Raw genomic sequence first — 57671 nt, 5'->3', positions numbered from 1 at the left:
ATCGGCACCCCGACTTTGGCGCACATCGGCGCTGATCGGCAACGCCGAATGCACGCAGGAGTGCAGATGAAGACCATCGGACTGATCGGCGGGATGAGTTGGGAATCGACGATTCCGTACTACCGCGCGATCAACGAGGCGGTGAAGGCCAGGCTCGGCGGGCTGCACTCGGCGCGACTGGTGCTCTACAGCGTCGACTTCCACGAGATCGAGCAACTGCAGCGCAGCGGCGACTGGGCGCGGGCCGGCGAGCTGCTTGCCGATGCCGCACGCGCACTGCAGGCGGCCGGCGCCGGCTGCGTGGTGTTGTGCACGAACACCATGCACAAGGTCGCGGCGCAAATCGAGGTCGCGGTCGGCGTGCCGTTGCTGCACATCGCCGATCCAACCGCAGCCGCGGTGCGCGCCGGCGGCCATCATCGCGTCGGCCTGCTCGGCACCCGCTTCACCATGGAGCAGGACTTCTACGTCGGCCGCCTGCGCGAACGCCACGGCTTGACCGTGCTGATCCCGCCGCAGTCGGATCGCGAACTCGTGCATCGGGTCATCTACGAGGAACTCTGCCTCGGCCGCGTGCTGTCCGAGTCGCGCGCGCAGTTCCGGCGGATCATCGCGGGGCTCGCGGCGGACGGCGCCGAAGCGGTGATCCTCGGTTGCACCGAGATTGGGCTACTGGTTGGCCCCGGCGACAGTCCGCTGCCGCTGTTCGACACCACCGCCCTGCACGCGCGCGCCGCCGCGGACTGGGCGCTGGCGGACTGAGGGCGATCGCAGCACGCCGGCGTCGTTTCAGCGCGCCGCCCGCTAAACTGGCAGCCATGACCCAGCCCATCGTTTCCGAACTGATCGACCTGCTGCAACTGGAGCGGCTCGAAGTGAACCTGTTTCGCGGTGCCAGCCGCGACATCGGCACCAAATACGTTTTTGGCGGGCAGGTGCTGGGCCAGGCGCTGTCGGCGGCACAGCAGACGGTGCCGCGCGAGCGCGTGGTGCATTCGCTGCACGGCTATTTCCTGCGCGCCGGCGACATCAACGCCCCGATCATCTACCAGGTCGAAGTGTCGCGCGACGGCAAGAGCTTCTCGACGCGGCGGGTATCGGCGATCCAGCACGGCCAGTTGATCTTCGGGCTGGCCGCCTCGTTCCAGGAACCGGAGCCGGGCGTCGAACACCAGCTCTCGATGCCGGACGTACCGAAGCCCGAAGATCTCGAAGCACCGGGCGAAATCGCAGCGGACCGGCTCGAACTGGTCCCGGCGAAACTGCAGCGCTGGCTCACGCGCAAGGGTCCGTTCGAGTTCCGTCATGTCTATCCGCGCGATGAGCTGAAGCCGCCGAAACGTCCGCCGCACCAGCACGTGTGGCTGAAGCTGGTCGATCGCATCGGAGACGACGCCGACCTGCACCGCGCCATGCTCGCCTACTGTTCCGACTTCCACCTGATCGGCACCACCACCTTCCCGCACGGCATCTCCTACCTGCAAGACAACGTGATGATGGCCAGCCTCGACCACGCGATGTGGTTCCACCGTCCGTTCCGCATCGACGAATGGCTGCTGTACTCCTGCGACAGCCCGAGCGCGCAGGGCGCGCGCGGCCTGGCCCGCGGCAGCATCTACACACGCGACGGCGTACTGGTCGCTTCGACCGCGCAGGAAGGCCTGATCCGCGTCGTCGAAGACGGAGCGCACTGATGCGCCAGGTCTATGCCTCGCCCCGCAACGAGAACGTCGACCGCGTCGAAGCCATGCTCAACGAAGCCGGCATCGGCACGCGCGTGGTCAACCGCGACAAGCTGCGGCGCGGGAACTTCCGCCGCTTCAGTTTTCAGGACCCGGGGCACAGCAAGGACTGGCCGGCGGTGCAGGTGCTGCGCGCGGAAGACATGCCGCGCGCGCGCGAAATGCTGCGTGCGGCCGGGCTGATGGGCTCGACCCGGCCCGACGCCGAGACACCGATGCCGCGCTGGGAAGCACCCGGGAACATTCCCGACCAGATGGCCGCGCGCATGCGACGCCTGGCCATGATCGGCGTGCTGTTCGCGCTGATCCTGCTCGCCTGGGCCTACAGCAGCGGCCAGCGCGAAGCCGCGTTGGCCACACCCGCAGCAGTGGTCGCGCCCGCAGTCGCGCCGCCGGTCGAAGACAACACCGTGATCCTGCTCGACGACAGCGCGCCGGGCACCGCATTCGATTCCGAGGACTGACCATGAGCCACCCGGCACTGCAGCGCTACCGCGACGAACTCGCCGCCATCGAGGCGCAGGGCCTGTTCAAGCGCGAGCGCATCATCACCTCACCGCAGTCGGCCGAGATCACCCTCGCCGACGGCCGCAAGGTGCTGAACTTCTGCGCCAACAACTACCTCGGCCTGGCCGACCACCCGGACATCATCGCCGCCGCCAAACACGCGCTCGACACGCACGGTTTCGGCATGGCCAGCGTGCGCTTCATCTGCGGCACGCAGGACCTGCACAAGCAGCTGGAAGCGAAGATCGCCGCGTTTTTCGGCACCGAGGACAGCATCCTCTACGGCTCCTGCTTCGACGCCAATGGCGGCCTGTTCGAACCGCTGCTCGGCGAGGAGGACGCGATCATCTCGGACGCGCTCAACCATGCCTCGATCATCGACGGCGTGCGCCTGTGCAAGGCCAAACGCTATCGCTACGCGAATTGCGACCTGGCCGATCTGGAAGCGCAGCTGAAGCAGGCCAAGATGGATGGCGCGCGCACGATCCTGATCAGCAGCGACGGCGTGTTCTCGATGGACGGCTTCATCGCGCCGCTCGACAGGATCACCGCGCTGGCACGCGAATATGGCGCGCTCGTGCACATCGACGAATGCCACGCCACCGGCTTCCTCGGCGCGACCGGCCGCGGTTCGGCCGAAGTGAACGGCGTGATGGACCGCATCGACATCTTCACCGGCACCCTCGGCAAGGCCATGGGCGGAGCGCTCGGCGGTTTCACCACCGGCAAGCGCGAAGTGATCGAACTGCTGCGCCAGCGCTCGCGTCCCTACCTGTTCTCGAACTCGCTACCGCCGCACGTGGTCGAGGCCGGCAGCAAGGCCTTCGACATGCTCGGCGCGGCCGGGCACCTGCGCGAGCGACTGGCCGAGAACACGCATTACTTCCGCGAACAGATGACGGCGGCCGGCTTCGACCTCAAGCCAGGCGTGCATCCGATCGTGCCGGTGATGATCTACGACGCACCGCTGGCGCAGCAGATGGCCGCGCAACTGCTCGACGAAGGCATCTACGTCACCGGCTTCTTCTTCCCGGTGGTGGCGAAGGGCCAGGCGCGCATCCGCACCCAGATGAGCGCCGCCCACACCCGCGAACACCTCGACCGCGCCATCGACGCCTTCACCCGCGTGGCTCGGCGCATCGGAGTGCTACGCTAATCGCAAAGCGGAGTGATCCATGGCCAAGCCGCGCACAAAACCCGGCGAATTCAGCTATCGCGACTACCTGGCGTGGCCGGAGAACGAGCGCTGGCAGTTGCTCGATGGCCTCGCCTACGCGATGGCACCGCCTTCTATCGCGCACCAGACCGTCGTCTTCGAACTGGCCGGGCAATTGCATGCGCGGCTGAAGCATTCGCCCTGCCGCGCCTTCACCGGCCCGGTCGGCGTGCGCCTGTCGCGTGCCAACGAGTCCGATGACGTCATCGACACCGTATTCGAGCCCGACCTGGTCGTGGTCTGCGACGCCGCCAAGCTCGACGCGCGCGGCATCCGCGGCGCACCTGACCTGATCATCGAGGTGCTGTCGCCTTCGACCAGCAGCTTCGACCTGGTCGACAAGCGCCAGCGCTATGACATCGCCGGCGTGCGCGAACTGTGGCTCATCGATCCGATCGGCGGCGTACTGACCCTGTATCGGCAGGAGGGCAGCCGCTTTGCCGCGGCCGAGATCCGCCGCGCCGAGGGCGACATCGCGCTGACGGCGCTGCCGGACATCAGCCTCAACCTCGACTTCATGGCTGCGTTGCGCGCGCAGCCCGAGTCGATCTAGACCACGGACATACCGAATGAGCGACCACCGCATCACCCTGGACTGGCAGCGCAATGACGCGAGCTTCGAGCGCGGCAACTATCCGAAGGATCATCGCGTGCGCTATCTCGGCGGGCAGACGCTCGGGGTTTCGGCGGCGGCGGCGTATGGCGGCAACGCGACGCTGGCCGATCCCGAGCAAATGCTGCTCTCGGCGCTATCGAGTTGCCATCTGCTGACCTTTCTCGCGGTCGCTGCGAACCGCGGCTTCATCGTCGACGCCTACGCCGACGACGCCGAGTGCGAACTCGGCAAGAACGCCGAGGGCGCGATGGCGGTAGTCGTCGCCACGCTGCGCCCCAAAGTGCGCTTCTTCGGCGACCGCCAACCAACCGACGCCGAGTTCCACGCGCTGCACGAACGCGCGCACAAGGGCTGCTTCATCGGTCAGTCGGTGAAGACCGAAGTGCGCGTCGAGGCCACGCTCGACCGCTAGGAGAGCGGCTGCAATCGTATGCGCTCGTGCGCGAAAGCGTGGACGCGCTACGCTCGCGGCATCCCCGAATGAACGAGTTGCATGAGCGCACAGCCCGCTTCCCTGTTGGTGATTTTCGGCGCTACCGGCGACCTCGCCCAGCGCATGTTGCTGCCTTCGCTATATGGTCTGTTCCGCGACGAGCTGTTGCCCGCGGGCTTTCGCATCCTCGGCACGGCGCGCAGCGCGCTCGATGACGCCGGCTTCCGCGCCGAGGTCGAGGCGGCGCTGCTGCAGCGGGTGGCTGCCGGCGACCGCGACCCGGATTCGCTCGCGCGCTTCCTCGCGGCCGTGCACTACCAGGCGGCGGACATCGCCGATGCGACTGCGGCGCAGGCGCTCACCGACCGTATCCGCGCGCTGCGCGAGGGCGCCGTGGTCTGCCACTTGTCGACGGCGCCGCGCTTCTATGCGCCGATCTGCGAATTGCTGGCCGCGGCCGGGCTGGCCGATGCATCGTCGCGGGTGATGCTGGAGAAGCCGATCGGCCACGATCGCGCCAGCGCCATCGCCATCAACGATGGCGTCAGCCGCGTGTTCGACGAGTCGCGCGTGTTCCGTGTCGACCACTACCTCGGCAAGGAAGGCGTGCAGAACCTGCTCGCGCTGCGCTTCGGCAACGCGCTGTTCGAGCCGCTGTGGAACGCCCGCCATATCGAGCAGGTGCAGATCACGGTGGCCGAGACCATCGGCGTCGAAGGCCGCGGCGACTACTACGACCACTCCGGCGCCAGTCGCGACATGCTGCAGAACCACCTGCTGCAACTGCTGAGCCTGGCGGCGATGGAGCCGCCCTCGCACTTCGACCCGGGCGCGGTGCGCGACGAGAAGCTCAAGGTGCTGCGCGCCCTGCGCCCGATCGGTGCGCACGAGGTTGCTTCGCACAGCGTTGCAGGACAGTACGCCGCCGGTGCGGTCGAGGGCGTGGCGGTGCCCGGCTACCGCGAGGAACTCGGACGCGCCAGCGATACCGAAACCTATATCGCGCTGCGTGCCCACATCGACAACTGGCGCTGGTCGGGCGTGCCGTTCTACCTGCGCACCGGCAAGCGCATGCCGCGTCGCTGCACCGAGATCTACCTGCAGTTCCGCGCCGTGCCGCATTCGATCTTCAAGGGCAGCGGCGTACGCACCGACCCGAATGCGCTGATCATCAAGCTGCAGCCCGAGGAACAGATCGAGCTGACGCTGATGCACAAGACCCCGGGTCTGGATCGCAGCGGCCTCAAGCTGGCCCAGGTCACGCTCGATCTCGACGTGCACGACGCCTTCGCGCAGCCGCGCCGCCGTCTCGCCTACGAACGCCTGTACCTGGACGCGATCGAAGGCAATGGCACCTTGTTCGTTCGCCGCGACGAAACCGAAGCCGCGTGGCAGTGGATCGACGGCATTCTCGACGGCTGGCGCACGCAAGGCGTCACGCCCAAGGCCTATCCGGCCGGCACCTGGGGCCCGAGCAGCTCGGTCGCGCTGACCGAGCGCCATGGCCACAGCTGGCGCGAATGAGGAGCACCGCATGACAGGCCGATGCCGGAGCAGTGCGCCGATGGACTCCGTTCGGGCTGAGCCTGTCGAAGCCCGGTCACTCGAAGCCTTGATCTGCGAGCTTTTCGCGATCGCCCTTCGACAGGCTCAGGGCGAACGGGACTGCGGGGAATGGCGGTGATGCCCTGGATCATGTGCGAGCACACGAATACCGACCAGCTCGCCGCCGCCTGCTCGGCGCGCATCGACGCCGCGCTCGACATCGCGCTGCGCGAGCGCGGCGCCGCGCTGCTTGCACTCGCTGGCGGCCGCACCTCGCCACCGGTATTCCGTCGCCTCGCGGTGCAGTTCCGCGACTGGTCGCGGGTGACCATCCTGCCGAGCGACGAACGCTGGGTGCCGGCCGATCATCCCGATTGCAACCTGCGCCAGATGCGCGAAGCCTTCGCCGGCGCCGAGGGCATCCGCTGGCTGTCGCTGGTGCCGGCGCTGCCGCAGGGCGCGCCGAGCGCGAACTTCGCCAACGGCGCACTCACGCCCTACCCGCAAGCGTTCGATGTGTGCATGCTCGGCATGGGCGCCGATGGCCACTTCGCGTCGCTGTTCCCGGGCGCGCCAACGCTGGCCGGCGCGTTGTCGCCGACCCAGGCCAACGCCGCGCTACCGATCGTGCCCAACCCCATGCCCGCCGCCGGCCCGCATGCGCGCGTGAGCCTGACGCTCTCGCGCATCCTCAAGTCGCGCCACCTGCTGCTCGTGATCAGCGGGCACGACAAGCGCGCCGTGCTCGAACGTGTGATCGCATCCGTTCGCCCTGAGCCTGTCGAAGGGCGCCGCGAAGATGCGGGCACAAATGCTGCGACGCTCCCCGTCGCCGCCCTCCTCGCCGCGCACCATCCTGCGGCCGAAATCCACTGGAGTCCCTGATGCTCCTGCACCCGGTCACCGAACGCGTCACCGCGCGCATCCGCGAGCGCAGCCAGGCCACGCGCAGCGCCTATCTTGCGCGTATCGACGCGGCGCGCCAGGCGCAACCCGCTCGCACCCGCCTCGGTTGCGGCAACCTCGCGCACGGTTTCGCCGCTTCGGGCAGCGACAAGCCGCTGCTGCGCGGCGTGCGCGGCCCCAACATCGGCATCGTCACTGCCTACAACGACATGCTCAGCGCGCACGAGCCGCTCAAGCACTACCCGGAGCTGATGCGCATGGCCGCGCGCAACGTTGGCGGCTCCGCCCAGGTCGCGGGTGGCGTGCCGGCCATGTGCGACGGCGTCACCCAGGGTCGTGCCGGTATGGAACTGTCGCTGTTCTCGCGCGACGTGATCGCGCAGGCGACCGCGATCGCGCTCTCGCACGAGATGTTCGACGGCGCCTTGCTGCTCGGCGTGTGTGACAAGATCGTGCCCGGCCTGCTGATCGGTGCATTGTCCTTCGGTCATCTGCCGATGATCCTGGTGCCGGCCGGGCCGATGCCCTCGGGCCTGCCGAACGCCGAGAAGGCGCGCGTGCGCCAGGCCTATGCCGAGGGCAAGGCGACGCGCGAGCAGCTGCTGGAAGCCGAAGCCGCCTCGTATCACAGCCCCGGCACCTGCACCTTCTACGGCACCGCGAACTCGAACCAGATGCTGGTCGAGGTCATGGGCCTGCACCTGCCCGGCAGCGCCTTCGTCAGCCCCGGCACCTCATTGCGCGATGCGCTCACCGTCGCCGCCACCGAACGTGTCTGCGCGATCACCGCGCTCGGCGATGCCTACACGCCGATCGGCCACAGCATCGACGAGAAAGCCATCGTGAACGCGATGGTCGGCCTGGCCGCGACCGGCGGCTCGACCAACCACGCCATCCATCTGGTCGCGATCGCGCGCGCTGCCGGCCTCGTCATCGACTGGGACGATCTCGACGAACTCAGTCGCGCCACGCCGCTGCTGACCCGCATCTATCCGAACGGCGAGGGCGATGTGAACCACTTCCAAGCCGCCGGTGGGCTTGGCTTCGTGATCCGCGAACTGCTCGACGCCGGACTGATGCATGCCGACATCCGCTGCGTGCACGGCGGCACCCTGCACGACCAGGCCTGGGAGCCGCATCTCGAGGGCCTCAAGCTGCGCTGGCGCGATCCGCCGCCGGCCTCGCTCGACACCAGCATCCTGCGCGGTGTCGTCGCGCCCTTCGATGCCGAGGGCGGACTGCGCCGCCTGCAGGGCAATCTCGGCCGCGCCATCGTCAAGGTGTCCGCGGTGAAGCCCGAGCACCGCGTGATCGAGGCGCCGGCGCGTGTGTTCGATACCCAGGACGCGCTGCTCGCCGCGTTCAAGGCCGGCGCGCTGGTCGGCGACTTCGTCGCAGTGATCCGCGCCCAAGGACCGCGCGCCAACGGCATGCCCGAACTGCACAAGCTGACGCCAACGCTCGGCCTGCTGCAGGACCGTGGCCAGCGCGTCGCCCTGCTCACCGACGGGCGCATGTCCGGCGCATCGGGCAAGGTACTGGCAGCGATCCACGTCACCCCCGAAGCAGTCTGCGCCGGCGCGATCGCGAAGCTGTGCGATGGCGACCGCATCCGCATCGACGCCGAGGCCGGCACCCTGGACGTGCTGCTCGATGCCGCGACCCTGGCCACGCGCGCAGCGGCGCAGTTCGATCTCACCGCAAACCGCGTCGGCCTCGGCCGCGAACTGTTCGGCAATCTGCGCGCCCAGGTCGGTTCGGCCGAACGCGGCGCCTGCGCACTGTTCTCGGACCACTGAGCCATGCGCACGAACTCGCTCGCGATGATCGCCGACATCGGCGGCACCAACGCGCGCTTCGCGCTCACCGACCTGTCCGCACCCCGGCCCGCGTTGCTGCAGCAGCAGTCGCTGCGCAACGCCGACTTCGCCAGCCTGCAGCACGCAGCCGAGCACTACCTCGCACACGTCGGCGCCAGGCCGAGTCGCGCCGCGATCGCCGTCGCCTCACCGGTCGGTGCCGACGAAATCCGCCTGACCAACCGTGCCTGGTCGTTCAGTCGGCGCGAGCTGCAGCGGCGTCTGCAACTCGACCGTCTGGACCTGCTGAATGACTTCGGCGCGGTCGCCTGGGCGATGCCTGCGCTGACCAGCGAGGACGTCGTGACCCTGCACGGTGCGCAGGATGCGCCACTCTCGGGGCCGGTCAGTGTGCTTGGCCCGGGCACCGGGCTTGGTGTCGCGCTGCTGGTCGGCGATGCGACGCGCGGCTGGCAGGTGGTCGAAACCGAGGGCGGGCATGTCAGCTTTGCCGCTCTCGGCGACGAGGAACAGGCGATCGCGCGCTGGATGACCGCGAAGTTCGGGCGCGTCTCCAACGAACGCCTGCTCTGCGGTGCCGGGCTGTCGCATATCGATGGTGCGCTTGCGGCCGGAGACGACCTCAGCTCGGCGCTTGATCCGCGCGCACAATTCCGCGATCCGGCCGCCATCGTCGAGGCTGCGCTCGATGGCCATGATCTGGTCGCACGCCGCTCGCTGGCACGTTTCTGCGCAGTGCTCGGCAGCGTCGCCGGCGACTGCGCCCTGATCCACGGCGCGCGCACCGTGCTGATCGCCGGCGGCATCGTGCCGCGCTTCATCCCGTTCCTGCGTTCGAGCGCATTCCGCGAACGCTTCCTGGCCAAGGGTCGTTTCGCGACGTGGCTGGAATCGGTCACCATTGGCATCATCACCCACGCCCACCCTGGCTTGCTCGGCGCCGCGATGGCGCTGCGCGCCGCGACGCGCGAGGATGCGGGCACAGCCGCGCTCCGGAGCACCCCATGAACCAATGGACCATCGAACAGCGCTGCGAGCGCGTCGATCAGATTCTGAAGCGGGCCCCGGTGCTGCCGGTGCTCGCGATCAACAAGCTCGAACATGCGTTGCCGCTGGCGCGCGCCCTGGTCGCCGGCGGGCTGCCGGTGCTCGAGGTGACACTGCGCAGTGCGATCGCGTTCGAGGCGATCGCCGCGATCGTGCGCGACGTGCCCGAGGCGATCGTCGGCGCCGGCACCGTGCTCGACGAGGACGCGCTCGACGAAGCCACGCGTCTCGGCGCACGCTTCGCCATCGCACCGGGCGCCACCGAAGCCCTGTACCTGGCCGCATCGCGCGCCACCATCCCGCTGATTCCCGCAGTGGCCACTGCGAGCGACATCATGCGCGGCATGGAGCACGGTCATCGCCGCTTCAAGTTCTTCCCGGCCGAGGCCAGCGGCGGCGTCGCGGCGCTGAAGTCGTTCGCCGGCCCGTTCCCGCAGGTGAAGTTCTGCCCCACCGGCGGCATCGATCCGGAAAGCGCACCGCGCTACCTCGCGCTCAAGATCGTCCTCACCCTCGGCGGCAGCTGGATGGTGCCCGGCGACGCGCTCGCGGCGCGCGACTGGGCGCGTATCGAGGCGTTGGCCCGCGAAGCCGCCAAATTGAAGCCCGCGGCGTGACGATGCATCGCGCCGTTGCCGGCGCTCCTACAGACAGCGTGCGGATTCGAGGCTGTTTGTAGGAGCGCCGGCAACGGCGCGATTGCTTGCTGTAGCCGCATTGCCGGTGGGCACCGCGATGCGACGCCCGATCCACCGGGACGCTGCACAGCACGAGCGGGCGACGTGGTCGCGTGCAGGCCGACGATTACGCGGCCCGGTTGCGGTGCGCCTCGCGGGGCTCGGCACACCCTACATCGCAACGACGTGGCCGGGTCACGGTTATTTCGGCACGAAGCGGATCGCCTGGCCGCCGCCGGGGGCGAGGCGAATCGTCAGCGTGTCGCCGCTTCGCACCTCCCGCCGTTCGGTCGCGAAGGCGAAGCGGTTATCGCGATAGTGGGCATCGTCGCCATCGCGATAGATCTCGGCGCGATAGGTGCGGCCCGGCGTCAGGAAGGACAGCGGCACCTGCAGCACGCGGCCGTGTTCGTCGGTCAGGCTGCCGAGGAACCAGGCTTCCGAGTTGCGGTCCTGGCGCGCGATGGTCACGTAGTCGCCGATCTCGCCATTCAGGACCCGGGTCTCGGCCCAGTCGACAGCGACGTCCTGGATGAAGCGGAAGGCATCGACGTCTTCCACGTAGTGCTCGGGCAGGTCGGCGACCATCTGGATCGGGCTGTAGATCACCACGTAGAGCGCGAGCTGTTTCGCCAGCGTCGAAGGGATCGGGTGGTGGCGGCCCTGCAGGCTGAGGATGCCGGGCGTGTAGTCCATCGGCCCCGCCAGCATGCGCGTGAACACCAGGTTGACCTCGTGCTCGGGCGGATTCTGCGGATTGCCCCAGGCCGCGTATTCCATGCCGCGCGCGCCTTCGCGCGACACCCAGTTCGGATACGTGCGGCGCAGGCCGGTGTCCTTGATCGGCTCGTGTGGATTGATCGCGATGTGCCGCCTGGCGGCTTCGGTGACGACGCGCAGATGGTGACGCGACATCCACTGGCCATCGTGCCACTCGCGCGAGACCGGACCCTTGCGACCATCGAAGCGCTCGATCTGCCCGGCATCGGCGACATAGCCGGTCTTGATCACATCGACCCCGTGCCGCGCATACAGATCGAGCGCCGCACCGAGTTGTTGCTCGTAATGGCTGACCGCGCCGCCGGTTTCGTGGTGCCCGATCAGATGCACGCCGCGCGACTTCGCGTACTCGGCGAGTGCCGGCAGGTCGAAGTCTTCGGTGGCACGGCTGAAATCGAAGTCGTTGCCGTCACCGAACCAGTTGCCGTCCCAGCCCTGGTTCCAGCCCTCGACCAGCACGCCACGAAAGCCGTTCTCGGCCGCGAAGTCGATGTAGCGGCGGGTGTTGGCGGTGGTTGCACCGTGTTTCGTCCCACGCGCCCAGCTTGATCGCTCCAGATGCATCTCCCACCAGACGCCGACATATTTCGCGGGCCTGAACCAGGACACGTCACCCAGCGCATTGGGTTCGTTGAGATTCAGCTCCAGATTTGACGCATACAAGGCCGCGGCGCTGTCGGTGATGCGCAACGTACGCCACGGCGTCGCGAACGGTGCGCGGCGGCGCACCTTCCAACCTTCGGACGCGGGCGAGATCTGCGCCTTGAAGCGCTGGCCCTCGACGCGACGCAGCCACATCGCGGAATAGTCCACCAGCGCCGCTTCGTGGAACGCGAGATGCAGCCCATCACGCGTGCGGATGGTCATCGGCGTATGCGCCTGCCCGACTTCGGTGAGCGGCGTGCGGTTGTACAGATACTCGTAGCGGTTCCACTCGCCGGCCGGGATCCACCAGGCTTCGGCCTCCGGCGCGACATGGAACTCGGTCAGTTCGTCGTCGATGATCACCTCGCGCAGCTGCGGCTGGTCAGGGAACACGTAGCGGAAGCCGACACCGTCGTCGAACACGCGGAACACGACCTCGAAGCTGCGCTTGGCCTTCAGCGTCTCGGTGAAGGTGACGCGCAACTCGTTGTGCTGGTCGCGCACGAAACGCGACTCGCCCCAGGGTTGCTCCCAGGTGTCGTCATGGCTCGATGTCGACTGCGCACCCAGCACCAGATTGCGTTCGAGTTTCTCGGCACCACGCAGCAGGAAACCGAGCCGCGACGGCGCGATCACGGTTTCTCCGAAGCGCTTGATCGCGTAACTGGCGCGCCCCTCATCGAGCCCGACTTCTACCGTCAGCACCTTGCCGGGCGAGGCGATGCTGGCCACGACTTCGGGTCGTTTCGGCGGTTCGGCGGCCATCGCGACACCGACACCAAACACAAACGTCCAGAACCAGATCCACTGACTCATGGCGCAACCTCCGACTCGACCACGAACACCACCGCAGTTCGCGCCGGCAGCGAGAAGCGTCCTTGGTCTCGGTGGAACACGGCCTCGCGGGCGCGGGCGTCGGCGCCTTCGGGATTGCGCTGCACCGGGTGCAGGACGAAGTCGCGGCCTGCGGCCTCGGGCAATGCAAGCTCATGGGCGCGGGTATCGACGTTGACGAAGTACGCGAGCGTGGCGAAGCCGGCGCCGGGATAGCCGGCGCCATCGATCAATGCGGCGAGCACGGTCGGCTCCTGGTTCGGGCCGGTGTTGACGAAGCGCAGCCGCTGGTGGATGTCCTCGGCGCTGCGCAGGCGGAACAGCGTCGAGCTGGCGCGGATCGCTAGCTGGTCGCGGAAGGCGTCGCGCATCCACGCGATCTGCGCCGGCTCCGGCTTGATCGCGGCGTTGGTCAGCAGCGGGCGCATCAGCGCCCAGGCATTGCCGTTGTCCGGCTGCGGCGGCAGGCCGCTGGCGAAGCCGTTGTCCTGGTAGCTCCAGTCGATGCGGTTGAACCAGTCACCACTGTCGTAACTGTTGCGATCCAGCGACTTGCTGCGCAGCACATCGAAGCCGGCGTGGAAATAGGCGATGCCCTGGCTGAACAGATTGATCGCGGCGGCGAGCAGCTGCACGCGGGCGCGTTCCTCGCGCGTGGTCGCGCCCGGCAACTTGAATGCGGCGATGTCGAACAGGGTGTGGTTGTCGTGGTTCTCGACATAGTTGACGACTTCGTTCGGCGCGCTGACATAGCCCGCCGGCTGATCGCCGTAGCCGATCGCATCGAGGCGCACGGACTGGCCGCGGTAGTCGGTGAGCACGTAATCGCGCAGTGATCCGGCGAGCCCGACGCGGACCAGGTCCGCAGCGCGCAGCAAGTCGTCGCGGCTGCCGAGCGCCTGCGCGTTGCGGTCGTAGTGCAGGCCGGTGACGAAACCTTGGGCGCTGACCAGGCGCGCGTCGTTGTCCATCGCCGAACCGCCGCGCACGGCGTCGCGGGCACGGTCGCTGAAGGTGGCGATGCCGCTGCCGTTCAACGACAGCTGCGAGGCCTGCACGAAGCGCGCGCCGTTGGCCACCTCGCCGAAGTTCCAGCCTTCGCCGAGCAGCGGAACGTGGCGGCCAGCGACCGCATCGACCGCGCGTTGCAGTTCCTCCATCGCCGCGCGTGGCTGGTGGCCCATCAGGTCGAAGCGGAACGCTTCGATGCGGTAGTCGCGCACGAAGCGCACTGCGGTATCGATCATCAGTTTCGCCATCATCCGCTGCTCGGTGGCGGTGTTGGCGCAGCAGGTCGAGGTGGTGACGCGGCCCTGCGCGTCGAGCCGGTGGTAGTAGCCCGGCACGATGCGGTCGAGCACCGAGCGCGCGTCCTGGCCGCTGGCGCTCGTGTGGTTGTAGACCACGTCCATGCCGACGCGCAGCCCCGCGCGGTTCAGCGCCAGCACCATGGCGCGGAACTCGCGGATGCGCGCCAGCGCATCGTTGGCGTCGCTGGCATAGCTGCCTTCGGGCACGCCGAAATGCAGCGGGTCGTAGCCCCAGTTGAAGCAGTCGGTGGACTTCGCTGCCAGCACCGCCGCCTGTGGCGCGCTGCTGTCGCCGCTGCCGCTGATCACGGGCGTGCCGCAGCCGATCTCGGGCACGGTGGCGAAGTCGAACACCGGCAGCAGGTGCACGTCGCTCAGCCCGGCGGCGGCGAGCGCGCGCAGATGGCGCATGCCATCGGAGGCGGCCACGGTGAACGCCGCGTACTTGCCGCGCTGGGCGGCCGGGACACTGGCATCGTTGGCGGAGAAGTCGCGCACATGCAGTTCGTAGATCACCTGATCGGCGTCGAGCCGCAGGCGCTTGTCGCGCGCGAAGCCGTCCCAGCCTTCGGGCTTGGCGGCGGCGTCGGTGAGATCGACGAACAGGCTGCGCGCCGAGTTCGCGCTGAGCGCGGTGGAGTACGGGTCGGTGACGCGATTGCGCACCAGCCCGACGCCCGGCACGACCACGTCGACCAGCAGCAGGTAGCCCTGGCCGCGCAGGTCGTCGCTGCGCGCAAAGGTCCAGGTGCCGGTGTCGCCGTGGCGACGCATCGGCACCGCCTCGACCGCCGCGGCGGTGGCCGATGGATAGCGACACAGCACCAGCGACTGCGCGCTGGGTGCGAACACGCGCACGCGACTGCCGCTCGCATTCGCGACCGGGTCCAGCGACTGGGCGGCCGCTGTATCGGCGAACAGCGCGTCGATCAGCGCCGCCCACTGCAGTCCCGTCGACTGCTGCACGCGACCGTCGGCGCCCTCGCGCACCAGCAACCACTGCGCCGACAACAGCGCGCGCAGGCGCGGCGCATCGCTGTCGTGCAATCTCAGGTTCACGCCATCGCCGACCCAGGCGAAGCGCGCCTGCAGCTCCGCGGGCAATGCCCCTGCATCGAGATCCAGATCGAACACTGCCTCGGCGCCGGCGACGCGGCCGGCGACGATCGCCAGCGTTGCCGCGCGCGATGCATGCAGACGGTAGCGTCCGCTCGCCGGCGCCCCACCGAAGCGCAGTCGTGTCCCATCCATCCAGACGCCGCGCGCCTCGTTCGGCAAGCCCGCCGCCTGCGCCTGCAACACGGTTTGGTGCGTGGCAGCGTCGCAGGCCTGGCGCCAGGCCGCCTCCCGCGCCGGATCACCGGCCAGCACCGTCCCGGCGGCGAGCAACGCCCGCAGAACCCATCGCAGTCGCGCAAGATGCATCGTCGATTTCCGGCTAGCCGCACGTGAGCGGCGGCGCAACCTTGGCATGGAAGTGGTACCCGCGAGCCGCTCCCGGGTCGCGCTGCAATCGAATACATCGATGGCAACGCGGTCGCCCACGTGCGCTCGCTGTCAGCAAGTTCTCCGCCGCGCCAGCCGCTCAGTCGGCGCGCTGCCAGCGGTTGCGACCGGCGGCCTTGGCACGGTACAGCGCCGCGTCGGCGCGACCGATGAGATCCTGCGGTCGAGTTTCCGCTGCGACGCGCACGGCGAGGCCGGCGCTGAAGGTGACCACCGCCGCGCAGCTCGAGGCCGGATGCGGCAACGCCAGGGTACGCACGCGGGCAGCGAAGGCGTCGAGGAAGGCGTCGGCCCGATCGACCGCGTCGGCGCGGAACAACACGGCAAACTCCTCACCGCCGATGCGCGCCGCGAAGACCCCGAACTGCTTCGCGCAGGCGGCGAGTTCGGCGCCGAAGCGCGCCAGGCAGTCGTCGCCGGCGAGATGGCCGACGCTGTCGTTGTAGGCCTTGAAGTGGTCGATGTCGAGCATCGCCACGGCGCTGCGTGGTGAGTCCGCAAAGGCGGCGTCGAGCTGGTGCGCGAACGCGCGCCGGTTCGGCAGACCGGTCAGGAAATCGTTGCTCGCCGCCTGCGCCAGCGCGGCATTGGCCTGTTCGAGATCGTGCGTGCGCACGCGCACCAGGGCTTCCAGCGCGCGCTCGCGATGACGCAGCGCGCGCAGCCGCCAAAGCGGCAGCGCCGCGGCCAGCGCCAGCATCGCCAGCACCGCGAGCAGGCGCACGTCAGCGCGCTGCCACCAGTGCGGCCGCACGCTGAAATCGAGCGCGACCGCTGCGCTCCAGGGCTCGGTCGGGGTCGAGACAGCCACTTCGAAACGGTAACTTCCGGGCGCGAGCGCATCGAAAGCGACCCCGCGCCGCGCGCCGACTTCGCTGAAGCGCGGCAGCGACGGCAGCAACCGATAACGAAAGCGCAGGCGCTCGGCGTCGGAGAGGCGCAGCGCGGTGTAGTCGATGCCGATCTGGCGCGTGCCCGCGGCCAACGCGAGGCCCGGGCTCGCTACCTGCGACACGCCATCGACCAGCACGCGCTCGATGCGCGGCTGCGGCAGCGGCGCGCGCTCGGGCAACGCGTCGCCGGCGATGCGCACTACGCCCTCGGTGGTCGCGACCCAGACCGCACCGTCGTCGGCCAGCGCCAGCGGGTGCTGGGTGCCGCCATTGCACTCGCTGCTGCGCATGCCTTCAGCCTCGCCGAACAGGGTGTAGTCGAGCTCGGGGTCGCCGCCGTCGAGATGGCGCGCCAGCGCCGCCACCTCGACGCGCAACACGCCGGCATTGCTCGATGTCCACAGCCGTCCATGGGCATCGAACTCGATGGCATGGAACTGCGCCAGCAGCTGCCGGTTGATCGGCTCGATCGCGCGCAAGCGGCCGTCTTCGAGCACATGCAAGCCGATGCCGGCGACCCAGACGCGACCGTCGGGCGCGCGCACCGCGTCGCGAATCGGCTGTCCCTCGCCGTCGCTGAGGCGCTGCGCCTGGTTGCCGTCGAGTTGATACACCCCGGCCTCGACGGCGGCGACCAGCCAGCGACCGGGGCCATCGCTGCGCAGCCGGGAGATGGCCGGATGCGCTGCGCCGGGCAGTTCGATCGCGGTCAACTGGCCTTCGCGCCAGCGCACCAACCCGTTCTGAGTGCCCACCAGCAGGCTGCCGTCGCCGCCTTCGACCAGCGCCTGGATGCGCAAGCCGCGCAGCTCCGGCACCGTCTCCAGCGCGCCGTCGGCGCTGCGCCGCACCAGTCCGCCAGCGGTACCAAGCCATTGCACATCACCGCGATCGAGCACCGTCTGCACCACACCGCTGCCGGGGGGTGCATCGCGCGGCAGCGGCAGGTCGATGCGGTGACCGTGTTCGAAGGCGACCAGTCCGCCGCCGTTGAATCCCAACCACCAGCCGCCGGCGCGGCGCGGCACCACGGTCCAAGCCAGGCCCTGCGGCAGGTCTTCGGCGGCGCCGTAGGTCTGCACCAAGGAGTCGCCGATGCGCGTCAGCCCTGCCGCGGTGCCGGCCCAGAGGTTGCCCTCGCGGTCCATGGTTGCTTCCCAGACCACGTCCGACGCCAGCCCGTTGCGCCGGGTAAAGCGCTCAAAGCTGCCGCCACGCACGCGTGCCAGACCACCGCCGGCGGTCGCCAGCCAGATCGCACCATCGGCATCAGGCAGCACCGCCCGCACCACCGAACTCGGCCACGGATCGGCCATCGCCCACGGCTCGAAGCTGTCGCCGCGCGCGATCGCAGCGCCCCCGCGAAATCCGCCATAGCCGTTGCCGCTGGCGTCGAAGGCCAGGCTCCAGACGTGCGCGCGCAGCAATTGCGGATCGCTCGACGCCGACATCCAGCCATCACGCTCGCGCCGCCAGAAACCGCTTTCGCTGCCGGCCCACCAGCGCCCGAGGCGGTCCTGCGCCAGCGCCCACACCACCTGCGGCAATTCCTCGCGCAATTCGCTGTTGGCGCCATCGAAGCGCGCATGGAACAGGCCGGCGCCGGTACCGAGCCACAAGCCCCCCTGCGGATGCAGGCGCAGCACGGTGACCGAATCCGACGGCAGGCCGCCGCCGGCGCGAAAGCGCTGCAGCCGCCCGCTGCCATCGAGTCGGGTCAAGCCACGGTAGCGACCGCCGAACCAGAGCGCGCCGTCCGGAGTCTGAGCGATGGTCTCGATCATGTCGGTCGGCGCCTCACCAGCGGCCAGTTCGGACAGCGCCACGAAGCGAACGCCGTCGAAGCGCGCCGCGCCTTGGTAGGTGCCGACCCACAGATAGCCATCGCGATCCTGGAACAGCGCACTGATGCTGGCGTGTGGCAAGCCGCTGGCGACACCCCAACTACTCGCCCGGTATTGCGCAGCGGACTGGCGGAGATCGAGTGCGGACGCTGCCGGCACGGCCATCGTGGCCAACAGCACAATTTCCGGCAAGCGGAGCCAATGCGGGGTCATGGCCCATGCTAGCGAATCGTCGCGCAGCACAGGAACCCGTTACGGAGCAACTCAGGATGCGAATGGACCCAGCCAGCGCTCCATGAAACCCAGTCGACGCTCGCTTGGTGCAAGCGCGCCCGACGGCAACGGCACCGCGGCATCGGCGGCCACCAGGTGGCCGAGCGCCTGGCAAGCCTCGAGAAATGCCCCTACTACGGAACGATCTGCGTCGCAAAGCCGACAGGCGCTATCGAGATCCAGTGCCTGCCCGGACAGCAGCGCCGCCAGCGTCACATGCTCGTGGTCGTGCGGCAGCAGACTGAAGTCCGGCCAACGCAGCAGACGGAATCGTGTCGGCAAGCGCGTCTGCGCGGAATCGTGACCCTCGAGCGCCGCAAGCCAGCGCAACTCCTGCAGCGGCCGCAGTTCGCTGTCGCGCAGCGCTCGGGCGGCATCACAGTTGCCGCTGAGGATGTAGCGCCGGCAACGCATCGCGACGCGCAAGCGCGACGGCTCGAAGTCGGCCAGATAGCGGCCGCGGTGCGTCAGCACCGACAGCGATCCGAAGCCGACCACACGCACATGCGCGTCGTGATGGTGCGGCTGCGCAAAGATGCGCTGCAGCGCGTGCGCCAGAGTGCCCGACTGCACTGGCGCCACGCTCGCCACATCGTCTGCCGCCAGCGGCCGCGACGGTTCGGTGCGGATCGCCGCACCGAGGCGGTCGAAGGCGGCGTTCAATGCCTCTCCCAGTTGCGCCACGCGCACCGGCGCGTTGATCACGATGTCGTCGGCGCGTGCCGGCGGATCGGCCTCGTGGCGATAGACGATGACGCAGCGGCCGCGCAGCCCGGCATTGAAGCGGTTGTCGCGCAGCGCTCCGGCGGCGACTACCACGACATCTGCGCCATCGACCTCGCCGATACGCACCGGGACATGGGTCTGGCCCTCCAGCGCCAACAGAGCGATGCGCAAGGCCGACTGCTCGTGCGGCAACAGACCGAGCCCGGCGACCGCCAGCGGCGGCTCCATCGATCCGGGCTTCCAGGCCGGTGTGCGGCGGCGTTCCCTGGCTCCAATACGCGTTCCGAACTCCGTGTCCATGGCCACCCCCAGCCGCTTTCGGGAATTGATTGCACTCCAAAACCGAGAAGCCGCACACCTGTCGTTTCTGACAGGTGCGCGGCGCCGCGCGCCGATGTCCACTAACGAGGTTGCCGGCATGGCCGCCGGCGGCGACGCCAGCGCCGCACACGGTTACGATGGCGGCAACTTTCCCGTTCCGGACCCGCCGTGCCAGCGTTTGCCGCCGCGATCTTCGACATGGACGGTCTGCTGATCGACTCCGAGCGCGTGCTGCTGCGCGTCTGGACCGAGGTCGCGACCGAGTTCGGCGTGGTGCTGCCGGAAGCCGACTTCGTGCGCATGGTCGGGCTCGGCGCCACCGAATCGAATGCCATCCTGCGTGACGTGCTCGGCAGCGAGGCGCGCGTGCGCGAATTGCGCAGTGCCGCCAGCGAACGCATCCGCGCCGAGGACACCCATGCGCCCGCTTTCCCCCTGCGTCCCGGCGCGCGCGAACTGGTCGCGGCGCTGCAGGCGGCCGGTATCCCGCTGGCGGTGGCGTCGTCGACGCGCATCAGCGAAGTGCAACGCCGGCTTGAGCGTGTCGCCTTGCGTGACGCCTTCAGCGCGATCGCCGGCGGCGACGAAGTCGAACGCAGCAAGCCCGATCCCGGCGTGTTCCTGCTCGCCGCCGAACGCATCGGCATCGACCCCGTGCGTTGCCTCGCCTTCGAGGACAGCCCGCACGGACTGCACGCCGCGCACGCCGCCGGCATGCACGTGGTCCTGGTCCCGGACCTCGTCGCTGCCTCGCCCGAACACCGTCACCGCGCCCACGCCGTGCTCGATTCCCTGCACCAGGCGCAAGCGCATCTGCCGCGCTGGTTTGGCGGGCGCGTCGGTGGCTGAGGCGGACAGGAGACAGCGGCCAACCGCGGCGCCCATGTGGACGACATGCTAGGCCACAGCATCTGCCAAGACCGAGTGAAGCGCGGCGAAACTGGCTGACCGGTTCCGGGACGGGTCGATCCGGAGGCCCATTTCCGATGCGAGCTCGATCTTCCGAAGCCCGGCACTGAAGTACCCGGAACGTTGCATCACGCGCTCGAAGGCCTGCCAAGTCCCACCTGAAATGGCATCGGGATCGCGATAGGCATGCTTTCGCTGGATGCCTTTGGGAACCCGCGGATAGGCGGCCCGCACCGCGTCCCAGTCGCCGAAGTACCAAGCCTCCAGCTCCTCGATCGCGATGCGGCTGACCAACTGCCATTCCACACGATCCGATGCGCGCAACCGCGAACCTGTGCGCAGGCCCGCACCTTGCGCGATCCGATCCATCCTCGCCTTGAGCAACCGGCAGTCGTCGTCGTCCCTGTCCACGATGACGAAGATCCGCCAATTGGCCGGAAGCCAACTGGCGTAACCACGAAGGCGCGCTTCCAGCTTCGCCATCAAGTCGTCCTTTCCGCCGAAGGGGTGGGCGTCGAAGCTGACGCCACGGGGAATGACGCGCGGCAACAGCCCGCGCAGGAACGACTCCATCGACGGCTCCTCCACGAGGAACACCAAATGCTCTGCACCTGGCATGGTCATCGCTCTCCGGCCGCTGCGATGCTCCCGCGACCGACTTGCCGTGCCGGCGCTCCCTGGTTCACCAACGGATCGCCTACGCCAAAATGCCCTTCCATCCAAAGGTGGCCCAGTAGCGCACCGTGCTCGACGAATGCTGAAACGCCGGGCAAGTCGCTCGCCCGCATCGCCTGTGTGTACCCTGCTTCGTCACGCCACAACACCCGTACTTCCTCCGGCCGCAGTGCATTGAGAAAGAACGGGGAGTGTGTTGTGACGATCAACTGCGTGCGCTCGGCGGCGGCACGGCACTCTTCTGCCAGCTCCGGAAGCAAGCGCGGGTGCAGCAGGTTCTCGGGTTCCTCAATGCCGATGAACGGAGGCGGCGTCGGATCATGCAGGAGCACCAGATACGCCAGCATCTTGAGTGTCCCATCCGACGCGAACCGAGCAAGTACCGGGTTGTCAAAAGGCGCGTCCTTGATCTGCAGCAGCAAACGGCCATCAGGCATGGGGTCGGCCAGCACGCGTTCGACGCGCGGAACCCGACGGCGAAGCGCATCGAAGATCTGCATCAGACGCTCTTCGTGCCGTTCCGCCAGAAACTGGACGACGTTCGCCAAATTGTCGCCGCTCCTGCTCAAGTGTTCTTCCGGCCCAGCTTGCGGCTGACCTCGAGTGCTTTCCGCCGCGAGATAGGAAACGTGCCACCCAGTGATGAATTCTCGCAATGCTGCGACCCGCGGATGCTCGGCAAACTGCCCGAGGGCATTCACCGCCAGCAAGTCCGGGGAGTTGAGGGGAATGTCCACGCGTCGGTCCTGTGCATCCGGCAGTTCGCCGCTCACCGCCTGCCCGACGCCTTCCCGATAGTCCAGGAAGCGGAACGGCTTGCCACCGCTGCCACGCGTCCAGCGCAGCCATTCCTCGACGACGACAGGCACGCCCGCGCGCTCGTCCACCGCCAAGTGGTAGGTAATCAGCGGAAAGCCTGGCTCGCGGTACTTGATCTCCACCGACAACGGCCCTACCCCGCCGCGGGTCTTCAGCTCCTTGGCTCGCCCCCGCTTGTCCCAAGCCTTGCGCAATCCCAACTCGAAACACTCGGCCAGAAACGCGAACACATCGAATACGGTGGACTTGCCGCTACCGTTGGGCCCCAGCAGTACCGTCAACGGAGTCAGTTCCTTGAACTCGACATCACGCAGCGCGCGGAAGTTCTGCACCTTGAGGTACTCGATGCGCGCGAGGCCACCCGATTTCTTCGATGCAGCGCGTGAGGGAAGCATTATCTTCAGAACTCCTGATCGGGCCGGGCTTGTGGACGGAGAGTGTGCCGGAGATTGGCCTGAAAAGCGGCACAAGGAAACGTACAGGCGCAGATCCTTGCACTCAACGCCGCCGCAGCCTACGCCCGCTCCGCCCCCAACACCCCCGCATCGATCAGTGGCCGGTTCAGTGCGGTGAATTCACGCAGCACGTCCGGGTGGGTGAAGCCGAGCACCATGCGATCGATGCGGCCGCCAAAGAAGGTGCGCTTGAGGCGCTTGAGGCGGATCGGTTGGTAGTGGCTGGTCTGCGGATGCTCCGGGCGGTGGCGTTCAAACCACAGCCAGGCAGGGATGCCGCCACCGAGCACCGAGGCGGCAAACCAGTGCGACTTGAGCCAGGCCGGCATGTCGAGATCGAGTGCGACCGCCATGAATACGAAGGTCAGCACGGTCGCGATGCTGAGCGCGCCGAGGAACAGACGCTGCGGCAGCGACAGCGCTCGCCGCGCCAGCGTCGGTGCGCAGCGTTCGCAACTGACCACCGGGAAGCGCAGCAGCAACTCGGTGCCGGCGACCAACAGGTAAGTCGTCTGGCGCAATTCCAGCACGCCCTCGCTCAGGCCTTGATGCGTGCCGCAGTTGACGCAGCGCGTGTCCGGAAAGCGCAGGCCGAGTTCGCTGGTGTCGGGGGCTTGCTGGATGTGGATCGGGTGCATGGGGGTGTCCTCTGCGCGTTGCCGCGTCATGGCGCAGTCGCAATGCGCTCGATCGTGCCGATGCGCGTCGCTTGAAGCAACCCGCCCGGCGTAGCTGAGGACCGAGGGCCTTGGCGGATGACGGTCTGCAAATTGCGAATTCTCCGATGTGCGAATCAGACGACGACGATCGCGGACGGGCGGAGATCGCGGCAGGATCTTGTTCCTCCATCCCGGGGCTGCACCCCGGGCTCGTGTTGTGCCGCCCCTGCGGGGCTGGGAGGTCGCGTGCCGCAAGCCTTGGCGAAGTTGCATCTGCATCTGGTGTTCAGCACGAAACACCGCGAGGCGTGGCTGCACGATGCAGTGCGCGATCCGCTGCACGCCTACATGACCGGCGTGTTCGCGAAGATCGGGTGTCCGCTGGTCGCAGTCGGGTCGATCGAAGACCACGTCCATGTGCTGTTCGAGTTGAGTCGGACGATGCCGGTATGCGATGCCGTTGAAGCGGTGAAATCGGCTTCATCACGTTGGTTGAAGACGCAGGGTGATGAGTTCGGGTCTTTTGCATGGCAAGCCGGTTATGGCGTGTTCGCGGTGTCGTCGTCGAACATCCGCCGTGTCTGCGCATACATCGCGAGCCAACGCGAACATCATCGCCGCGCCGACTTCCGCGCCGAATACCGTGGCCTGCTCGAACGCCATCAAGTTGCCTTCGACGCACGCCACGTCTGGGATTGATCACCACCAGCCCCAAAGGGGCGACACAATCAGGAGCCCGGGGTGCAGCCCCGGGTGGTGGTGATGGTGGTGGTGGTGTGCGTTTTCGGAGTTGTGTCGCCCCTTCGGGGCTCGGAATTTGGGTGGCGCGGTCTCGACCCGGGGCTGCACCCCGGGCTCCTGATTGTTTCGCCCCTTCGGGGCTGGGGGTGTTGTTGCCGGGCCGGTTCGTTTTGACAGCGCGCGCGCGGGCTCGCTAGCGTCGGCGGACCCTGTTGCCGGAGTTCGCCATGCGCCCGTTGCGTTCGCTGATATTGATGCTTGCGGCTGTCCTGGCCCTGCCGCTGGCGGCGAAGTCCGCCAAGGAAGACGGTGCCGAGAAGCCCTACGGCGCCCTCGCGTTCCGATCGCTCGGGCCGCTGGTCGGGGGACGCATGACGCGCGTGACCGGTGTCCCCAGCACGACGATCTTCTACGCCGCCGCGGCACAGGGCGGCGTGTGGAAATCCGGCAACAACGGCATCGACTGGGAACCGATCTTCGATGACCAGTCTTCGCAGTCGATTGGCTCGATCGCGGTTGCGACCAGCGACCCGAACGTGATCTACGTCGGCGGCGGCGAGGGCAATCCGCGCGGCAATGTCGCGGCTGGCCATGGCATCTGGCGCTCGACCGATGCCGGCGCGACCTGGGAGCACGTGCTCAAGCTCAAAGCCCAGATCGGCACGATCGCGGTGCATCCGACCAACCCCGACATCGCCTTCGCCGCCGTGCTCGGTTCGCCGTTCGGACCCGGACCACAGCGCGGCGTCTATCGCACGCTTGATGGCGGCAAGCAGTGGTCGCAGGTGCTCAAGGTCGACGCCGACACCGGCGCCTCGGATGTCGCCATCGATCCGCACAATCCGCGCATCGTCTATGCCGGCATGTGGGCGATGCGGCGCACGCCGTGGTCGGCGCAGAGCGGTGGCGCGGGCGGTGGCCTGTTCCGTTCCAGCGATGGCGGCGCCAGCTTCGAGAAGGTCGAGCACGACACGATTCCGAAGGGCGTCGTCGGCAAGGTCGGGATTGCGTTCGCGCCCAGCCAGCCGGGTCGCATCTACGCGCTGATCGAAGCGGAGGGCGGCGGTCTGTTCCGTTCCGACGACGGCGGTGGCGAATGGAAGCGCGTCAACGACCACCACATCCTGACCCAGCGCGCCTGGTACTACATGACCATGACCGTGGACCCGACCAACGCCGACACGGTGTGGTTCCCGCAGGTGCCGCTGCTGCGCTCGAAGGATGGCGGCAAGAGCGTCGTCCAGATCGATGGCACGCACCATGGCGACCACCACGATGTATGGATCGACCCGCGCAATCCGCTGCGCATGATCGACGGCAACGACGGCGGCATCGACGTGTCGCTCGACGGCGGCCAGACCTGGACGCATCCGCTGCTGCCGATCGCGCAGTTCTACAACATCGACGTCGACGACCGCGTGCCCTACCACGTCGGCGGCACCATGCAGGACTGGGGCACGGTCAGCGGCCCCTCGCGCAGCCTGCGCGGACCGCACGCGGTCGGTGAATGGCTATACGCGGGCGGTGGCGAAGCGGCGGATTTCGTCTACGACCCGTTCCGACCCGGCCACGTCTACGCCGGCGAGTACATGGGCTACCTGTCGCACTATGTCGAGGGCACGGGGCAATACCGCAACATCTCGGTGTCGCACTACAACGGCTCCGGCATCGCGCCGGAAAAGCACCCGTATCGCTTCCAGTGGACCGCGCCGGCACACGCTTCGCCGCACCGCGACGGTGGTCTCTACCACGGTGGCAACGTGCTGTTTCGCACCCGCGACCAGGGCCAGACCTGGAGCGCGATCAGCCCCGACCTGACGCGCAACGACAAGAGCAAGCAACAGTGGTCGGGCGGCCCGATCACCGGCGACAACACCGGCGTCGAGGTCCATGGCACGATCTTCTCGATCGCCGAATCGCCGCTGCAACGCGGGCTGCTCTGGGTCGGCAGCGACGATGGCCTGGTGCACGTCTCGCGCGACGACGGCGCGAACTGGTCGAACGTGACCCCGAAGGCGCTGCCAGAGTGGGCGACGGTCGAGGGCATCGAGGTTTCGCGCAGCGACGCCGGCACGATGTGGTTTGTCGCGCATCGCTACCGGCTCGACGACCACCGGCCTTACCTGTTCCTGACCCGCGACTTCGGCAAGAACTGGCAGCAGTTGGGCAAGGGCCTGCCCGACGACCTGCCGCTGTACTCGGTGCGCGTCGATCCCGCGGACTCGCGTTTCGTGTTTCTCGGAACGGAACGCGGCGTCTGGTATTCGCGCGATGGCGGTGCGAACTTCAGCGAGCTGAAACTCAACCTGCCGCCGGTGACGGTGACCGACATGGAGATCAAACACGGCGATCTGGTGATCGGCACTCGCGGTCGCGGGCTATGGGCGCTGGAGCAGGTTTCCACCCTGCGCGCGCTCGACGACGCGCTGCGCACCAAGCCGGTGCACCTGTTCGCGACGCGACCCGCGTACCGCTTCCGCGAGGACGGCAGCTGGAGCGAGATGGCGAATGGCACCGTCGATGAAGAATACGAGGGCGCGCTGCTCCATGTCTGGCTCAAGGCCAAACTCAAGCAGGTCGTGACTCTGACCATCCGCGACGCCGAAGGCCACATCGTGCGCACGCTGAGCAGCGAGAAGAAGCCCGGCAAGTATCCCGAAGACGATCCGGACGAACCCTGGGGCCCGCCGGAAGCGGACTTCGATGTCACTGCCGGGCTCAACCTCGTGCAGTGGGACCTGCGCGAGGAGGGCGCGCGGCGCATCGCGTTCAAGGCCGACATGGGCGATCCCGAAACCGGGCCGCTGGCCCTGCCTGGCCGCTACACGCTGGAACTCGCAGCCGACGGCCAAACCGCGACCACGACACTCGAACTCCGCGCCGACCCGCGCTCGCCAGCGAGTGCGGAGGACCTGCGCGCCAATCACGCGCTCGCGATCCGTACCCGCGACGCACTCACTCGCCTGTCGCTCTCGATCGACCGCGTGCGCGCGGTGCGCGAGCAACTCGACGTGTTTGCCAGGCACGTCGGCAAGACCGCGAACGCCGACGAGCTGCGGACCGCAATCCAGGCTGCGCGCGAGCGCGTCGATGCCATCGAAGGCAACCTGCACAATCCCGAAGCGATCGTGAACTACGACATCCTCAGCGGCCGCGGCGGCGGCGCCAAGCTCTACTCACAACTCGCGCCGCTGTACTCGTGGATCGGCGATTCCGATCACCGTCCGACCCAGTCGATGCTCGACCGCGCCGAGGAACTGCTCACCGAACTCGCGCAACGCGAAGCCGCGATCGACGCGCTCGGCGGCATCGAACTCGCCCGCGTCGAAGCCGAGGCCGACAAGCTTGGGCTGAAGCGGATCGTGTTGCCGTAACCACGACCACACGGCCATGACCACTCGGCCACGGTGCGCACCGCTTCGCGGTGCTCACCCTACGCCGGACCGCAGCGCGTACATAGGGTGTGAGTAGGGTGTGCCGAGCAAAGCGAGGCGCACCGCCCGCCCGCGACGACGCCACATCGGTGCGCATCGCAACGCGGCGCACACCCGCCGCAGCCCTCAATTGCTCTGAACAACCATGCTCGGAATGCCGATCTTCTTGTTGCGCGCCTGCAGCGAGAGCCGGGCGGCGGTGTTGCGGGCGATGTTGAGATAGCGCTTGGCGGCGTCGGAGTCGGGCATGGCGACGACGGTCGGGGTACCGCCGTCGGCCTGTTCGCGAATGTGGATGTCGAGCGCCAAGGAACCGAGCAGCGGCACGCCGTATTGCGCGCTCATGCTGGCGCCACCGCCTTCGCCGAAGATGTGTTCGGCGTGGCCACACTTCGAACAGACGTGAATGGCCATGTTCTCGACGATGCCGAGCACCGGCACGTTGACCTTCTCGAACATCTTCAGCGCCTTCTTCGCATCGAGCAGGGCGATGTCCTGCGGCGTGGTGACGATCACCGCGCCCGCGACCGGCACCTTCTGGCAAAGCGTGAGCTGAATGTCGCCGGTGCCGGGCGGCAGGTCGATGACCAGATAATCGAGGTCCTGCCAGTTGGTGTCCGACAGCAGCTGCGTCAGCGCCTGCGTCACCATGGGTCCGCGCCAGATCATCGGCGTGTCCTCCTCGATCAGCAGGCCAATCGACATCACCTGCACACCGTGCGCGATCTTCGGCTCGATGTGCTTGCCATCCAGCGAATCCGGCTTGCCGGAAACGCCCATCATGCGCGGCTGGCTCGGCCCATAGATGTCGGCGTCCAGGATGCCGACGCTCGCCCCCTCCGCCGCCAGCGCCAGCGCGAGATTCGCGGCGGTGGTCGACTTGCCGACGCCGCCCTTGCCGGAGGCGACGGCGATGATGTTCTTGATGTTCGGCAGCGGCGTCAGGTCGTTCTGCACCTTGTGCGAGAACACGCGACTTGACACCGAGACCGTCGCCAGCGAAATCGCAGCGTCGGCTTCGAGCGTGCGCTTGACCTGCGCCGACAGTTCGCCCAGCCAGGAAGCGGCCGGATAGGGCACGACCAGATCGACGACGACACGATCCGCGTCGGCACCCACGGCCTTGACGATGCCGGACGCGACCAGGTTCTGGCCGGTGTGCGGGTCGGAGATTGAGGCGAGCAGGGCTTCGGCGGTGGATTTGGCGTGGGACATGGGCACGACCTTGATTTCGGGACCGCGGAGTTTAGGGGCTGGGGGTCGACGTGGCATCATTGCCGGCCCAAGCTCCCTCATCCGGCGCTGCGCGCCACCTTCTCCCGGCGGGAGAAGGGAAGACCGAGAACCCCATGTCGTCGCACAAGACCCTGCTCGTCACCACCGCCCTGCCCTATGCCAATGGGCCGCTGCACATCGGCCATCTGGTCGGCTACATCCAGGCCGACATCTGGGTACGCGCACAGCGCCTGCTGGGCGATACGGCGCACTTCGTCTGCGCCGACGACGCCCACGGCACGCCGATCATGCTGGCCGCCGAAAAAGCCGGGCTGGCGCCGGAGGCCTTCATCCAGGCAATCCAGGACAGCCACGAGCGCGACTTCAAGAGTTTCGAGGTGGCATTCGATCAGTACCACTCGACGCATTCGGACGAGAACCGCGAGATCGCCACCGCGATGTACCTGACATTGCGCGAAGGCGGCTTCATCGCCAGGCGCACGATCGAGCAGTTGTACGACCCGGTCAAGGACATGTTCCTGCCCGACCGCTACGTCAAGGGCGAGTGCCCAAAATGCGGCACGCCCGACCAGTACGGCGACAACTGCGAGCACTGCGCGGCCACCTATGCGGCGACCGATCTCAAGAACCCGCGCTCGGTGATGTCCGGCGCCACCCCGGTGCTGCGCGAGTCCGAGCACTACTTCTTCGAATTGCACAAGTTCGAGGGCCTGCTGCGCGAGTGGCTATCGCACGATGTCGCGCACAGCTCGGTCAAGGCCAAACTCGGCGAATGGCTGGACGGCGGCCTGCGCGAGTGGGACATCTCGCGCGACGCGCCCTATTTTGGCTTCCCGATTCCGGACGCGCCGGGCAAGTTCTTCTATGTCTGGCTCGATGCGCCGATCGGCTACCTCGCGAGTTTCAAGGCCTACTGCAACCACCACGGTCTGGTCTACGAGGGCTTCCTGACGCCGGACAGCAAGACCGAGATGCACCACTTCATCGGCAAGGACATCATCAACTTCCACGGCCTGTTCTGGCCGGCGATGTTGCACGGCTCCGGCCAACGCACGCCGACGCGCCTGCACGTGAACGGTTACCTGACCGTCAACGGCGCCAAGATGTCGAAGTCGCGCGGCACCTTCATCCAGGCGCGCACCTATCTCGATCACCTCAATCCCGAGTACCTGCGCTACTACTTCGCCGGCAAGACCGGTGCCGGTGTCGAGGACCTCGACCTGAATCTTGAGGACTTCGCCGCGCGCGTGAATGCCGACCTGGTCGGCAAATTCGTCAACATCGCCAGCCGCTGTGCCAAGTTGCTGGAGACGCATTTCGACAACACGCTCGGGCGGATCGTTACACCGGTGCCAGGAGAAGTGCTGAGCGATTGCCAGCAGCAGGCGATCTTCCAGTGGTCGTCCTCCAAGACTCAAGTCGAACTTGCGATCAGGCACTACGCTTCGCGCAATTTTGGCCGCGTTGTCGCTGAGCTGATGCGCGTCGCCGACACAGCAAACGAGTTCATCGCGCAACAGGCGCCTTGGGCGTTGGCGAAAGACGCCGGCCGCCGCGATGACCTACACGCAGTACTGACCGCTGGTCTGAACACCTTCCGAGCGATCACGATTGCACTCGCCCCGATTCTGCCGTCGGTAGCTCGCCACGTCGCGGAACTATTCAACGAAGCCGCGCCTGAGACGCCCTTCCGCGATGGCATCACGGTTGTGGAGGGAACAAAGCTTGCGCCGTACCAGCCGCTGATGACCCGCGTCGATGCCAAGGCGATCGAGGCCATGGTCGAGGCCAGCAAGGGCACGCTGGAGGCCGCAAAGCCCGCGTCCGCCAAGGCAGCCGAGAAGAAAGCCGAAGCAGCGTCGCCGGCGGGACCGATCTCGATCGACGATTTCGGCAAGATCGACCTGCGCATCGCGCGCATCGTCGAGGCCGAGGCGGTGCCAGAGGCGGACAAGCTGCTGCGCATGAAACTCGACCTCGGAGCCGAACAGCGACAGGTGTTCGCCGGCATCAAGAGCGCTTACGACCCCGCCACGCTGGTCGGCCGCCTGACCGTCATGGTCGCCAATCTCGCCCCGCGCAAGATGAAGTTCGGCCTGAGCGAAGGCATGGTGCTCGCCGCCTCGGACGAACGCGGCGGACCCTTCCTGCTGAGCCCCGATTCCGGCGCGCAGCCGGGCATGCGCGTGAAATAGCCAGCGCCGCTGGAGCGTGATGGGCTTCACGGACCGCTTGCGTTGGAAGCCACGTGGCCGCACCATCCGCGCATGCCCATGTCCAAGACCATCGCTGCCGTCGGGGTTTCCGAGGAGACCACCGCGTTCCTGCGCCTGCTGTTGCGCAAGGTGTCCGCCAAGTCTGCGACCAAGTGGTCCTGGGGCAACGAGGATGGAGCCGACCTGGTCATCGTCGATCCGACCGTGCTGATCGGCGAAGCCGCGCGGGTGCGTGCCGAGTCCGCAGGAGTGCGCTATGCGGTGCTGCTCGAGGCCGACGTCAAGGCCGAGGACGAACTGGTGTTGCGCCACCCGCTCGATGCCGAGCAACTGGCCCGCGTCATCGAGGTGGCCGCGGCGCCACGACAGGCGAGCGCCGGCATCACCCATGTCGACGAGAACTTCTACGAACCCCAGGCCCCGGCTGCCAGCGCACCGGCGTCGTGGCAGGGCGCCCTCAGCGACAGCTTCAACGAGCGCCGCGAACAGGCCAAGGCGGCATTGCTCGGCGTCGCCGCAGCAGAAGGCCTGGAAGTCGTGATCAAGCGCGAGAAGGAGCAGCAGAAGCAGCCGGATTTCCGTCAGTTCAAGCTCGAAGACGCGACTGTCGATGGCCTCGGCGTCGCGCCGGTGGGCGCGAGCAACCGTCGTGCCGAAAGCAAGGCGGTGGATCGCGGCGACCTGCAGGCCGGGGTCGGCAGTGCCCGGGAGGGGTCGCTGCACACCAATTCCCCGCTGATCGGCGGTGCGGCCGAACGCTATGACGGGGAACTGCCGTTCTTCTTCGACGCCGGGGTACTCGGCGGCCCGGCGCAGATTCAGATCGGCGACGCCCCGGTGCTCACGTTCGACCCGAAAAACGAAGTCTTCCACGCCGACGCCAGCCTCTCCGCGCTTGAGCCGTACTGTCAGGGCAAACTGCAGCGCTCGGCCTGGAAGAAACTGACCACCGCCGACCTCCACCAGGCACGATCCTCGGCACCATCGCGGCCATACTGGCACCTGCGCTGGTTGCACGCGCTGCTGCAGTCCAACGGTCGCCTGGCCGCGCACCTCGACCCCGGCGGCACCTACCGCCTGAAGGAACAGGTGTTCATCGAACCCGGCTACCGCACGCACGGCCTGATCGCCGCAGCGATGGACCATCCGCTGCGCCTGAACGAGATCTCGGCGACCGCCAAGGTGCGCATGGAAGCAGTGTTCGACATGGTCAACGCCTATGAGGCCGTGGGCCGCATCGAATGGTCACCGCGCCAGCGGCGCACCGACTCGCAACCGACCATCGACGACAAGCAGAAGGGCCTGCTGACCAAGCTGCGCTGGCCGTTCCGCAAGGGCTGAAGCTGCGGCCGCGGCGCGCTCGGCCAGAAAAAGCGCCGCCGACCCGCTGGTATCATCGCGCCCCTCTTTCGAGCGGAACGCCTCATGGCTGCAGCACCCACCGGACTGACCTACCGCGATGCCGGCGTCGACATCGATGCCGGCAATGAAGTGGTCGAACGCATCAAGCCACTGGTGGCACGCACCTTCCGCAAGGAAGTGATGGGGGGCCTTGGCGGCTTCGGCGCGCTGTTCAATCTCAGCGGCAAGTACCGTGAGCCGGTACTGGTCTCCGGCACCGACGGTGTCGGCACCAAACTCAAACTCGCCCAGCAGCTGAACCGCCACGACACCATCGGCATCGATCTGGTCGGCATGTGTGTCAACGACGTACTCGTGCAGGGCGCCGAGCCGCTGTTCTTTCTCGACTACTTCGCGACCGGCAAGCTCGACGTCGCGACCACGGTGGCCGTGGTCGGCGGCATCGCCCGCGGCTGCGAACTGGCGGGCTGCGCGTTGATCGGCGGTGAAACCGCGGAAATGCCGGACATGTATGCGCCCGGAGAATACGATCTGGCCGGCTTCACCGTCGGTGCGGTCGAACAGTCGCAACTGCTCGACGGCCGCAAGGTGCGCGCTGGCGACGTGATCCTCGGCGTCGCCTCGAGCGGGCCGCATTCAAACGGCTATTCGCTGATCCGCCGCATTCTCAAGCACGTGAACGCGGACCTCGGCGACAACCTCGGCGCGGTGTCGCTGGCCGATGCGCTGATGGCGCCGACCACGCTCTACGTCAAGCCGATGCTCGACCTGCTTGGCCAGCTCGACGTGCATGCGATGGCGCACATCACCGGTGGCGGCATCACCGAGAACATCATCCGCGTCGTGCCCGAGGGCCTCGGTCTCGCGATCGACGCCAGCACGCTGGTGTTGCCGCCGGTGTTCGACTGGCTCAAGCGCAGCGGCAATGTCGCCAGCGAAGAGATGTGGCGCACGTTCAACTGCGGCGTCGGTTTCACCCTGTTGCTCGATGCCGGCAACGTCGCGATGGCCAAGCGCCTGCTCGCCGGCCATGGCCTGTCCACGCGCGAGATCGGCCAGGTCGTCGCGGCCGACGGCGACGAGCGCGTGCGCATCGGCTGATGCTCAAGCTCGCCGTCCTCGCATCCGGGCGCGGCAGCAACCTGCAGGCGCTGATCGACGCGATCGGCGCCGGCGAGCTCGATGCCGGCATCGTCGGCGTGTTCAGCGACAAAGCGGCTTCGGGTGCGCTCGCGATCGCCCGCGGCGCCGGACTGGCCGCCGTGCACATCGACCCGAAGGCCTACGGCAGCCGTGCCGCGTTCGATGCCGCGCTGTTTGCCGCGATCGATGCTTGCGGCGCCGAGCTGATCGTCTGCGCCGGCTTTATGCGCATCCTGTCGCCGGAAGTGGTCGCGCCGCGGACATCGCGGATGATCAATATCCACCCCTCGTTGCTGCCGAAATACCCGGGACTGCACACGCACCAGCGCGCGCTCGAAGCCGGCGACCGCGAACACGGCGCCAGCGTGCACGCGGTGATCCCGGCGCTCGATGCCGGGCCGCTGATCGCGCAGACGCGAATCGCCATCGACCCCGCCGACAGCCCGGAACGCCTGGCCGCGCGCCTGCTGCCACGCGAGCATCAGTTGCTGCTGCAGGTCGTGCGCTGGATCGCCGCCGGCCGCCTGCATTTCGATGCGCGGGCAGTGCACTTCGATGAGCGGCGGCTGAGCGAACCCCTGCGCGTCGGCTGAACTCCGCGTTCGCCCGCAACTCAGACTCGATCACCCAAGCTCGCCCCAACCCTGGAGACCGCCGTGATCCGAATCCTCGCCGCCCTGATCCTGCTCGGCACCGCCGTGACTCGCGCCGACGATGCCGAACCGATCGCCCCGTTCCATTCCGACTACCAGCTGATCCGCGAAGGCAAGCACATCGGTGAAGCCAGCATCGAGCTGATCATGGGCAAGGACGGTTTCCAGTTCAGCACCCGCTCCGAAGGCACCGAGGGACTGGCCGGTTTCGCCGGCGTGCGCATCGAGGAGAACAGCACCTTCCGCTGGCAGGACGGCAGGCCGGAGACCCTGCACTATCGCTATTTCCAGAAGGCGGCGTGGAAGAAGCGCAGCCGCAGCGTCGATGTCGACCCCGAGGCCCGGCGCATCGACGCAACCGACAACGACGGCAGCGCCGCGCTTGACTACGCACCGGCCACGGTCGACCGCAACCTGGTCGTGCTCGCACTCGCCGCCGACCTGAAGGCCCGGCGCGAGAAACTCGAGTACCGCGTCGCCGACAAGCGCGCGATCGAGACCCATCGCTACCAAGCCACGGGCCACGAAACCATCGAGACCGCGCGCGGACGCTTCGACTGCATCCGCGTCGAACGCATCCGCGAAAAGCCCGGACGCACTACCACCACCTGGATCGCCCCGGCGCTCGGTTACACACCGGTGCGCATCCTGCAGAAGGAACCGGACGGCGAGACGCTGGAGATGCTGTTGCGCTAGATTCCGCGCCGCGATGGTGGGGAGAGGACGAGGTCGATGGCGGCGGATACGGATCAGATGGGGCACGCGCAGACGGTCGTGCGCCTCAAGCACGACCACTTCGGCTCGATCAACAAGATCTCGCTTGGCGACACCATCGTCATTCGCCGCAACCTGCGCGAAGCCGCCTTCGGACTGCGCTGGTTCGCGCGCTGGATCGCCGGCCACGAAGCGCGCTCGCTGCGCGTGCTGGCCGGGCTCGACGGCTTGCCACGCCTGCTCGCCTTCGACGCCGATCGGCTCGATCGCAGCTATATCGCAGGCCGGCCGATGCAGGAGGCACAACCGCGCGACCTGGCCTACTTCCGCGCCGCGCGACGCCTGTTGCTGGCCATGCATCGCCTCGGGGTCGCCCACAACGACCTCGCCAAGGAGCCGAACTGGCTGGTGCGCGACGACGGGCGCCCGGCGCTGATCGACTTCCAGATGGGCTGGATCAGCCCAAGCCGCAGCCGCTTCTTCCGCCTGCTGGCGCGCGAAGACCTGCGCCACCTGCTCAAGCACAAGCGCCACTACCTGCCGGAATCGCTGACCCCGGTCGAACGCCGTGTGCTCGCGCGGCGCTCCTGGATCGCGCGCGCCTGGTCCCGCAGCGGCAAGCGCCTGTACAACTTCGTGACCCGACGCCTGCTGAACTACCGCGACAACGAGGGCCGCGGCTAGCGATTTCAGCCGCGCATCACCCGGTTGCGGCCCGAGGCCTTGGCGCGATACAGCGCCTTGTCGGCGGCGGTGATCACTTCCTTCGGCGTGCGCCGCTTGTCCGAACGATCGGCGACGCCGAGGCTGACCGTCACCTTGACGTCCTTGGGCTTGCCCGGCTTGCCATCGCGACCGATCGGACGAATGCGGAAGGCGCGCGCCTCGATCGCGGCGCGCACCGATTCCAGCAGGTCATCCGCGCGCTCCTGCGTCCGGTCCTCGAACACGATGCAGAACTCCTCGCCACCGTAGCGATAGGACGCACCGCCGGCATGCCGCCGCAGCCGCGTCGCGACTTCGCGCAGCACGATGTCGCCAGCCGCATGGCCGTGCGAGTCGTTGAACGATTTGAAGTGGTCGATATCGACCATGGCGATGGCATAGCTTCCGGACAGGCGTTCCAGCGCCTCGTCCAGCGCGCGTCGATTGCGCAGGCCGGAGAGCGCATCGACGAAGGCCATGCGATAGGCGCCGTAAAGCAGGCCCAGCACGATCAGCAGGCCGGCGGCGGCCAGCCCCAGCAGGGCGCGTTCGGCGTCGCTCCAGTGCGCAAACGCGATCGCCATGGCGAGCAGGGCCAGGCACGCAGTCCATTCGGCCGTCGCTCCACGCAGCACCCAACGCCCGAGGCAGACCATGGCCGCGACCAGCACCACGATCATGGCGCCACGCCCCGGATGCGAGCCTGGCCACAGCTCGATCAGGAAACGGTCGAGCGCGGCGACGACGTGCGCAGGCGCGTGCAGGCTCATCAGCAGCGCGAAGGCAAACAGCAACAACCAGCCGGCGTTGCGCTTGGTGCGCCAGCGCGCCTCCGGCATCACCGCCGCGACCAGCAGCAACAGCGGCGCGAACGCCAGCACCGAGTCCAACGCACGATCGCCACCCTGACCGCGCGCCGCGATCGTCGCCGCCAGCACAATCGCGAACAGCAGCAACCGATGCCGCGAAAATCCGATCGCGAGCACGAGCGCGGTTGCGGCCAGCACCGCTGCGGACCAGGAGAGCATCGTCATGGATGAGCCGGAAATTAGCATGCAGGGCAGGCCGCAAAACAGCGAACACGGTCTCGCGCCGCTACCGACGCCGCTACCATCGCAACGCCACCACCGCGGACCGCCGATGTCGCTGCGCCTCGCCCCGACCTGCCTGATCGCCCTCTCGCTCCTCGTCGGCTGCCGCGTGCAGGAGCCGCAGCAGACGCTCGGCACATTGGAATGGGACCGTGTCGAGCTGGTGTCGGTCGCCGCCGAACCGGTGGTCGCGATCCATGTCCACGAGGGCGATGGGGTGAACGCCGGCCAGCCGGTCCTCGATCAGCGCGGTGACCGCGCCGATGCGGAACTGGCGGTGGCTGCGGCCGAGCTCGAACGCAGCCGCCAGTTGCTCGCCGAGCAGCAGGCCGGCGCCCGGTCGGAGCAGAAGCGCGAGAGCGCGGCGCGGGTCAACCGTGCGCGCGCGGCGCTGAACCTGGCCAGCGACGAACAGGCGCGCGGACTCGGCCTGAAGGACCGTGGACTGATCAGCAGCGCCGAACTGGAACGCCTTTCGGCCAGTGTCGCGTTGGCGCGCAGCGAACTCGAAGCCGCGCGCGCCAGCCACGATCTGGTCACGGCCGGCACGCGCGCGGAGACGATCGCGCAAACCCGTGCCGCGGTCGCCGCCGCCGAACAACGCGTGACCGCGCTGCGCCTGGCCCGCGAGCGTCTGCAGCATCTGGCGCCGGTGGCCGGACGTGTCGAGTCCTTGCCGGTCGAGGTCGGCGATTCCCCGGCCATCGGCACGACGGTCGCCACCTTGCTGGTCGGCCCGCGTCCGTATGCACGCGTCTACCTGTCGCCGGAACAGCGTGCGCGCACGCAAGTCGGCAGTCGCTTTGCCGTGCAAGTCGAGGGCCGCGAAGGAACGCTGCAGGCGAAAGTGCGCATGCTCGCCACCCAGGCCAGCTTCACGCCCTACTACGCACTGTCCGGAGACGACGCCAACCGCCTCGCCTACCTGGCGGAACTGGAACTCGACGACGCCGGCGCCAGCGAACTCGCGGCAGGCCTGCCGGTGCAGGCCACGCCGCTGCCATGAGCGCGGACGTCGCGATCCATGCGCGCGGACTGACCCGCCGCTTCGGCACGCTCACCGCAGTCGACCGCGTTGATCTCACCATCCCGCGCGGTGCCGTCTACGGCTTCCTTGGACCGAACGGTTCCGGCAAGTCGACCACGATCCGCATGCTCTGCGGCCTGCTGACGCCGAGCGCCGGCGAGATCGACGTGCTCGGGCTGTCGATTCCGCGCGAGGCCGAAGCCCTGAAGCGCCGCATCGGCTACATGACGCAGAAGTTCTCGCTGTACGAGGACCTGAGCGTGATCGAGAACCTGCGCTTCCTGGCCGCGGTGCATGGACTGCGGCATGCGCGTCGCGAGGACCGCATCGAACTCGCGCTGCGCCGCTACCAGTTGCGTGACCGCACCGCGCAACTCGCGGGCACGCTGAGCGGCGGCCAGAAGCAGCGCCTGGCGCTTGCCGGCGCGACCCTGCATGCCCCCGAACTGCTGTTGCTGGACGAACCCACCAGCCAGGTCGACCCGCAGTCGCGGCGCGAATTCTGGGAGGCGCTGTTCGATCTCGCCGACGACGGCACCACCCTGCTGGTGTCCTCGCACTACATGGACGAAGCCGAACGCTGCCATCGCCTGGCCATTCTCGACGAAGGCCGACTGGTTGCCGACGACACGCCCGCGGCGCTGATCGCGAATCTGCCGAACCGCGTGCTGCGCGCAATCACCGCGAATCCGCGCGCGCTGCAACGCGCCCTGGTCGACCTCGACGGCGTCGAGGGCGTGGCCCAGCTCGGCAACACGCTGCGCGTGCTGGTGCGCCGCGACCTCGACGAGGCACGCCTGGTCGCGGCACTGCGCCCGCTCGATGCGACGCTGCGTTTCGAAGCGCTCACCGCCAACCTCGAGGACGTGTTCGTCGCCGCCACCCGCAACAAGGCGACGCTGCGATGAACTGGCTGCGCCTGCTCGCGATCATCGTCAAGGAGCTCAAGCAGCTGCGTCGCGACCGCCTGACCGCGGCGATGATCCTCGGCATCCCGACCATCCAGCTGCTGCTGTTCGGATTCGCGATCAACCTCGACGTGCGCCATCTCAGCGCTGCGGTCGTCGACCAGTCCGGCAGCAGCGCGAGCCGGCGCATCATCGAAACCGTCGCGCATTCGCAAGTCGCCGACGTGCACGCGATCCTGCGCTCGTCCGAGGCCGCCGACGCGCTGATGCGGCGCGGCGAGATCAGCATGATCCTGGTCATTCCGCATGACCTGGAGCGGCGCCTGGCCTCGCGCGAACACGAGGCCTTGCAGCTGATCGTCGACGCCAGCGACCCGACCATCCAGGCCGCAGCGCGGCAGCTGGTGGCGATGCCGCTGCCCGGTGTCGCCGAGGCGCGCGTGCCGGCGGTCGCGGTCCTGAACCGCTACAACCCGGAGCGCCGCTCGGCGATCAATACCGTGCCAGGTTTGATCGGCGTGATCCTGACCATGACCATGACCCTGTTCACCGCGGTCGCGATCGTGCGTGAACGCGAGCGCGGCAACATCGAGATGCTGATCGCGACCCCGGTCAGTTCGTTCGAGCTGATCCTCGGCAAGGTGCTGCCGTTCGTGCTGATCGGCGTCGTGCAGGTCACCGTCGTGCTCGCGCTCGGCGTGCTGATCTTCGCGGTGCCGATCCGCGGCGAGTTGGGGTCGGTCTATGTCGCCGCGCTCACCTACATCGTCGCCGCGCTCAGCCTCGGCGTGTTCCTGTCGACCTTCGCCAGCACCCAGTTCCAGGCCATGCAGATGGCCTTCTTCACCTTCCTGCCGCAGATCCTGCTGTCCGGCTTCATGTTCCCGTTCGCCGGCATGCCGAAGGCGGCGCAGTGGTTGGCCGAGATCCTGCCGCTCACCCACTTCATCCGCCTGATCCGCGGCATCATGCTGCGCGCCGCCAGCCTCGCCGAACTGCAACGCGAGCTGTGGGTGCTGCTCGTCTTCACCGCCCTCATGCTCACCCTCGCCACCCTGCGCTTCCGCAAGCGGCTGGATTGAGCCGGCTCAGGCCGCGAGGCGCAGCTCCGGCCGCAGGCCCGCGCGCTGTGCCAGCCGCACCAGCAAGTCCAGACTGAAGTCGCTGATCTTGCCGCGCTTGATGTCACTCACGCGCGCCTGCGTCACCTCCAGCAACTGGGCGGCAGCGACCTGCGTCAAGCCACTCTCGATGAGCCATTGCTGCAATCCGAGCAGCAGCATGGCACGCATCTTCAGTTCCGCGCCACGCGACGCATCGAACAGCGCGATGTCGTCGAACACACTGCCGCGCGTAGCGTGGCCAGCATCGGAGTTCATTGCACCTCCTTGTGCGTCGATCCGTGCTTTGTGATCACGTCTTGAATGTTGCTGGGCTCAAACGCCACATCCCACGCCCATCGGCCGAAGCCACCTTTCTGGTTGACGCCCTCGACCCATGCGGCGAGTGCTGATCGCTTGGCGCGATTTTGGTCGTCGTCGACGCCTTTGATTTCCAGCACCAAAGTCTTGCCGTTGGTCAGGCGGACGATGAAGTCCGGAATGAAACGTCGGCGTGATCCGTTCCACAGATAGTGGATCTGGAAGCCGAGGTGGTCGTTCTTGACGTAGCTGGCGACGGCTTCGCTGTGCTCGAACAGATTGGCCGCATAGCCTTCCCAGGTGCTGTCGCCAACGACATGGCTGACCTGCGATTTCACGGTCGGAATCGTTGGTCGCGTGGTGTACCAGGTGCGCATGTGGCGGGTGGAGCCGATCGGCGCATCTGCGTCGAAGATCAGTTCCATGCGCTCGCTGTTGTGTTCGTAGACGTGGCGCAACAGGTGCTGGACGACGCGATCGATGTTCAACGTGATCAGGATGCGCTTGCGCAGCGGCTCCTGGTGGAACAGGCCGGGGAAATCGAGTTTGTCCGATGCGATGAATTCCTCGACGAGCCGGATCAGCTGCACGATCAGGTATTCGGGATTGCCGCTGAACTGGCTGCTCATCTGGTCGAACGCCTTGCGTGCGGCCAGAAATGTCACGCGCTGCAGACGAAATGCTTCCGGCATCTTTTCCAGATCGATGACGTGGATCTTGCTCCAGTCGGTCGCGCCACCCAGCGCCGGCGCGATGTCCGCCGAGATCGGCGTCGCCTCCGGACGCAGTTGCAGCGGTGTGACTTCGTGCCAGCGCACAGCCAGCACCGGCTTCACCACCGGATCGACGCGCAGCACGTTTGGCCAGCGAATCTCCAAGCTGTTTCGCTCAGGCAATGACCCGATCTGCGTACTCGGCTTCGGTGGCGGCGGCGCTTCGCCGCCATCACCGACGTCCTGGAAGATCGACAACGGCACGCCGAAAATATTGACGTACTCGGGCTTGAACAATCCGTTCTCGTCGACGTCGTAGCCGACGCGCCGCAAGCCGCGTCCGATCACCTGTTCGCACAGCAGCTGACTTGTGAAAGCACGCAGACCCATGATGTGGGTTACGTTCTTTGCGTCCCAGCCTTCAGACAACATCGCCACCGAAATCACGTTCTGTAGTTTCTGGCCGGCAGTACCGCGCTTGCCGACGTTGTCCACGATCGCCCGCAGGATCTCTTCCTTCTTCAGGTCGAGCAGTTCCGCCTCGCGATCTGGCGCCATGCCGGCGGCCTTCACGATGGCGTGCAGGCGTTGCTCGTAGTCCTTGTCGGCCGCAGCGGACTCGCCGATTTCGGCCTTTTCCAACACCTTGGAGTCAACTCGCAGCGTCTGGTCCGGGGCGTGCAGTTCCGGCAGCAGCGCATCGCCGCGCGAAAAGTAGTTCTCGATGCGCGCCGCAGTTTCGGTGCGATTGCAGACCGTCAGCATGACCGGCGGCGACGTGTGGCCCGCGGCCTGCCAGTCGCGCAGCGCGGCTAGCCAATCGGCGCCGAGCAGTGTGTAGGCGTCTTGAACCAGCTGCGGCAAAGGATCGCTGGGTTGCGCGCCCTTGGCGTTGAGATCTTCGGAGACCTCTGGTTCGCGATACAGGTGGTACAGCTTGGACCGCAAGGTCTGCGCGTTCGGAAGCGCGTCATCGCGCACGACAACGCGGGGTGTCTTGACGAGACCAGCCTCGATTGCGTCGTTCAGACCGAAGTCCGAAACGATCCAGGTGAACAAGCCTTCGTCAGTGTTCGTGCGGCCGGTCGGTGCAAAGGGCGTCGCCGACAGATCGAAACATCGAATGACGCGCCGCGTCTTGTGCAATCGGTCGAGTCCCTCGATCCAACGCGTCGCCTCTTCCAGATCGATCCCGCGTTCCTCCGCGTCCTTCTTGCTGATCTTGATGTCGGCGGGCTTGCGATAGGCGTGGTGGGCTTCGTCATTGATGACGATCAGATCCTTGTAGCCAGCGAGCTTGCCGAGCACCCGACGGGTATAGGCCTCATCCGACTCGGGGCCCTTTTTCACGATCGACTTGTCGGGCTGCTTGAGCGGCATCAGGGCATGCCAGTTGTCGATGACGACAACGGCCTGGTTCAACCTTTCTCGCAGGGCTGCCGACGGGCAAAGACCGAATTCATCGTAGGCATTCAGCGGATTGCCTGGCTGCAGGACCTGCAGGCGTTCGCGCACGGTCAAGCCGGGCGCGACGATGAAGATGGCGCGCGAAAAATCCTTGTTGCGCTTCGGATAGGTCAGCGAGTTCAGTGTCTGCCAGGTGATGATCATGGCCATCACCGCGGTCTTGCCGCTGCCCGTGGCCATCTTGTTACAGACGCGCTCCCACGGTCCGCCGTCACCTTCGAGGTAGATGCCCTGCTTGAACTCGTTGGTCGCCTCGACCCACCAGATCAGCGTTTCGATCGCTTCGAGCTGACAGAAATAGAACGGCAGTTGCCGCGCACCGCGCTCGTGCCAGTGCTGCAGCAGGCTGCGCGTGACGGTGGTGATGCCGGGATAGTCCGCCTGCTTCCATGCATCCATGCGTTCACGAATGCGATTCACCGTGTCCAGTGATTCGATCCGGCGCGTGTTGTTGCGCGTATCGATCACTTCGTAGGCCGCGGCGCGCCGGCCTTCGACCAGATTCAATTGCGTGCCGGTGCCTTGCTGCCAGTGGCGCTGGGGGCTGTCATAGGGCGAGTTGATAATGAGGGACTTGGGCGAGGTCATGCCGACGCATCCTTCAGAGCATCCTGCGTGGTCCGGTAGGCCTGATCCGGATGATTGCGTGCTCCGGGGAAGCGCAGGTCGAGTAACCCTTCCGCAACCAGGTTGCTGATGTAGTTGTCACGCAGGGATTCCTGCTTTCTGTCGAGCAGGTCAGACAGTTCGCGAAGTCGAAGGAACCTTCCCTGGCACAGTTCGAGAATGACGGCTCGGACAACCTCGGAAGGCGCCTTGCCGCTTCGCCGGATGGGATCAGCTATTGCCAGGAGCGCCATGTCCATTCCCGGGGGGAATTTGCCGGAACCTGCCGTTTTTGACTCCAAATCCGGGGAGTCCGACGCCAAATCCGGGGAGCTCATTGCCAAATTCGGGGGGGTGGCAGCCAAATCCGGGGAGTCCGGGCGCACGTCCGGTTCGCGATGGTCATCGGCCAAGGTGTAGCGAGTCCATCGCCCGAAGCCGTCTGGTGCCAGGAGCCGCTCGCGAACCAGTGTCTGCAGCAAGGTGGTGATGTCTCTGCGGTGCAGCGTCAGAATTTTCTTGCAAGCGATGGTTGGAAACCGAGCCCTCCATCTGCGCTGTGGCGAGGATTTGAACCTCGTCTTTGCCCTAGGCTGCGGAAGCGCTCTTCACCAAATCGGCGCTGAAGGTCGACCAGAACTTCGTCGGGCAACATGCTGACCAAGGGCAGCGCCAACACCACTCGATCAGGACGTTGCGGTTCCTCCAGGCGCGGCGATTGCCAGTGCAGGGATTTCCAGCTGTCGCGGATCTTGTCGAAACCAGAACCAGCCTTGTCACCGACGCCGAGCATTTGGAACATGACCTGCAGCGCTTTGTTGCGGCACTCGCTGACGCCGCCTCGCCAGACTTGCTCGTAGGACACGAGCAGCGTGCCCGGATTGGAAAACACGAAACGATCTGCGAACCGATCGATGATGACTCCACCCTGGCCGTTGTAGTCGGCATGAATCAATGCATTCACCAGCGCCTCCTGAAGCGCTTCATGCACTGGCGTCCCGAATGGACGCACTCCCTCCGCATCCTGCGCGAACGGTCGCTTGAGGCCCGGGTCTGAGGCGAACTTGGCCATCACCCGCTGGTAGAACTGAAAGAGATTTGCCTCCCAGGTACCGTCGATGGTCAGTCGGTCCGACCAACGCACACGGGGATCGTCGGAAAGACGTTCGCGATAGTCGACCTGGAATCCAGGAACGGCCTCCGCGGTCTGAATCGCTGAAGTCTTGCCGAACATCAACAGGCCGGCCAGGGTGATGCCTTCAATGCTTTCCTTGCGGTCACGTCGCCAGCCGCCCATCTGCTCCAACAACGCTTTCTCATCTTTCGCCAACCAAGGGTGGCTGGGTGCACGAGACTGGAATCGATTCCGATACTGCCGCAGCGACTCGATGTCCAGGTCGTCGAACGAGAAGCCCTGCATGATCCGGCTGTCCACCGGTTCCTCGGACTGGTCGGCAAACATACGCCGCACTTCGCTGTCCGAGCATCGATAGTCGCCCTCAAAGTTGCGGCGATAGGTCCCGACGAATGGATCAGCACCCAGATAGATTGGCCGCTGCTTGCGATTGGCGCGCGGCACGTGGATGGCGATCACCTTGCAGGTGCTGCCTTCAACAGCCAGTTGCCCGACATCGCGATTGGTCAGCAAGTTGCTGTTGACCTTGGACCGGTTGTTGATCGTGTTCCAGAAATCCGAGATCAGCTTTTCCGCATTCTCGACGCCGTGAACGTCCAGCTTGTTTGCTCGCTGGGTGATGCCGAGGTAGATCGTGCCGCCTTCGGTGTTGGCAAATGCGCTGTAGGTCTCCCACAGATCGGCGGGCAGGCCGCCCCTGGCGCCCTTGTACTCGACATCAGTGCCTTCGAATGCGGACAGGTCGGAGAACAAGTCCAGTTGCGTGTTCGATGGGCTCATTCCAACGCCATCACTTTCAGGGACTCAATGCCCCGATCATCGACGATCTTGACGGCGATCTTACGGTTGTCGCCGGCGTCGAAGGGCAGGCTGACTGTGCCATGCAACTTGTCCAACAATTCCTCGTTGAGCTCAGCCTTGATGTCCTTCTTGAGCTTGTTCCAGCCGTCCTTGGCGCCGGCCATCGGGAAGAAGAACTGGCGCGGGAACAGGCTGCGTTCGTCGTAGTCGGTGTCGAGTGACCAGGCAGCGATCTTGCCCTTGCCGCCGGAGACGAGTTCGCCCTTAGCGGTATCGAAATAGTCGAATCCGTGGACCTCGACCTGGTAGCGGCCGTCTTTGGTCTTGTGCACAGCGACGTCGGGTTGGCCCATCAGCCAAAAGCTCTGGTTGCTGGCGCGGCCTTTCTTCAGGTCTTCGGTGAGCAGATCGGTATTCATCTGCGCCTTGAGCGCGACGATGCCTTTGGTGGCGTCGATGTCCTTCGCCGCTTCGGGGTCGAAGTTGAACGCGCAGAACACGATCATCTTCGGGCGCGGAAACAGTTCGCCGGCTTCGCGCATGGCGAGTTCAACCTGGCGCTGTTCCAGTGCAGCATGCTCGGGACCGAAACTGACGACGATTCGCTCGCCGGTGTCGAGGCTGCCGTTGCAATGCAGGTGACGAAAGCCTTCGCCGGAGGGCAGCGTTTCCAGCTCGGCGAACTTGAGCATCTGGCCACCTTTGCCGCGAATGCCGGTCTTCAGCAATTCATCGCGCCAACGGTGCTGGCGCGAGGATTCGCCGGAACGCGCAATGGACACGTCGGCTTCGTTGGCTGGCGCTTGTTCGTCGAGCGCGAGCACGGTCGGGAAGGGCACCGCTTCGACGGTGAATGGGCCAGTGATGCGCAGTTTGTCCTTCGACACCTGCGGCTGGTCGTAAAGCGTTTCCTGGTCGGCATGCGACGCAATCGATCGATCCATCGCCTTCTGCATACTCTGGCGGGCGGCCTGGAGGTACGCGATCACCTTGGCGCCATCGTCGCCCTTGCGTTGCGGCTTGGTCGGCTCGCCAGTCTTGCGTTGCGACAGCAGCACCTGGATATCGGCCTGCTTGGGCTTCGGGCGTTTTGCTTCTTCAGGGATCTCCTGCGCCGCGAGCGTCAGCTTCAGCGCCAGCGCGGTCACCGCCTCGATGCGTCGCACCGAGCCCCCGCGACCCATGCCCTTGGTCAGAAACCCCTCCAGCAACAGCCAGTCGCGGGCGGTGTTGTAGGCGCTCTCGCTGGCTGCGATGCCGAACTCCTCGGCGATCAGTTCACGCATCCGCTGGTTGCCCATGGGCGTGCCGTCTCTGGGCAGCAATTCCCGGATCGCCGCCACGATGTCGTCATCGACCTTGGCCATGTGCTGCAGGCTCCTGTGCTCGCCATCCGTGTGGACGGCCTCCATATCGAGCCGAGTCTAGCCGCAGGGCCAGTCGGCAGCGAGGCCGAGTCCTGACTACAATCGCCCCATGAACATCCTGTTGAACGGCGCCACGCAGGAACTGCGTGAGGGCGCCGATGTCGCTGAATTGCTGAAGGTCGCCGGGCTCGCGGAAAAGCGGGTTGCGGTGGAGGTGAATCTGGAGATCGTGCCGCGCTCGCAGCATGCAACGCATGTGCTGCGCGCGGGTGATCGCGTCGAGATCGTGCATGCGATCGGCGGCGGCTGAGGAGTATCGATGAACGCATTGCACCCCGCCGACGATGGCTTTGTCATCGCAGGCCGAACCTATCGCTCGCGCCTGCTGACCGGCACCGGCAAGTTCAAGGACCTCGAGGAGACGCGTCTGGCGACCGAAGCTGCGGGCGCCGAGATCGTCACCGTTGCGATCCGCCGCAGCAACATCGGCCAGAATCCGGGCGAGCCGAACCTGCTCGATGTGCTGCCGCTCTCGCGTTACACGATCTTGCCGAACACCGCCGGTTGCTACACGGCCGACGATGCGGTGCGCACCTGCCGGCTCGCGCGCGAACTGCTCGACGGGCACAAGCTGGTGAAGCTCGAAGTGCTGGCCGACCCGAAGACGCTGTTCCCGGACATCATCGAGACCATCAAGGCGACCGAGATCCTGGTCCGCGACGGCTTCGACGTGATGGTCTACACCAACGACGACCCGATCATCGCCAAGCGCCTCGAGGAGATGGGCTGCGTCGCGGTGATGCCGCTGGCGGCGCCGATCGGCTCCGGCCTCGGCGTGCGCAATCCGTACAACATCCTGACCATCGTCGAGAATGCGAAGGTGCCGATCCTGGTCGATGCCGGCGTCGGCACCGCCAGCGATGCCGCGATCGCGATGGAACTCGGCTGCGATGGCGTGCTGATGAACACCGCAATCGCTGGCGCCAAACACCCGGTGTTGATGGCGAGCGCGATGCGCAAGGCGATCGAGGCCGGCCGCGAGGCCTTCCTCGCCGGTCGCATTCCGCGCAAGCGCTTCGCCTCGGCCTCGTCGCCGATCGACGGGCAGTTTCTTTGATGCCAGAGCGACCCCACCCCAACCCTCCCCTCGCTGCGCGAAGGGAGGGAGACCAGAAGGTTCGGCCCCTCCCCTTGCGCGCAGCGCAGGGGGAGGTTGGGAGGGGGTTGCTTGTCGGCGCATCGAAGAGCGACCCCACCCCAACCCTCCCCTTGCTGCGCAAAGGGAGGGAGACAAGCGAAGACGCCATGGACATGGATGACACCCCGCCCCGCCGCGAGATCAAGAGCTTCGTCAAACGCATCGGGCGCATGACCGAAGGCCAGAAGCGCGCGATTACGGACCTGTGGCCGCGCTATGGGCTCGACTACACCGGCGCGCCGCGCGATCTCGCGAGCGTGTTCGGCAACCCGAATCCCGTCGTGCTCGAGATCGGCTTCGGCAATGGCGAGGCGCTGTTCGCGGCCGCCCAGTCGGACCCGGCGCGCAACTACATCGGCATCGAAGTGCATGAACCCGGGGTCGGGCGTTTGCTCAAGCAGGCCGATGACGCCGGCCTTGGCAATCTGCGCGTGTCACGGCACGACGCGGTCGAGGTGCTACGCAACGAGATCACCCCCGCTGCGCTCGTCGAGCTGCGCCTGTATTTCCCCGACCCATGGCACAAGGCGCGTCACCACAAGCGCCGCATCGTGCAGCCCGGGTTCGTCGAGCTGGTCGCATCGCGCCTGCAGCCCGGCGGCCTGTTCCACCTGGCCACTGACTGGGAAGCCTATGCCGAGCACATGTTCGACGTGCTCGACGCCAGCGCCTCGTTCCGCAACGAACTCGGCCCGCGCCAGAGCGCTCCGCGCCCCGACTGGCGCATCGAAACCCACTTCCAGAAACGCGGCGAGCGCCTCGGCCACGGCGTCTGGGACCTGCTCTACCGGCGCTGCTGAGCGCGTGACGTTTCGCTGACACCGCTGCGTTCCACGGTTCCGGCACGCGGTGCGGCGGGGCTACACTCGGCCAGGCGCCCGCCCCAACCCAATCGCGAGGACCATGCTCAGCGGCCTGAACCTATCCGGCGAAATGCTGTTCGTGCTCGGACTGACCGTGTTCACCCTGGTCATGTTCACGCTCGAGTGGGTGCGCGCCGATGTCGTGGCCCTGCTGGTGCTGGTGGCGCTCGGCATCACCGGCATCGTGCCGACCGACCAGCTGTTCGACGGCTTCGCCGGCAACGCCGTGCTCGCGATCATGGCGACGATGATCCTCGGCGCCGGGCTCGACCGCACCGGCGTGCTGAACTCGGCGGCCTCGTACATGCTGCGCATTTCGGATGGTGATGAACGCCGCCTGCTGCTGGTGCTGTGCGCGATCACCGGCGCGATCTCGGCGGTGATGCAGAACCCGGCGGTCACCGCGCTGTTCTTGCCGGTGGTGGCGCGCATCAGCTCGCGCACCGGCCTGCCGCTGTCGCGACTGCTGCTGCCGATGGCCTGCTGCATCATCCTCGGCGGCACCATGACCATGGTCGGCAACTCGCCGCAGATCCTGCTCAACGACCTGGTGCTCTCGGTCAACCGCAACCTGCCCTCGGGCGCCGACACCATCGAGCCGTTCTCGATGTTCAGCGTCACCCCGATCGGCCTCGCGCTGCTGCTGTCCGGGCTCGCCTACTTCCACTGGTTCTGGCCCAAGCTGATGCCAACGCGCGAGGACGAGCGCCAGGTGGTCACGCCCGGCGCCACCGCCAGCTACTTCGAGAGCACCTATGGCATCGAAGGCGAAGTGATCGAGCTGATGGTGCCCGCCGAGAGCGCCTTGATCGGCCTGTCGATCGCCGAGGTCGAGGCGCAGGCAGGCACGCCGCTGATCCTCGCGATCAAGATCGGCGAAGAGGCGCGACTGGCGCCACCGGCCGACCAGATGCTGTGGGCGAACACCATCCTCGGCGCGCTCGGCCCGCGCGAGCGCATCCACGAATGGGCGCAGCAACAAGGGTTGCGGGTACTGCCCAAGGCACGCAATTTCGGCGCGATGTTCAACCCCACGCGCGCCGGCATCGCCGAGGCAGTGATCCCGCCAAGCTCGCGCTTCATCGGCCAGAAGGTCGGCGAATTGCGCCTGCGCAAGCGCTTCGGCATCTCGGTGCTCGCGGTCAATCGCGGCGACCGCATCTGGCGCGAGGAACTGCGCGGGCGCGGCCTGCGCCAGGGCGACACGCTGGTGTTCCACGGTGCCTGGCGCGACCTCGCGCATGCCGCCGAGGACCACGACTTCGTCGTCGTCACCGACTACCCCAAGGACGAGGAGCGCCCGCACCGGCTCAACCACGCCATCGTGTTCTTCGCCCTGTCGCTGGTGCTGGCCCTGCTCTCCGACCTGCCCTTGCCGGTGGCGCTGCTGACCGGTGCCGTCGGCATGCTGCTGACCGGCGTGCTGAACATGGACGAGGCCTATCGCGCGATCAACTGGAAGACCATCCTCATCATGGCCTCGCTGATCCCGCTTGGCTGGGCGATGGACTCGACCGGCGCCGCCGCATGGATCGCGCAGGAAATCCTGATCGTGCTCGGCGATGTGCCGGTGTGGGCGTTGCAACTGGCGCTGATGATCCTGACCAGCCTGTTCGCGCAGGTGATGTCGCAGGTCGGCGCCACCGTGGTGATGGTGCCGATGGCGATCAACATCGCGCTCGCGGCGAATGCCAATCCGATGCCGTTCGCGCTGCTGGTCACGCTCTCGGCCTCGAACAACTTCACCAGCACGGCGAACCCGGTGATCTCGCTGGTCGCGAGCCCGGCCAGCTATCGCCATCAGGACCTGATGCGCGCGGGCCTGCCGCTCGGCGCGATCTTCGTCGTGGTCGCGCTGGTCATGGTCAATCTGGTCTACTGATCGAGCAGCACCGCACCCTCCTCGATGCGCAAGGCCACCGGCACCAGACCATTACCGCGACACGGCCCGGAAGTGCAGAAGCCGCTGTCGAGCTTGAACATCGCGCCATGCGCGGCACAGACCAGATGATCCTTCTCGATCAGGAACCGACCCGGCGCCCAGTCGAGTCGGCGGCCGGCATGAGGGCATTCATTGTGGTAGCCGAACACGCGATCACCGACGCGCACCAGGATGATCTCGAAGCCGCCGGTGCTGGATGGCAGATGCGCGCCCACGGCGGTGCCTTCCGGGATCGCGGCGAGCGCGATCCGTCCTGGTGCCCCGGTTTCGACATCCGCCGTGAGGCTGTCGTTCATGTCGTCATCACTCCTTTGCTGCATGCTTGGCTCACCTCCCGGGAATGATGCCATGTCGACCCTGTCCGCCCTGTTCCGACCCGTGCTTTCCGTGCTGAAGCTGCTGCTGATCGGCGCGATCGCGCTGGGCGCGTTGCTGTTCGGTACCTTGGTGGCCGTCGGCATTTTCCTCGGCGTGAGCGTGCTGCGACTGTTCCGCGGGCGCGGCGAAGGCAGCGTGAACTCGCCCAGCGAGCGTGTATTCGAGGGCGAGTATGAAGTCGTGCGTCGCCCCGGCAGCGGCGTGCTGACGCCACTCGGACGCGATCGAGACTGATCCGCCGCTGCACGAGCGCCGCGGGTCTTTGCTGCGCGCACCGACCGAACCCCGGGAACCTCAACGATGTCGATGGTCGTCAGCGGCGAAGCCACCGCGAATGCCGCAGAGCGCGAACGCTGGTTGATCCTCGCCGCCCTGCTCTCGCTGTACCTGGTCTGGGGCTCGACCTACCTCGCGATCAAATGGGCGCTGGTCGGCTTCTCGCCGTTTGCCATGGCGGCGATCCGCTTCGCTGTTGCCGGCCTGTTGTTCTTCGCCTGGCTGCGCTGGAAAGGCGTGCCGCTGCCGACCATGGCGCAGTGGAAAAACATGCTGGTGATGGGCACCTTGCTGCTCGGTGTCGGCAACGGTCTGGTCTGCTACGCCGAGCAGAGCGTCGGCTCCGGGCTCGCCGCAGTCGCCATCGCCAGCATGCCGTTGTGGGCGGCGATGTTCGGCGCGATGTATCGGCGCTGGCCGACGCGCCGCGAAGGCATCGGTCTCGCGATCGGTTTCGTCGGCGTGATCCTGCTCAACCTCGGCGGCGATCTGGCCGCAAACCCCGCCGGCGCGATCGCGCTGTTGATCTCGCCGATCGCCTGGGCGTTCGGCTCGGTGTGGAGTCGCGGCCGCGACCTGCCGAGCCCGATGATGAGCACGGCGGCGCAGATGCTGATCGCCGCGCCGGTGCTGGCGCTGGCCACGCAGGTGCACGGCGCCGGCTGGATTCGCCCGGGCATCGATGCGCTGGCGATCGGATCGCTGGTCTATCTGGCGATTTTCGGCTCGATCATCGGCTTCGGCGCCTACGTCTATCTGCTCGACAAGGTGCGCCCGGCCATCGCGACCAGCTACGCCTACGTCAACCCGCCGATCGCGGTGTTGTTCGGCGTGCTGCTCGGCGGCGAAGCGCTGCACGGCCGCGATCTGCTCGCCATGGGCATCATTCTCGCTGGCGTCGTGCTGATCACCTGGAAGCGCGCGTAAATCGGGCGGCGCAAATCGTGCGCCGACGCGGGCGGGCGGTGCGCCTCGCTTTGCTCGGCACACCCTACGGCCACCACGAACCACGACCGCGACATCGCGAACGGGCGGTGCAAACCGTGCGCCGTTGCGGGCGGGCGGTGCGCCTCGCTTTGCTCGGCACACCCTACGGCCACCACGAACCACGACCGCGACATCGCGTAGGGTGTGCACCGCGAAGCGGTGCGCACCGAACACGCCCGCGAACGGGCGGTGCAAATCGTGCGCCTTCGCGAATCGGCGGTGCGCCTCGCTTTGCTCGGCACACCCTACGGCCACCACGAACCACGACCGCGACATCGCGTAATCGAATGGACTCACCCCCTCACCGAGGCGTCTAGGCGCCAGGAGTGGTGAACTGCGTGCACCACGACCAAAGTGAGAGGGCGAGCCCATGAACGAGTGTGTATGGCACGTGTGCGGACGTTGGCGATCGATCTGGCGAAGAGCGTTTTCCAAGTGGCCGGCGAGGACGAGCGAGGCACTGTTGTTTTCGAGGACCGGATCAAGTCGCGCGAGTCGTTTGTCGAGTTCCTGAGGACGCTGAAACCGCCGTTGGTGGTGCTTATGGAGACCGGCCCTGGCGCGCAGTCATGGGCGCGTGAGTTGCAGTCACACGGCATCGAGGTTTTCGTACTACCCGCACAGCGAGTGGAGGAGCATCGCAGCGGCGCCAAGAACGACCGCAAGGACACTTTCGCGATCCTGCGTGCGGGGCGCGACAAATCGATCCACGCAGTTCCGGTCAAGTCGGTGGAGCGGCTGACGATGCAGGCTCTGCATCGGGTGCGTTCGGGGTACGTGTCGCGGCGTACGGCGATCAGCAATCAGATTCGCGGGTTGCTTACCGAGCATGGGCTGGTCTTCGCGCGGCGAGATGGCGCTGGTCGTTCGCCTGCGGCAGGTGCTGGAGGATGCGAGCTTGCCCATTCCCTTTCGGCTGCGCGATCTGATTGCGGATCTGTGGGCGGAGTGGGAATGCTTGGGCGAACGCATGGCTGCGCTCGACGCGGAGTTGCAGAGCGTGGCAACAACCGATCCACTGACGCGGCGCCTGATGACGGTTCCTGGTGTAGGGCCGATGACTGCGACCGCATTGGTGTGCAAGGACTTGAATCCAGAACGCTTTGCCAATGCGCGACAATTTGCGGCGTATTTTGGCGTGGTGCCAGATCAGGCGAGCAGTGGCAATCGAATCCGGCTGAGGGGCATGTCCAAGCGCGGAGATGGCTATGTCCGCAGCCTACTGATCAACGGTGCACATGCTGTGTTGCGACAAGTGAATCCGGCGTGCGAGGAAAGAAAACATCCGCAGCGTCTTCGCCGCTGGAAGGAGAAGCTGGGCAGCAAGGCTGCTGCGGTGCGCCTGGCCAATCGCAACCTGAGAATCATGTACGCGTTGCTGAAGAACGGCGGCAGCTACCGCGAGGATGCCGCCATGAGATGAAACCTGCGTTCACCCCGGGCGCTGAGCGCCCAGCCTGCTGCTTCACGCACGAACCACAGGTAAGACCGACGCGGATCGGTGCCTAACACCCTACTGGCCCTTGAGGCCTACACGTAATTGGCAGTCCGCGTGCTCATCCGATGCTGGCCCAGGCGATGCTTCGCCGATCAGAGGCCTGATACATAGACGCAGCCAAGGTCCGTGAAAAAAGCAGCGGTTGACGGAGGGGGTGAGTCCATACATAGGGTGTGCACCGCGAAGCGGTGCGCACCGAACACGCCCGCGAACGGGCGGTGCAAACCGTGCGCCGTTGCGGGCGGGCGGTGCGCCTCGCTTTGCTCGGCACACCCTACGGCCACCACGAACCACGACCGCGACATCGCGTAGGGTGTGCACCGCGAAGCGGTGCGCACCGAACACGCCCGCGAACGGGCGGTGCAAATCGTGCGCCTTCGCGAATCGGCGGTGCGCCTCGCTTTGCTCGGCACACCCTACGGCCACCACGAACCACGACCGCGACATCGCATAGGGTGTGCACCGCGAAGCGGTGCGCACCGAACACGCCCGCGAACGGGCGGTGCAAACCGTGCGCCGTTGCGGGCGGGCGGTGCGCCTCGCTTTGCTCGGCACACCCTACGGCCACCACGAACCACGACCGCGACATCGCGTAGGGTGTGCACCGCGAAGCGGTGCGCACCGAACACGCCCGCGAACGGGCGGTGCAAATCGTGCGCCTTCGCGAATCGGCGGTGCGCCTCGCTTTGCTCGGCACACCCTACGGCTGGTTGGAGACGCCGTGCGGCACATGGCCGGTGGCGACGTGGCCGCTGGCGGACTCGGCATTGCGCGCGGAATCGTCGAAGAAGATGTCGGCGCCAAAGGTGCGCAGGAACGGCCCCTTGTCGCGGCCACCGAGGAACATGGCTTCGTCGAGACGTACGCCCCACTCGCGCAAGGTCAGGATCACGCGCTTGTGCGCCGGCGCCGAGCGCGCGGTGACGAGCGCGGTGCGGATCGGGCTCTGCCCGAACGGAAATGCCGACTGGATGCGGTGCAACTGGTCGAGGAAGGCGCGGAACGGTCCACCGCCCATCGGCTTGGCCGCATGCTCGATCTCGTTGTCGTGAAAGGCCTGCAAACCTCGTTCCTGCGAAATGCGTTCGGACTCGTCGGAGAAGATCACGGCGTCGCCATCGAAAGCGATGCGCAGCTGGTCGGTCTGACGGTCCGGTGCCTTGGACGGCAGGATGGTCGCGGCAGCGACGCCGGCTTCGAGCGCGCTGGCGACGTCGTCATGATTCGCCGACAGGAACAACTGCGCGCCGAACGGCTGCACGTAGGGCCAGGTCGGCGCGCCGTTGGTGAACGCGGCGCGCACGATCTCGAGCCCGTAGTGCTCGATCGAATTGAAGATGCGCAGGCCGGTGTCGGAGGAATTGCGCGACAGCAAGATCACCTCGATCCGCGGCGTCTCCGCCGAGAGCCGGTTGATGCGCAGCAACTTCTCGACCAGCGGAAAGGCGATGCCAGGCGCCAGCAATTCGTTTTCGCGCGCCATCTGGTACGCCCGATACGCATCCAGCCCCTCACGCTCGAACAGCGCATGGCTCTCGCCCAGATCGAACAAGGCCCGCGAACTGATCGCGACCGTGAGGCGGTTGTCGTTGCTGGCGTCGAGACTCACTCGAACCCGTCGGCGAACAGGTAGGGGTAGACCACGAGCGCAGCCTGCACCGCGGCGAGCACGTCGAGGCGGCCGTGGCCGTAGAGATTGTTCGGCACACCGACCGATGAGCAAGCAGTGGAGGAAACCGCCGTCGCCGACTGCTCCAGATACTGGCGCACCAGCACCGGCTGGCGTTGCAGGGCGGGCACTGCGCTCATGAACAACGCTGCAGCGCCGGCGACATGCGGACCGGCCATGCTGGTGCCGCTCATCGTGGTGTAGCTGGTGTCGCCAGAGTTGACCGCCGAGCGCACGCTGGACCCCGGCGCGGCGATGTCCGGCTTCATCCGGTTGCTGCCATCGACCGTGACCGGCCCGCGGCTGGAAGAACTGGCGATGATGCCGGTGGACGCGCTGAGATTGCCGACCGAAAACGACTCGTCGAAGAACGCAGGCGGGGCGTTGACCGTCGAACAGCCGCTGCCGTCATTGCCCGCAGAGACCACGACCAGCACTCCGGCGGCGGTCAGATTGCTGATCGCGGTCTGCATCGTCGCCCAGTTGCCGGAATTGCAGCCTTCGGAAGTCGGGCAGCCCCAGGAGTTGTTGATCACGTGCGGTGCCAGGTTCGGATCACCCTGTGCCGGCGTACCGCCGACCGGGTACGGCGCCAGGAAGAACTCGAAGCACTCGAGGTACGTGGTCGGCGTGCCGTTGCCGACATCCATGTTGCGGCAGGCGATCCACTTCGCATCCGGCGCCACGCCGATCTGGTTGGTCCCGCCATCGTCGCCGATCATGGTGCCCATGGTGTGCGTGCCATGACCATGGTCGTCGCAGGGTGCCACGGCATTCGCACCGCAGACGCCGCCGCCAGAGTGGACGGCGTCGTGCCACTGGTAGTCGTGGTTGGCGCTGACCCCATTCCAGCCGCGATACTTCGCCTTCAGCGCCGCGTGCGTCCAGCGATAACCGGTGTCTTGCCCGGCAACGACGATGCCGGTACCACGCGGATTGCCCGGCAGTGCCCAGACCGCGGGGGCATTGATGTAGTTGATGCCGAGTTCGATCGCGGTCACCGCCTTGCCGAACTGCAGCGGCTCCGCTTTCGGCAGGGCGTGGTGGATCACCGGGTCGGCATCGATGCGCGCAACATCGGCGCGTTTCGCCAGGGTATCGAGCCGATTCGCCGGCAAGGTGGCCGCCACCGCGTTGGCCACGCTGAAGGCCTGATACGCGATGCCCTCGCGCCGCAGCCAGGCCAGCACGCCGGCCTGCGTTGCCTTGGCCTGTGCGAGCAAGGCCGCATGCACCACCTGCGGACGCTGCCTGGGCGGCGTGCGCGCAGACAACGCCGCGATATCGATCCGGGCCTTGTCGGTCACGCTCGGCACGATCAACACCCGCACCGGCGCACCGGCCCCCTTCGCCAGTTCGGCACGCAAGGCCGGATCGACCTTGTCGCGCCAATCTCCGGCAGTTGCCGAGAGGGCGACGAGCGACAGGGCCGCGAAGGCGACGCGACGCATGGGTTCAAAAGGCAAATTGTTCATCGAGGATCCGTTGCTCAAGATTGTGTTCGGGGTCGAACAGCAGGGTGACCGTGCGCGTCGGCGACTCGCGCACCGTCACCTCGACGATGTCGCGCACCTCATTCGCGTCCGCGGTCGCGCTCACCGGCCGCTTGTAATGGTCGAGAATCTCGAAGCGCACCTCGACCGATGCCGGCAACACCGCACCGCGCCAGCGACGCGGCCGGAACGGCGAGATCGCGGTCATCGCCAGCACGCGCGAATCGAGCGGCAGGATCGGCCCGTGTGCCGACAGGTTGTAGGCGGTGCTGCCGGCGGGCGTGGACACCAGCACGCCGTCGCAGATCAGTTCTTCGAGCTTGACCACGCCATTCAGCGAAACCCGAATGTGCGCGGCCTGCTTGGTCTGGCGCAACAGCGAGACCTCGTTGAACGCGATCGCTTCGACGGTGGAACCCGACTCCGCCACCGCCGTCATCTCCAGCGGCCGCAGCTGGGTCGGACGCGCGCGCTCGATGCGTGCGCCCAACTCGTCGGCATGGAACTGGTTCATCAGGAAACCGACACTGCCGAGCTTCATGCCATACACCGGCTTGGCCAGATCGCGGTAGCGGTGCAGGGTCTGCAACATGAAGCCGTCGCCGCCAAGCGCGACAATGACATCGGCCGCGGACGGCGCGATGTCGCCATGCACCGCGCGCAGTGCCGCCAACGCGGATTGCGCTTCCTCGGTCCGGCTGGCGGCAAACGCGATGCGGCTGGTCATGGCCGCGCAGAATGCCGCAAGCGCGGCGCGCGCGGAAGCAGTTTCGTCACAGCCCGAAACGCTCGCGATACTTCTGTTCCTGCGCATCGTCGTTCGGCACCCAGCCCATGCGGGGCCGGATCAACGCACTGGCGATGCGCGCTGCGACTACTGCCAAGCGCCTTGGCTCGACGCTGCGGCGTCTGGCCTACCCACCCCGCCTCGGGCGATCCCGCCGCAGCGTCCACCCAACCAGGATGAGCACGCCCAGGATGCCCGCGGCCAGCGAGTAGCCCGACACCGCAGGCACCGGGACCGGCGCTTGCGCACCCCCGCCGGCCACGACCAGCGTCCTGGTGAACTGATCCGGCCCGGGAAACCCGACCACGTTGAAGTTCACGGTGTAAACGCCAGGGGCAAGATGCGGAACATCCACGATGGAGTAAAACCAAGTACGCGGGTCAAATCCGCAGGCGTCTTCCCACCAAGCGGTGATCGCGATGGCATTTGCGGAAATCACTACCGAACCGCCGGAGAGTTCAATTCCACCGGTCGTCTTCGGCCCGAGTTGAAGCACTGCGCCTTCGTGCAGTTCCATCGTCGGCAGATAGGTGAGTTCACTCGGCCACTGGCTCAAGTCGCCATCGCAGGTGTCGCCGGCCATTGCCGAGGACATGGCGAATTGCAGCGAGAGGGCGAGGAGCCATCGGGCTGCACACTTCAATCCAGGATGCATGATGTTCAGGACCTCGCTCGCAAAGCA

At 66.9% G+C, this 57671-nt stretch carries 44 protein-coding genes and 4 pseudogenes (1 of these 48 running past the window's edge); 30 read left to right on the top strand and 18 right to left on the bottom strand.

Going from position 1 to position 57671, the window contains the following annotated elements; translation table 11 throughout:
• The 12 genes from IPG63_13400 to IPG63_13345 all read left to right on the top strand — a co-directional run.
• Positions 1-35 carry the end of a type II toxin-antitoxin system RelE/ParE family toxin gene (locus tag IPG63_13400; protein MBK6728232.1) on the top strand. The gene continues 259 nt to the left of window position 1, outside the view, so the window shows 35 of its 294 coding nt (coding positions 260-294); its start codon lies off the left edge, out of view; it ends in the stop codon at positions 33-35.
• Positions 36-66: 31 nt separating this feature from the next.
• A complete protein-coding gene (locus tag IPG63_13395; protein ID MBK6728231.1) occupies positions 67-762 on the top strand; it encodes an aspartate/glutamate racemase family protein in 696 nt (231 codons plus the stop codon).
• A 47-nt stretch (positions 763-809) separates the two neighbouring features.
• On the top strand, positions 810-1694 hold the full coding sequence (gene tesB, locus IPG63_13390; GenBank protein ID MBK6728230.1) for an acyl-CoA thioesterase II: 885 nt from the start codon (positions 810-812) through the stop codon (positions 1692-1694).
• Positions 1694-2206, top strand: coding sequence for a hypothetical protein (locus tag IPG63_13385; GenBank protein ID MBK6728229.1), 513 nt, complete (start codon positions 1694-1696; stop codon positions 2204-2206). Before tesB ends, IPG63_13385 begins: the two co-directional genes overlap by 1 nt.
• A gap of 2 nt (positions 2207-2208) precedes the next feature.
• Positions 2209-3405 carry a glycine C-acetyltransferase gene (gene kbl, locus IPG63_13380; protein ID MBK6728228.1) on the top strand — a complete coding sequence of 399 codons (1197 nt, stop codon included), beginning with the start codon at positions 2209-2211 and terminating at the stop codon, positions 3403-3405.
• Between the two features lie 19 nt (positions 3406-3424).
• On the top strand, positions 3425-4018 hold the full coding sequence (locus IPG63_13375) for a Uma2 family endonuclease (protein MBK6728227.1): 594 nt from the start codon (positions 3425-3427) through the stop codon (positions 4016-4018).
• Positions 4019-4034: 16 nt separating this feature from the next.
• A complete protein-coding gene (locus IPG63_13370; GenBank protein MBK6728226.1) occupies positions 4035-4493 on the top strand; it encodes an OsmC family protein in 459 nt (152 codons plus the stop codon).
• Between the two features lie 81 nt (positions 4494-4574).
• Positions 4575-6038 (top strand): glucose-6-phosphate dehydrogenase, encoded by a 1464-nt coding sequence (gene zwf / locus IPG63_13365; protein MBK6728225.1) that lies wholly within the window; start codon positions 4575-4577, stop codon positions 6036-6038.
• A 159-nt stretch (positions 6039-6197) separates the two neighbouring features.
• A complete protein-coding gene (gene pgl / locus IPG63_13360; GenBank protein ID MBK6728224.1) occupies positions 6198-6944 on the top strand; it encodes a 6-phosphogluconolactonase in 747 nt (248 codons plus the stop codon).
• Positions 6944-8764, top strand: coding sequence for a phosphogluconate dehydratase (locus IPG63_13355; GenBank protein ID MBK6728223.1), 1821 nt, complete (start codon positions 6944-6946; stop codon positions 8762-8764). The genes pgl and IPG63_13355 overlap by 1 nt, the downstream gene beginning before the upstream one ends.
• Before the next feature lie 3 nt (positions 8765-8767).
• Positions 8768-9793, top strand: a complete 1026-nt coding sequence (glk, locus tag IPG63_13350) for a glucokinase (GenBank protein MBK6728222.1) — start codon at positions 8768-8770, stop codon at positions 9791-9793.
• Positions 9790-10449, top strand: coding sequence for a bifunctional 4-hydroxy-2-oxoglutarate aldolase/2-dehydro-3-deoxy-phosphogluconate aldolase (locus tag IPG63_13345; GenBank protein ID MBK6728221.1), 660 nt, complete (start codon positions 9790-9792; stop codon positions 10447-10449). Before glk ends, IPG63_13345 begins: the two co-directional genes overlap by 4 nt.
• A 261-nt stretch (positions 10450-10710) precedes the next feature.
• Here IPG63_13345 and IPG63_13340 read toward each other — a convergent pair whose 3' ends face one another.
• The 4 genes from IPG63_13340 to IPG63_13325 all read right to left on the bottom strand — a co-directional run bounded on the left by IPG63_13340 (position 10711) and on the right by IPG63_13325 (position 19548).
• Positions 10711-12750, bottom strand: a complete 2040-nt coding sequence (locus IPG63_13340; protein ID MBK6728220.1) for a glycoside hydrolase family 97 protein — start codon at positions 12748-12750, stop codon at positions 10711-10713.
• The gene (locus IPG63_13335) at positions 12747-15503 is read right to left on the bottom strand and encodes a DUF3372 domain-containing protein (protein ID MBK6728219.1); all 2757 of its coding nucleotides are present in this window, start codon (positions 15501-15503) and stop codon (positions 12747-12749) included. The genes IPG63_13340 and IPG63_13335 overlap by 4 nt, the downstream gene beginning before the upstream one ends.
• 160 nt (positions 15504-15663) lie before the next feature.
• Positions 15664-18534, bottom strand: coding sequence for a diguanylate cyclase (locus IPG63_13330; protein MBK6728218.1), 2871 nt, complete (start codon positions 18532-18534; stop codon positions 15664-15666).
• A gap of 51 nt (positions 18535-18585) precedes the next feature.
• On the bottom strand, positions 18586-19548 hold the full coding sequence (locus IPG63_13325; protein ID MBK6728217.1) for a hypothetical protein: 963 nt from the start codon (positions 19546-19548) through the stop codon (positions 18586-18588).
• Between the two features lie 291 nt (positions 19549-19839).
• Between IPG63_13325 and IPG63_13320 the strand changes: the two genes are divergently transcribed.
• Positions 19840-20490, top strand: a complete 651-nt coding sequence (locus IPG63_13320) for an HAD family phosphatase (GenBank protein MBK6728216.1) — start codon at positions 19840-19842, stop codon at positions 20488-20490.
• A 48-nt stretch (positions 20491-20538) separates the two neighbouring features.
• Here the strand turns inward: IPG63_13320 and IPG63_13315 are convergent, their stop codons facing one another.
• The 3 genes from IPG63_13315 to IPG63_13305 all read right to left on the bottom strand — a co-directional run bounded on the left by IPG63_13315 (position 20539) and on the right by IPG63_13305 (position 23137).
• Positions 20539-21168, bottom strand: coding sequence for a DUF4276 family protein (locus IPG63_13315; GenBank protein ID MBK6728215.1), 630 nt, complete (start codon positions 21166-21168; stop codon positions 20539-20541).
• A 2-nt stretch (positions 21169-21170) separates the two neighbouring features.
• Positions 21171-22439 carry an AAA family ATPase gene (locus tag IPG63_13310; GenBank protein ID MBK6728214.1) on the bottom strand — a complete coding sequence of 423 codons (1269 nt, stop codon included), beginning with the start codon at positions 22437-22439 and terminating at the stop codon, positions 21171-21173.
• Between the two features lie 119 nt (positions 22440-22558).
• A complete protein-coding gene (locus tag IPG63_13305; GenBank protein MBK6728213.1) occupies positions 22559-23137 on the bottom strand; it encodes a hypothetical protein in 579 nt (192 codons plus the stop codon).
• Between the two features lie 267 nt (positions 23138-23404).
• Here IPG63_13305 and tnpA point away from each other — a divergent pair, with 267 nt between their 5' ends.
• Entirely contained in the window at positions 23405-23857 is a 453-nt protein-coding gene (gene tnpA / locus IPG63_13300) for an IS200/IS605 family transposase (protein ID MBK6728212.1), read from the top strand.
• 269 nt (positions 23858-24126) lie between these two features.
• Positions 24127-27273 (top strand): glycosyl hydrolase, encoded by a 3147-nt coding sequence (locus IPG63_13295; GenBank protein ID MBK6728211.1) that lies wholly within the window; start codon positions 24127-24129, stop codon positions 27271-27273.
• Between the two features lie 186 nt (positions 27274-27459).
• On the opposite strand, the gene apbC is transcribed toward IPG63_13295, so the two are convergent.
• Entirely contained in the window at positions 27460-28548 is a 1089-nt protein-coding gene (apbC, locus tag IPG63_13290) for an iron-sulfur cluster carrier protein ApbC (protein ID MBK6728210.1), read from the bottom strand.
• 134 nt (positions 28549-28682) lie between these two features.
• Between apbC and metG the strand changes: the two genes are divergently transcribed.
• The 6 genes from metG to IPG63_13260 all read left to right on the top strand — a co-directional run bounded on the left by metG (position 28683) and on the right by IPG63_13260 (position 35341).
• On the top strand, positions 28683-30764 hold the full coding sequence (gene metG / locus IPG63_13285; GenBank protein MBK6728209.1) for a methionine--tRNA ligase: 2082 nt from the start codon (positions 28683-28685) through the stop codon (positions 30762-30764).
• Positions 30765-30842: 78 nt separating this feature from the next.
• Entirely contained in the window at positions 30843-32126 is a 1284-nt protein-coding gene (locus IPG63_13280) for a hypothetical protein (GenBank protein ID MBK6728208.1), read from the top strand.
• Between the two features lie 84 nt (positions 32127-32210).
• Positions 32211-33248, top strand: a complete 1038-nt coding sequence (purM, locus tag IPG63_13275) for a phosphoribosylformylglycinamidine cyclo-ligase (GenBank protein ID MBK6728207.1) — start codon at positions 32211-32213, stop codon at positions 33246-33248.
• Complete coding sequence (locus tag IPG63_13270; protein ID MBK6728206.1) at positions 33248-33883, top strand: phosphoribosylglycinamide formyltransferase; 636 nt, start codon at positions 33248-33250, stop codon at positions 33881-33883. Before purM ends, IPG63_13270 begins: the two co-directional genes overlap by 1 nt.
• Before the next feature lie 63 nt (positions 33884-33946).
• A complete protein-coding gene (locus tag IPG63_13265) occupies positions 33947-34639 on the top strand; it encodes a DUF3108 domain-containing protein (protein ID MBK6728205.1) in 693 nt (230 codons plus the stop codon).
• A gap of 57 nt (positions 34640-34696) precedes the next feature.
• Positions 34697-35341 carry a serine/threonine protein kinase gene (locus tag IPG63_13260; protein ID MBK6728204.1) on the top strand — a complete coding sequence of 215 codons (645 nt, stop codon included), beginning with the start codon at positions 34697-34699 and terminating at the stop codon, positions 35339-35341.
• 5 nt (positions 35342-35346) lie between these two features.
• Here IPG63_13260 and IPG63_13255 read toward each other — a convergent pair whose 3' ends face one another.
• Positions 35347-36396 carry a GGDEF domain-containing protein gene (locus IPG63_13255; protein ID MBK6728203.1) on the bottom strand — a complete coding sequence of 350 codons (1050 nt, stop codon included), beginning with the start codon at positions 36394-36396 and terminating at the stop codon, positions 35347-35349.
• Between the two features lie 106 nt (positions 36397-36502).
• Between IPG63_13255 and IPG63_13250 the strand changes: the two genes are divergently transcribed.
• Genes IPG63_13250 through IPG63_13240 form a run of 3 tightly spaced genes read left to right on the top strand, consistent with a single transcriptional unit; the run spans position 36503 to position 39470 of the window.
• A complete protein-coding gene (locus IPG63_13250; protein MBK6728202.1) occupies positions 36503-37459 on the top strand; it encodes an HlyD family efflux transporter periplasmic adaptor subunit in 957 nt (318 codons plus the stop codon).
• A gap of 14 nt (positions 37460-37473) precedes the next feature.
• Complete coding sequence (locus tag IPG63_13245) at positions 37474-38388, top strand: ABC transporter ATP-binding protein (GenBank protein ID MBK6728201.1); 915 nt, start codon at positions 37474-37476, stop codon at positions 38386-38388.
• Positions 38385-39470 carry an ABC transporter permease gene (locus IPG63_13240; protein ID MBK6728200.1) on the top strand — a complete coding sequence of 362 codons (1086 nt, stop codon included), beginning with the start codon at positions 38385-38387 and terminating at the stop codon, positions 39468-39470. Before IPG63_13245 ends, IPG63_13240 begins: the two co-directional genes overlap by 4 nt.
• Positions 39471-39476: 6 nt before the next feature.
• Here the strand turns inward: IPG63_13240 and IPG63_13235 are convergent, their stop codons facing one another.
• From IPG63_13235 to IPG63_13220, 4 genes and pseudogenes are all read right to left on the bottom strand, one after another.
• On the bottom strand, positions 39477-39767 hold the full coding sequence (locus tag IPG63_13235; GenBank protein MBK6728199.1) for an XRE family transcriptional regulator: 291 nt from the start codon (positions 39765-39767) through the stop codon (positions 39477-39479).
• Entirely contained in the window at positions 39764-42577 is a 2814-nt protein-coding gene (locus tag IPG63_13230; GenBank protein MBK6728198.1) for a DEAD/DEAH box helicase family protein, read from the bottom strand. Before IPG63_13230 ends, IPG63_13235 begins: the two co-directional genes overlap by 4 nt.
• A pseudogene (locus IPG63_13225) lies at positions 42574-44510 on the bottom strand (putative DNA binding domain-containing protein). Before IPG63_13225 ends, IPG63_13230 begins: the two are co-directional and overlap by 4 nt.
• Positions 44507-45502, bottom strand: a pseudogene (locus tag IPG63_13220) (site-specific DNA-methyltransferase). Before IPG63_13220 ends, IPG63_13225 begins: the two co-directional pseudogenes overlap by 4 nt.
• A gap of 505 nt (positions 45503-46007) precedes the next feature.
• On the opposite strand from IPG63_13220, the pseudogene thiS reads away from it, so the two are divergent.
• The 3 genes and pseudogenes from thiS to IPG63_13205 all read left to right on the top strand — a co-directional run bounded on the left by thiS (position 46008) and on the right by IPG63_13205 (position 49841).
• Positions 46008-47015, top strand: a pseudogene (gene thiS, locus IPG63_13215) (sulfur carrier protein ThiS).
• A 188-nt stretch (positions 47016-47203) separates the two neighbouring features.
• Positions 47204-47896 (top strand): tRNA (guanosine(46)-N7)-methyltransferase TrmB, encoded by a 693-nt coding sequence (gene trmB, locus IPG63_13210; GenBank protein ID MBK6728197.1) that lies wholly within the window; start codon positions 47204-47206, stop codon positions 47894-47896.
• 103 nt (positions 47897-47999) lie between these two features.
• Positions 48000-49841 (top strand): SLC13 family permease, encoded by a 1842-nt coding sequence (locus IPG63_13205; GenBank protein ID MBK6728196.1) that lies wholly within the window; start codon positions 48000-48002, stop codon positions 49839-49841.
• Here the strand turns inward: IPG63_13205 and IPG63_13200 are convergent.
• Positions 49835-50197 (bottom strand): Rieske 2Fe-2S domain-containing protein, encoded by a 363-nt coding sequence (locus IPG63_13200; GenBank protein MBK6728195.1) that lies wholly within the window; start codon positions 50195-50197, stop codon positions 49835-49837. The two genes, IPG63_13205 and IPG63_13200, sit on opposite strands and share 7 nt — an antisense overlap.
• 52 nt (positions 50198-50249) lie before the next feature.
• Between IPG63_13200 and IPG63_13195 the strand changes: the two genes are divergently transcribed.
• From IPG63_13195 to IPG63_13185, 3 genes and pseudogenes are all read left to right on the top strand, one after another.
• Complete coding sequence (locus IPG63_13195) at positions 50250-50513, top strand: hypothetical protein (protein ID MBK6728194.1); 264 nt, start codon at positions 50250-50252, stop codon at positions 50511-50513.
• A gap of 72 nt (positions 50514-50585) precedes the next feature.
• Positions 50586-51482 carry a drug/metabolite exporter YedA gene (gene yedA / locus IPG63_13190; protein MBK6728193.1) on the top strand — a complete coding sequence of 299 codons (897 nt, stop codon included), beginning with the start codon at positions 50586-50588 and terminating at the stop codon, positions 51480-51482.
• A gap of 444 nt (positions 51483-51926) precedes the next feature.
• Positions 51927-52965, top strand: a pseudogene (locus IPG63_13185) (IS110 family transposase).
• A 775-nt stretch (positions 52966-53740) separates the two neighbouring features.
• On the opposite strand, the gene IPG63_13180 reads toward IPG63_13185, so the two are convergent.
• From IPG63_13180 to IPG63_13165, 4 genes are all read right to left on the bottom strand, one after another.
• Positions 53741-54649 (bottom strand): 5'-nucleotidase, encoded by a 909-nt coding sequence (locus IPG63_13180; protein MBK6728192.1) that lies wholly within the window; start codon positions 54647-54649, stop codon positions 53741-53743.
• Entirely contained in the window at positions 54646-56184 is a 1539-nt protein-coding gene (locus tag IPG63_13175) for a S8 family serine peptidase (GenBank protein ID MBK6728191.1), read from the bottom strand. The genes IPG63_13180 and IPG63_13175 overlap by 4 nt, the downstream gene beginning before the upstream one ends.
• Positions 56165-56929, bottom strand: coding sequence for an NAD kinase (locus IPG63_13170; GenBank protein MBK6728190.1), 765 nt, complete (start codon positions 56927-56929; stop codon positions 56165-56167). Before IPG63_13170 ends, IPG63_13175 begins: the two co-directional genes overlap by 20 nt.
• A gap of 187 nt (positions 56930-57116) precedes the next feature.
• Positions 57117-57671 (bottom strand): hypothetical protein (locus tag IPG63_13165; GenBank protein MBK6728189.1); only part of this gene is annotated, 555 nt, incomplete at its 5' end.

The sequence above is a fragment of the Lysobacterales bacterium genome (assembly GCA_016703225.1).
Classification (GTDB): Bacteria; Pseudomonadota; Gammaproteobacteria; order Xanthomonadales; family Ahniellaceae; genus JADKHK01.
This window is presented reverse-complemented; position numbering and strand designations above follow the sequence as displayed.

What these genes read in the sequence shown, in the direction of transcription:
- yedA (MBK6728193.1), top strand. Translation starts at nt 50,586, where the DNA reads ATGGTCGTCAGCGGCGAAGCCACCGCGAATGCCGCAGAGCGCGAACGC.
- IPG63_13355 (MBK6728223.1), top strand. Translation starts at nt 6,944, where the DNA reads ATGCTCCTGCACCCGGTCACCGAACGCGTCACCGCGCGCATCCGCGAG.
- IPG63_13295 (MBK6728211.1), top strand. Translation starts at nt 24,127, where the DNA reads ATGCGCCCGTTGCGTTCGCTGATATTGATGCTTGCGGCTGTCCTGGCC.
- kbl (MBK6728228.1), top strand. Translation starts at nt 2,209, where the DNA reads ATGAGCCACCCGGCACTGCAGCGCTACCGCGACGAACTCGCCGCCATC.
- IPG63_13345 (MBK6728221.1), top strand. Translation starts at nt 9,790, where the DNA reads ATGAACCAATGGACCATCGAACAGCGCTGCGAGCGCGTCGATCAGATT.
- metG (MBK6728209.1), top strand. Translation starts at nt 28,683, where the DNA reads ATGTCGTCGCACAAGACCCTGCTCGTCACCACCGCCCTGCCCTATGCC.
- IPG63_13175 (MBK6728191.1), bottom strand. Translation starts at nt 56,184, where the DNA reads ATGAACAATTTGCCTTTTGAACCCATGCGTCGCGTCGCCTTCGCGGCC.
- purM (MBK6728207.1), top strand. Translation starts at nt 32,211, where the DNA reads ATGGCTGCAGCACCCACCGGACTGACCTACCGCGATGCCGGCGTCGAC.
- IPG63_13240 (MBK6728200.1), top strand. Translation starts at nt 38,385, where the DNA reads ATGAACTGGCTGCGCCTGCTCGCGATCATCGTCAAGGAGCTCAAGCAG.
- IPG63_13320 (MBK6728216.1), top strand. Translation starts at nt 19,840, where the DNA reads ATGGACGGTCTGCTGATCGACTCCGAGCGCGTGCTGCTGCGCGTCTGG.
- IPG63_13330 (MBK6728218.1), bottom strand. Translation starts at nt 18,534, where the DNA reads ATGACCCCGCATTGGCTCCGCTTGCCGGAAATTGTGCTGTTGGCCACG.
- IPG63_13195 (MBK6728194.1), top strand. Translation starts at nt 50,250, where the DNA reads ATGTCGACCCTGTCCGCCCTGTTCCGACCCGTGCTTTCCGTGCTGAAG.
- IPG63_13255 (MBK6728203.1), bottom strand. Translation starts at nt 36,396, where the DNA reads ATGACGATGCTCTCCTGGTCCGCAGCGGTGCTGGCCGCAACCGCGCTC.
- zwf (MBK6728225.1), top strand. Translation starts at nt 4,575, where the DNA reads ATGAGCGCACAGCCCGCTTCCCTGTTGGTGATTTTCGGCGCTACCGGC.
- IPG63_13200 (MBK6728195.1), bottom strand. Translation starts at nt 50,197, where the DNA reads ATGAACGACAGCCTCACGGCGGATGTCGAAACCGGGGCACCAGGACGG.
- IPG63_13370 (MBK6728226.1), top strand. Translation starts at nt 4,035, where the DNA reads ATGAGCGACCACCGCATCACCCTGGACTGGCAGCGCAATGACGCGAGC.
- apbC (MBK6728210.1), bottom strand. Translation starts at nt 28,548, where the DNA reads ATGTCCCACGCCAAATCCACCGCCGAAGCCCTGCTCGCCTCAATCTCC.
- pgl (MBK6728224.1), top strand. Translation starts at nt 6,198, where the DNA reads ATGCCCTGGATCATGTGCGAGCACACGAATACCGACCAGCTCGCCGCC.
- glk (MBK6728222.1), top strand. Translation starts at nt 8,768, where the DNA reads ATGCGCACGAACTCGCTCGCGATGATCGCCGACATCGGCGGCACCAAC.
- trmB (MBK6728197.1), top strand. Translation starts at nt 47,204, where the DNA reads ATGGACATGGATGACACCCCGCCCCGCCGCGAGATCAAGAGCTTCGTC.
- IPG63_13260 (MBK6728204.1), top strand. Translation starts at nt 34,697, where the DNA reads ATGGGGCACGCGCAGACGGTCGTGCGCCTCAAGCACGACCACTTCGGC.
- IPG63_13205 (MBK6728196.1), top strand. Translation starts at nt 48,000, where the DNA reads ATGCTCAGCGGCCTGAACCTATCCGGCGAAATGCTGTTCGTGCTCGGA.
- IPG63_13385 (MBK6728229.1), top strand. Translation starts at nt 1,694, where the DNA reads ATGCGCCAGGTCTATGCCTCGCCCCGCAACGAGAACGTCGACCGCGTC.
- IPG63_13335 (MBK6728219.1), bottom strand. Translation starts at nt 15,503, where the DNA reads ATGCATCTTGCGCGACTGCGATGGGTTCTGCGGGCGTTGCTCGCCGCC.
- IPG63_13325 (MBK6728217.1), bottom strand. Translation starts at nt 19,548, where the DNA reads ATGGAGCCGCCGCTGGCGGTCGCCGGGCTCGGTCTGTTGCCGCACGAG.
- IPG63_13315 (MBK6728215.1), bottom strand. Translation starts at nt 21,168, where the DNA reads ATGCCAGGTGCAGAGCATTTGGTGTTCCTCGTGGAGGAGCCGTCGATG.
- IPG63_13230 (MBK6728198.1), bottom strand. Translation starts at nt 42,577, where the DNA reads ATGACCTCGCCCAAGTCCCTCATTATCAACTCGCCCTATGACAGCCCC.
- IPG63_13395 (MBK6728231.1), top strand. Translation starts at nt 67, where the DNA reads ATGAAGACCATCGGACTGATCGGCGGGATGAGTTGGGAATCGACGATT.
- IPG63_13375 (MBK6728227.1), top strand. Translation starts at nt 3,425, where the DNA reads ATGGCCAAGCCGCGCACAAAACCCGGCGAATTCAGCTATCGCGACTAC.
- IPG63_13170 (MBK6728190.1), bottom strand. Translation starts at nt 56,929, where the DNA reads ATGACCAGCCGCATCGCGTTTGCCGCCAGCCGGACCGAGGAAGCGCAA.
- IPG63_13340 (MBK6728220.1), bottom strand. Translation starts at nt 12,750, where the DNA reads ATGAGTCAGTGGATCTGGTTCTGGACGTTTGTGTTTGGTGTCGGTGTC.
- IPG63_13305 (MBK6728213.1), bottom strand. Translation starts at nt 23,137, where the DNA reads ATGCACCCGATCCACATCCAGCAAGCCCCCGACACCAGCGAACTCGGC.
- IPG63_13280 (MBK6728208.1), top strand. Translation starts at nt 30,843, where the DNA reads ATGTCCAAGACCATCGCTGCCGTCGGGGTTTCCGAGGAGACCACCGCG.
- IPG63_13250 (MBK6728202.1), top strand. Translation starts at nt 36,503, where the DNA reads ATGTCGCTGCGCCTCGCCCCGACCTGCCTGATCGCCCTCTCGCTCCTC.
- IPG63_13310 (MBK6728214.1), bottom strand. Translation starts at nt 22,439, where the DNA reads ATGCTTCCCTCACGCGCTGCATCGAAGAAATCGGGTGGCCTCGCGCGC.
- IPG63_13235 (MBK6728199.1), bottom strand. Translation starts at nt 39,767, where the DNA reads ATGAACTCCGATGCTGGCCACGCTACGCGCGGCAGTGTGTTCGACGAC.
- IPG63_13270 (MBK6728206.1), top strand. Translation starts at nt 33,248, where the DNA reads ATGCTCAAGCTCGCCGTCCTCGCATCCGGGCGCGGCAGCAACCTGCAG.